The sequence below is a fragment of the Catenibacterium faecis genome, from assembly GCF_014306455.1.
GTDB lineage: Bacteria > Bacillota_I > Bacilli_A > Erysipelotrichales > Coprobacillaceae > Catenibacterium > Catenibacterium mitsuoka_A.
This window is the reverse complement of record NZ_JACRWG010000009.1, coordinates 1-47,316: the sequence shown is the minus strand read 5'-3', so window position 1 is coordinate 47,316 and position 47,316 is coordinate 1. Positions and strand designations below refer to the sequence as shown.

Below are 47,316 nucleotides of genomic sequence, written 5' to 3'. Positions count from 1 at the left end.
ATGCTGATACCTAAAAACCATCTATAAGCTATATTGACCTTGATCTCTTCACAGGTCTTTCTCATAGAGTTGATGCCGAATGTATAATTGATAAAGATCATTTTAAAAAGTACCACAGGGTCAATAGAACGTCTGCCGAAATTACTGTAGAGTGATTTCACTAACGGATAGATGAATTTCCAGTCTATCGTAGCTTCCAGTGTTCTAACCAAATGATCCTGCGGTACTAGGTCGTCTAAAGTACTCATGATAAGTCCATCACGTTTAATGTTTGCACGATTAGTCATAGCCATATTTATATCCTCCAATTAAGCACCTTAATTATACCATTTTTAGGCCTTAATTGACAGGATACGAAAAAGCCGTAAGGCCACAAATTTGCTTAATTGGAGTGTGGACACTTACGACATTAACTATATTATCACATACTATTCGATTTTAAAAGAAAAGACTGTTAACATTTAGTTTGTCAACAGTCTGAGTCCATCACTAGATGGACTATTCAAAAAGAAGGATTTAGAAAACAATCTTCGCAATAATTCTTGCTTTAATAACACCTTCGTGATTTTCAATCACTTTAGTGATATCTTCTGATAAATCATTTGTATCAATGACAGTATATGCATATTCACCACGTGCTTTATTGACCATGTTTTCAATGTTCATGCTCTTTTTCGCAAATGCGTTCGCAAATACTGCTAACATGTTAGGAATATTCTTATGAATAATACATACACGATATGTTGTTGTACGTGGTTCTACAACTGTAGGCAAGTTAACAGAGTTCTGAATATTACCATTTTCTAAGTAATCAATCATTTCTTTTACGGCCATAGTTGCACAGTTATCTTCTGATTCTGGAGTAGAAGCACCTAAGTGTGGCAATACAACTGTATTTTCAGTTTCTACAAGTTCTTTAGAACCAAAGTCTGTAATATAACGTGCCACTTTACCTGACTTTAATGCTTTAATGATATCTTCAGTATTTACTAATGTATCACGTGCAAAGTTCAAGATACGTACACCGTCTTTCATCATTGCAAGTGACTTCTTGTTGATCATATTCTTTGTGTCAGGAGTTGCTGGTACATGGATAGTAATATAGTCACATTCTTTGAATAATTCTTCTACAGTAGCTGCTTTATGAACCCATTTAGATAGTTTCCATGCTGCATTGACACTGATATATGGATCATAACCATAAACTTCCATGCCTAATTTAACAGCTGCATTGGCTACATTCACACCAATTGCCCCTAAACCAATAACACCAAGCTTCTTACCATCAATTTCAGGACCAACAAACTGGCTCTTACCTTTTTCTACAGCTTTTCCAAAATCATCAGCTGGTAATGTCTTTACCCATTCAATACCAGGAATCACCTGTCTTGAACTTAAGAATAAAGCACATAACACTAATTCTTTAACCGCATTCGCATTAGCCCCTGGTGTATTAAATACACAGATTCCTTTTTCAGTACATGTATCTACAGGAATATTGTTGACACCTGCACCTGCTCTTGCGATAGCCTTTAATTCAGCTGGAAAATCATAGTCATGTAATTTAGCTGATCTGACTAGGATTCCATCTTCATGTTCTAAATTATCACCGACTTCATAATTATCATCAAAGATTTCTAAGCCCTGTTCAGAAATCTTATTTAAAGTTTTAATCTTATACATATTACTTATATTTCTCCTCGAATTCTTTCATGAAATTAACTAAATATTCTACACCTTCATATGGCATTGCATTGTAGATAGATGCTCTAATACCACCTACACTACGATGTCCTTTTAAGTTTGTCATACCTGCTGCAATAGATTCCTTTACAAATTCAGCATCTAATTCTTTAGATGGTGTTGTGAAAGTCACATTCATATTAGAACGTGCATCTTTCTTTGCATGTGGTTTATAGAAGTCAGACTGATCTAAGTAGTCATAAAGAAGTTTAGCTTTCTTTTCATTCTTTTCCTTCATCACTTCTAGTCCACCCTGTTCATCAATCCATTTCACTACGAGACCTAACATATAAATAGCCCAACATGGTGGTGTGTTATACATAGAATCCTTTTCTAACATAGTATCTAATTCTGAAAGAACTGGAATATTAGCTGGATGTGGTTTTACTAGATCTTCTCTAATAATAACTACACCAAGTCCGGCAATACCCATATTCTTTTGTGCACCGGCATAAATAACACCATATTTAGAAACATCTACAGGTCTTGATAAGATATCTGAAGACATATCTACTACAAGTGGTGCGCCCTTTGTATCTGGCACATAGTTCCACTCTGTACCATAGATAGTGTTGTTGTTACAAAGATGTACATAATCAACACCTTCACGAATATCTAGCTGATCCTGTGTAGGAATTTCTGTAAAATCGTTGTCCTTACCGTTATAGGCAATATGAACATCCCCAAACTTAGCCGCTTCTTTTGCCGCTTTACCAGAGAAGCTTCCTGTAACGATATAATCTGATTTACCATTCGCCATAAGGTTTAAGGCAATGTTTGTGAATTCCTGTGTTGCCCCACCTTGTAATAATAAAATCTTATAGTTATCTGGAATATTTAAAACTTTCTTTAAAGTTGCTTTTGTATCATCAAAAATCTTTTGGTATGTTGAGGAACGATGACTCATCTCCATTACGCTCATGCCTGAGCCTTTATAATTCAGCATCTGATCTGCTGCTTCCTTTAATACCTCTACAGGTAACTGAGATGGTCCTGCAGAAAAATTATAAACCCTCTTATCTGTCATTTTCGATTTCCTCCTTGTTAATTTATATGCATTATATTAGATAAATACAAATTTGTCCACTGATATTATTAAAATATACAAATAATTTGAAAATTATTCTAGATTGTATACAACGTAGATATATTTTGATAGAGATAGACTCATCTTGATAAATCATTATAATTAGAATTAAGAAAGAGGTGGCTTATGAAGAAATTTAAGAATGCGACAATGAATGATATTTTTGCAGGTATTATTGTTGCTTTTATATCTATTCCTATATCCATGGGTTATGCACAGGTTGCAGGTCTACCAATGGTCTATGGTTTATATGGTTCTTTAGTTCCTATTCTCGTATTTAGTTTATTTACTACGAGTCATGATTTTGTATTTGGTGTAGATGCAGCTCCTGCAGCTCTTACTGGAAGTGCATTGGCTACTCTTGGTATTACTGCAGGAACTAAAGAAGCAATGCAGGCGGTCCCTGTTATAGCATTGATGGTTGCTTTATGGTTGATCTTCTTTTCAATCATTAAAGCAGGACGTGCAGTTAAGTATATTTCTACACCTGTCATGGGTGGATTCGTAACAGGTATCTGTTTATCTATTATTATGATGCTTGTTCCTAAACTCTTTGGTGGGACAACAGGAACAGGTGAAATATTCGAATTAGTCAATCATATTATTAAAGAATTACCACTCTTTAATGGTTTATCTTTTGTATTAGGTATGAGTACCCTTGTCATTATTCTTGTTGTAAAGAGAATAAATAAGAAGATTCCTATGCCTATTCTTATGATGTTTATAGGGGCTTTATTGACTGCCATATTCCCTTTAGAAAAATATGGAGTAAAACTATTGCCTCATGTTGATCCAGGTTTACCAAAGCTTGTGATTCCTTCTATTGCCCATGTAGATATTTCTGCTTTATTCTTTACTACATTATCTATTGCGATAGTTGTACTCGCACAGACTCTATTATCTGCACAGGGTAATGCAATGAAAGATGGCTATAAATTAGATGAAAATAAAGAAATATTTGCCTATGGTATGGCTGAACTAGCTACTTCACTTGTAGGATGTTGTCCGACTAATGGTTCTGTTTCTAGAACAGGACTTGCAAGACAGTATGGATGTAAGACTCAGGTGATGAGCTTATCAGCTGCTGCAACTATGGCACTTCTTCTATTATTTGGTACAGGATTTATTGAATATCTTCCTGTTCCTATTTTAACTGCTATCGTTATTACCGCCTTACTTGGTGCCTGTCACTTTGCGTTAGGTAAACGTTTATTTAAAGAAAGTAGAAATGAATTTTATATCTTTATGGCAGCATGTTGTGGAGTACTCATCTTTGGAACTATTTATGGTGTAGTGATTGGTATTGTCTTATCATTCCTCGCTGTAGTTATTAAGGCAGTCACTCCACCAGCCCATTTCTTAGGTGTTATTCCCGGGCAGACAGGTTTCTTTAACCTAGAGAAGAATGCGAATGCAAGACCAATTAGACATACTATTATTTATCGTTTCCCAGGAAATCTATTCTTTGCGAATATTGATAAGTTCCAGGAAGATATAGAAAAAGCGATTAAAGAAGATACTGAGCAAGTTATTGTAGATGCTTCTGGTATTAGTAATATTGATTTTACTGCTATTGATCGTTTGATTATCTTCTATAATGATCTACAGAAAAGAAATATAGATTTCTATCTAACACGTCATATGGATCATCTTAATCAAGCATTAAGAGAAAATGGTGGTATAGATATAATTACAAGTGGTCATGTAAGACGTACAATGCAGCAGGCATTATTAGATTGTGGGCTTGTCCCTCCTTATCCATTAGAAGATTTAAAAACATCTCATATCTCATTTATACAGCCTGAATTAGAATGGGCCTTTGGAAATGAGGCTGAAAAGTATAAACAGAAGATGACTCAGGAAATGTTGGATAAGATTCATTCTAAAACTGACTTATCTCCTGAACTATTAAAAGATATTGAAAATCATACAGGCTTTGGTGAACTAGGTTTAATTGAAGCGGATGAATTCTTATCAAGACTAGAAATGCATATTCCAGAAATCATGGAAAAGATTCATGAAAATGAACAGTATGTAGAAGAACGACTCGAACAATATCGTGATCGTATTGAAGAAAAGTTACATGACATGAATCCTGAAACATTACGTGTATTAAAACAGTACCGTAGTAAATATGAAAAGAAGCTACAGGAATTAAATCCTCATGCTTTTAATCATTATAAAGAGCTCCATCAGAAACATTTAGAAAAACTGGAGAAAAACAAAAAGTGAAGATGAACCCATCTTCACTTTTTACATTAAGGAGTAATTCAATTATCAAATATTATCCGAGGATTTTCAAAGCAGCATCTAAAACCTTTTCACCGTTCATCATACCATAGTCACGCATATTGATGACTTCAATTGGTGTAGATGTTAATTCTCTTAATCTCTTTTCCATATGACGAACTTGTGGACCTAACATAATGACATCCCAGTCATTGAGTTCTTTTTCTGCATCTGTTACTGGGAGAGCCTTCACTTCCATTTCAATACCTTTATCTTGTGCTGCCTTTTCCATCTTTAATACAAGCATACTTGTTGACATACCAGCATTACATACCAATAAGATTTTATTCATAAGTCTCTCTCCTTCCTTCAAATTTATTATATATTTATTAAATTCTGTTGAGTTATTCAATATAAATTAAGGTAGAAAATTATCAATATTTATATTTTATTGAAGTACTTTTTATAATAAAAATATATCAAAAAAGTGAAGATGACCCAGTCTTCACTTTCGTTGTTAAGGAGTTTGACAATTGTATATTTTTTAATGATTTTCAAAGCAGCATCAAGTACTTTTTCATCATTCATCATACCTGGTGACTTTAATTGGTTAAGTTATTCTCCTTTCCTATGTGTTTCATTATATATTTCTCTCCATTTATTTCTATGAAATCACATGAACTAGAAGAATACTTATCAAACTCAATCATCATATTTCCTTTTGTATGAAAAAAATTTGTCAATCTTCTCTTACTTCATTGTTTTTTCCCAGACATCCGCTATATTACGACCTACATCTTCTGGATGATGCGCATCACTTGCAGTAATCATCTGAACATGATGTTTTTTCAAAGTCTGTAATAACTGGTCTGATAAGCCAATATCAGGTGTATGATAACGATAGTAACATCCTACATTGTTTTCTGCTTTCATATGATGTTCATTTAATAATTCAGCAAGTTCATCATATGTAGGCTGTAAGTCATAAGTAGGATAATGGCCAAACATCTTAATCGTATCTGGATGTGCAAGCTGTGTAAATAAATCAGACTTTACAAGTGAGAAGACACATTCATAGTATCTCTTATAGATTTCATCCACAGGATACTTGTTCCATAAGATTTCTTCTGACCATTTCATATCATAGAGTTTACCGTCAATAGAATGAATGGCTCCTACTAAGAAATCAAAATGATAAGGTTTTAATATTTCTCTAATTGTTTCTTCATATTCAGGTACATAACATACCTCTAAACCAAAAGAAACCTTAATAGGTAAATCCATTGCCTTGATTTCTTTAATTAAAGCACAATATTCATCTAAAGTACTATGAAACTTCATTTCTTTATTGTTTAACCATTCTTCCTGATAAGGAGATGCTTTTCTTACGCCTTCATAAATAGGTCTAAATTCTTTAAAACGATGTGTGTGATCAAGAATCTGTATTTCATCCATACCATTCTTTACTGCACTTTCCACAAACTGTAGTACATATTCTTTTGAGAGATTCCCATATTCTAGATGCATATGTCCATCTATCATAAATATCACCTTCCTTTTTTTGGATTATAACACATACATATACATAGTTATAGAAATATAATAAATATTTTAGGAGGTTTTCTATGAACATCTATACATTACTACAAACAAAGACAGACTTTACAACAAGTGAAAAGATGATTGCGAAATACATTTTAGAGAATCCTGAGAAAGTAATTCATATGTCTGCCCAAGAAATAAGTGAAGCATGTTTTGTTTCTGTGACTTCTATTTATCGCTTAGCGACTAAATGTGGCACATCAGGACTATCTGATTTAAAAGTAAAACTATCATCTTCATTATCTGAGTATAAAAAGATGGATGAGGCATTTGATTTTGATTATCCAATCAAGAAATATCAGACACATCATGAAATGATTGAATTATTAAAAGAAGACTATAATCAAACAGTATTAGAAACAAGTCACCTTTTTGATTTAGATACATTACAGGGTATTGTACAGTTAATGGATTCTTCACAACAGATTGATATTTATACTTCAGCAGGTCATTTATTCTTTGCGAAGAATTTTAGTTTTCAGATGTTGGAGATTGGAAAACAGGTTAATGTTCCTTCAGAAGAATATCAATCACAATTACTTGCTGCATCAAGTGATTCTTCTCACCTTGCAATAGTCATTACCTTTAATGGACGTGGGATATTATCAGAAAAGATTCCTTCTATTTTGCATAAGAATCATGTCCCTACTGTACTGATTTCTTCTACTGAATATCATCCTGAAATCAAGTATTATGATTATCAGTTATTCTTAAGTTCAAAGGAAAATCACTATAAGAAAATGTCTTCCTATAGTACCAGATTAAGTCTATTATTTGTATTAGATACTCTTTATACAGCATATTTCAAAAGACATTATGAAGAGAATATTGAAAAGAAAACAGAGTACTACAAAAGAATGACGGGAGAATAAATATGGATATACGAGCTATTGTATGTGATGTTGATGGAACATTACTGACTAGTAAACAGGTTGTAGATGAAAGAACTGTTTCATCTATTAAGAAAGCAAGAAGTAAAGGAATATTATTTGGAATATGTACAGGTAGAGATGCAGATAGTGTAAGAAATCATATAAAATCATGGGGTATTGAAGGATGTATTGATTTTGTAGTGAGTTCTGGAGGTTCTGAGATTGATGATTATATTCTTGATATATATCAGGAGAATCATACATTGAGTCCTGAATTGATTAAAGAAATCATGAATCATTACAAAGATATGGATTGTAACTTTACAATCTGTCATGAAGGTATTCTATATGCACCTAAGGATGATGACTATATTAAAGATATGGCTGAGGGTGATGGGATTGAATATAGGGTTGTTGATTTTGATACGTTCTTAACACGTCCTTATCGTAAGTTGATGATTATATGTGATCCAAGCTATATGCCTCAGATAGTGGAACGTTCTAAATCATTTAAGAATAAAGACTATAAAGCGTCTGCCTTAGTGACTACCAGTTTCTTGTATGAATATATGGATCCTCATGTATCTAAGTCTAATGGTTTAAAAGAGGCTTTAGCTCTTCATGATATTTCTATATCTCAATGTATGGCTTTTGGTGATGAAGATAATGATATAGATATGTTGGAAGAAGCAGGTATTGGTGTTGTGATGGAAAATGGTTCTATTCATGCGAAAGATGCAGCTGACTATGTCACAAAGGATAAAGATTCCAATGGAATAGGTGTATTTATTGAAAAGTTTATATAAGCTTTTTTATCATTTTTTGAGCGTTTTTTAAGAAAAATGATATAATGTGAAATGGTTAAGAAAGGAGTCAATAAAATGGCAAAAGTTGATATTATTTCTGGATTCTTAGGTGCTGGTAAAACAACACTTATTAAAAAATTATTAAATGAATCTTTAAAAGATGAAAAGTTAGTACTCATTGAAAATGAGTTTGGTGAAATTGGAATTGATGGTGGTTTTATGCGTGATGCAGGTATTACTGTCAATGAATTGAGTCAGGGTTGTATTTGTTGCAGTCTTGCAGGTGATTTTGAAACAGCTTTAAAGGAAGTTGTAGATACATATCATCCTGATCGTATTATTATTGAACCAACAGGTGTTGGTAAGTTATCTGATATTATTGCGGCTGTACAGAAGGTACATGGTGCTGATTTAACACTTGATCGTTTCTTTACTGTAGTAGATGCAAAGAAATGTCAGATGTATCATAAGAACTTTGGTGAGTTCTTTAATAACCAGATTGGTGCTGCCAGCTGTGTAATCTTAAGCCGTTCACAGGATGTGTCTGAAGAAAAGATTGCGGAATGTTTAGATATTATTAGAGAATTAAATCCTCATGCACCAGTCGTTACTACTCCATGGGATCAGATTACAGGTGATATGATTCTTGAAGCAAGTAATCATAAGGATGCTTTAGAAAAGGCATTGATTGCCGCTGAAAAGGAACATCAGGAAAGTATTCATGGACATCATCATGACCATCATCATCACCATGATCATGACCATGAATGTGAATGTGGACACCATCATGATCATGAATGTGAATGTGGTCATCATCACGATCATGAACATCATCACCATGATGGAGACAGCACATTATACTATGATGAAGAAGATATGCATGATGCAGATGAAGTATTCAATAGTATTGGTATTGAAACAGCACATCCATTTACTAAAGAAGAACTTGATGATAAGTTAAAGACTTTAGGTACTGATGAATCTTTAGGTCATATTCTACGTTCTAAGGGTATTGTGAAGGGTACTGATGGTAAGTGGTTTGAGTTTGACTTTGTAAGTGGTGATTATGAAATCCGTGAATGTACACCAGATGTTGGTGGAAGAATGTGTGTGATTGGTGAAAAGCTTGATGCACATAAAATCTATGATTTAATGAAAGGTTAATGTATGGATAATTTAGAAACAAGAATTTATCTATTTACTGGCTTTTTAGAAAGTGGTAAAACAACATTTATCAACGATACAATTATTAATACTGACTTCTGTGATTATGAGACATCTGTGCTTATTGTGACAGAAGAAGGTGAAGTAGAATATAATGAAGCTGCTATTAAGGAACATAACTGTAAAATCGTTTATGTAGAGAATGAAGAAGACTTGACTGCCGATTTCTTTAAGGATTTAAAGGAGAAATATCATCCTACACAGGTTCTTGTAGAATTTAATGGTATGTGGAATGTAGATCAGTTTGTAGAATCACCATTCCCTGAAAACTGGGATGTTGTACAGATTCTAACTACTATCAATGCCTCTACTTTCCAGCTTTATGTGAATAACATGCGTGCACTCTTATTCCAACATTGTGCTAAGAGTGACTTAGTCATCTTTAACCGTATTGAAGATGGTATGAAGAAGTCTACTTTAAGAAACAACATCAAGGCAATGAATCCTGTATGTCAGATCATCTATGAAAATAAAGATGGTTCTGTAAATACTATGCAGGATGATGAATTACCATATGATTATACACAAGATCATTTAGAAGTTGCTGATCATGATTTTGGTATCTTCTGTTATGATGCGATGGAACATCCAGAACGTTATGATCAAAAGACAATTAAAATAAAAGGTAAATTCATAGGTCGTGATAAAGTGATTCCTAATGGTTTTATTCTTGGTCGTTATGCAATGGTATGCTGTGAACAGGATACTTCATTAATTGGTATGCTTTGCGTAAGTGAATATGCGTCTAAATTCATACCTAATGAATGGCTTCTATTAGAAGGTCATACACATATTGAATATGATCCATCTATGAATGCGAATATCTGTGTTCTTGATGTAGATCATGTTGAAGGGGCTAAACCTTTAGATAACGAATATGTCACATTTGATTAATCCAGGATATTTTTCCTGGATTTTTTCGTATTATAAAACTAGATATTACGTATAGTAAATAGTACTACTTCACACATTCCATGTATTTAACTAAAGTCATTAATTCTATTCCCCAAAGACCATAAAAATCATTTAAATGCGTCATAAAAAATCAATCATGTAAGCCTCTAAATTATAGAGCATTCTAACATAATTTATTATGCACTATTATTTTAGGAATGTATTTTTTAGAACTATGTAATAGTTCTTTAGGAGCAGTTCATAAACCATATTATTTTCAAATGCTTTTTAGCGGTAATAGAAAAGGTGTCTGCCATTTTATAGCAAACACCCTTTCTTAACGACACGAAGGTATTAGTTTTCTTTATCTTAATACCATTGCCTATTTATTTCACTTAAGAAAGCATATCATGAGTATCATTATGATATTTTTGCTGCGTAATATAATTACCTAAAGCAACAATTCACTTAAAAAGAACGATTTCATTTAATACATAAGTTGAATTCTAGAATTACTTATGCTTATTTAAGATTAAAAAACCAAATATGATAATAAGCGCAATAATAACAATGCAACATGCAAAAATAAAATCAAGGATAACAATATGATTAATTCCTGGTTGAGATAAATAAGAATTACTAAGCAATGAATCAATAATATAAACCATTAGATAGGCTAAAAGAATTGAGACAATAATTTTGATAATCATTCTATTTTTCATTGTACTGTTTCCTCCCGTTAAAAATAGTTAGTACTTATAATTTTATTGTAATATATTTATATAGAACATTATAAACTTTTAATCTTCAGTCTTTTTCATATAATCATTTAAATGAATACCATTTTTTAAAGCATCTATGACATGATCTTTATCGATCACATTTTCTACCTTTTCATCTAAAATCATTCCAATAAAGCGGGCATCATCATCAATTGTAAAAGGACAATAGAAATAGAAATGATTCCCATCTTTAAATTCAAAGCGATAATCAAGAACATACCAATCTCTAGCAATCGGTGTTCCATAATTTTCATAACGATGTTTTAAAAGAAGTTCTACACTTTGAATATCTTCATATTTATATTCCTTTATAAATTTATCTTCTTTACCCAATAAAACAGAATAAAAATATTTTACATTATCTATATAACCTTTAAATTGATAATAACGAATACGATCATTTAAAAACTCTACCGATTGATTTCTTGTTTGATCAAGTGGTAATCTTAACCATAATTGTGAAAACTGGAAATCAGCAGCAATAAAACCATTTGTAAATACAAATGAAATCACTAATACTGAAAGTACTCTTGTTAAAACATCTTGCTCATTCACAGCACTAAAGGATAAAACAATTAAAAATGTAGGAATAAATTTATATAAGAATTTTTTTATTGCGAGTTTCTTTGTAAGTCTTCTTCCAAGAGATACTGTATCCGTTGTTTTTTGATAACCTAATTTATAATTCTTTGTTTCTCTTTGGATTTGTTGTAAAGCGGGTAACATTGGTAAATCTTTTCTTACATACATTTCAATATTTCCTTGAACTTCTTCTAAACTCTTAATTTGTTTTTCTAGATGAATTTGATTGATTTTTAAACATTCTTTAAAATCTAGTTCATTATTTAAAATTGCTTTTACATCATCAATAGAAATATTTAAATTACGTAAAAATTTTACCATGATCAATTTTTGTAAATCTTCTTGGCTATAACTACGATAACCATTGTCATCTCTTTGTGGTGTAACGATTCCTTCCTTTTCATAATAGAAGATGGTATGTTTTGAGATTCCTAATTCTTTTTCTAATTCGTGTGTTTTCATAGATAACACCCCTTCCTTAACTTTATCTAACACTATAGAGTTACTTTATAGTCAAGGTTTTTAATCAAATTTTGAATAAACTGTAAGATATCCTGGCTGATTTTTGTTTTCTTGAACATAAATCCAGTGATTTTTTAAAAAACCATTTATGATTTCTAAAATCTTATCTGTGGATAACTTTTACCATCTTGTCTAAGTTCTAACCCACAGCATGTACATCCACCAACACCATGAATTGAATATTCTATATTATTTTCTTTAAGTAATTGATTGATTTCTAGAATCATATTAAAGTGTACAACATTATTCATGAAAACAACCCTTTACTTTATTATAAACAAAAAGGAAGCTAAACGCTTCCTCTTATAAACACATTTTATAAATATTTAAACAATCTTCTTGGCTCAATGGTCGATAAGCTCTTGGTAAAGAGTCTTGACCATAACAAGCCTTAACATTTAATTCGTCAAATTTTTCATCTGTAATATTCATTTCACTAAGTGTTGTAGGTAAAAGAAGTTCATCTTTAATGAAGTTTTGTAAAGCTTCAATTCCTGCTTTTGCATTATCTTGATCATTACCTTGATCTTGAATACACATCACATTCAAACCAAAACGAGCAAAGTCTCCAGCCACAGTTTCATCTTTGTTTAATAAATAAGTCATCCATTTAGGAGTAATGATTGCAAGGGCTAAACCATGCGTCATCACCTCTTTTTTTATTTTACCTTATTTTATTCATTCTTAATAACAAAATTTGTTATAATTTAGATGGAGGAAATTTTATGAAGAACAGTATCAAGAAGTATCTTAAAAACAGTCTTGTAGTAAAATTTTTCATTTGCTTTATTTCATCACTTTTCGCTTTAGTTTGTGTCGAACAAATAGTGTATATTATATCACCTTATGATACAAACATTAGATCCTATGGCTTAGTGATTATTGGACTGATTATTATCTTTGGTCTTCTAATCCTTAAAAAACTGGATGACCTAAAACACAAATAATATTCTTAAGAAAGGGGAGCTTTCCCCTTTTTTATTGATTTAATGCGTATTTTTTCGTATAATATCCAAGGTTATCGAGGTGATTAAATGAAAGATTTTTGGTATGAATGTAAACACGTATGTAAACAGACAGGCGCAAGATATGGGATTCTTCATACACCACATGGTGATGTAGAAACACCTATGTTCATGCCTGTAGGAACACTGGCAACAGTAAAAGGTATTTCTCCTGAACAGCTTAAAGAAATGGGCTCTCAGGTTGTACTTGCAAATACTTATCATTTATGGTTAAGACCAGGAAGTGATATTGTAAGAGATGCAGGAGGGCTTCATCAGTTCATGAACTATGATGGACCTATTCTTACAGACTCTGGAGGATTCCAGGTATTCTCATTAGGTAAGACACGTAAGATTGAAGAAGAAGGTGTTACCTTCAAGAGTATTGTGGATGGTTCTAAGCTATTCTTATCTCCTGAAAAGTCTATCGCAATTCAGGAAGATCTAGGTGCTGATATTATTATGAGTTTTGATGAATGTGCACCTTATCCATGTACTCATGATTATATGAAGAACTCTGTAGAAAGAACATTAAGATGGGCTAAGAGAGGTCAGGAAGCACATAAGAGAGAAGACCAGGCTTTATTTGGTATTGTCCAGGGTGGTGAGTTTGCGGATTTACGTGAACTAAGTGCTAAGACTTTAGTTGATATGGATTTCCCTGGTTATTCTATTGGTGGTACTTCTGTAGGTGAACCTAAACCAATCATGTATAAAATGATTGAAGATAGTGTTAAGTGGTTACCTGAAGATAAGCCTAGATATTTAATGGGTGTAGGTAATCCTATTGATTTAATTGAAGGTGCTATGAGAGGTATTGATATGTTTGACTGTGTACTTCCTACACGTGTCGCTAGACATGGTGCACTTATGACACATCATGGACGTATGAATATCAATAATGAAAAGTATAAGCGTGACTTTACTCCTATTGATGATAAGTGTCATTGTTATGCATGTAGAAATTATACAAGAGCTTATTTAAGACATCTTCACAAGTGTGATGAAATCTTTGGTAAGTCTTTATTATCTATTCACAATGTTGCATTCTTATTAGATCTTGCAGCAGATATTAGAAAAGCAATTCAAGAAGACCGTTTAGCTGATTTTAAGGAAGAATTCTTAGAACAGTATGGTCGTGATGTTTATGAAAGGGCGTTTTAGTTTTATGGATATTGAATTATTTGATTATGATCTTCCGGAAGAATTAATTGCACAGACACCATTAAAGAAACGTGATACTTCACGTTTAATGGTTCTAGATAAAGAAACAGGAAATGTTGAACATAAACACTTCTATGATATTCTAGATTATCTAAAGCCAGGTGATGTGCTTGTAAGAAATAATACAAAGGTTATTCCAGCACGTCTTTATGGTCTTAAGGAAGAAACTGGTGGACATGTAGAAGTTCTTTTATTAAAGGATCTTCATGATGATTTATGGGAATGTTTAGTAGGTAATGCGAAGATTGTAAAGCTAGGTACTGTGATTACTTTTGGTGATGGTCGTTTAAAGGCTCAGTGTACTGAAATCAGAGAAGAAGGTATTCGTATCTTCAAGATGATTTATGATGGAATTTTCTATGAAATTCTAGATCAGTTAGGTATTATGCCTTTACCACCATATATTAAAGAAAAGTTAAATGATCCTGATCGTTATCAGACAGTCTATGCAAAGGTAGAAGGTAGTGCTGCTGCCCCTACTGCAGGCTTACATTTTACTGAAGAATTACTTCAGAAAGTAAGAGAAAAAGGGGTCGAAATCCTAGATGTGACTTTACATGTTGGTTTAGGCACATTTAGACCTGTTAAGGTAGAAAATGTATTAGAACATCATATGCATAGTGAATATTATGAAATCAGTGAAGAAGTAGCTGAAAAATTAAATCAGGCTAAAAAAGAAGGTAGACGTATTATTGCGGTGGGTACTACTTCTTGTCGTACATTAGAAGCCAACCATTCTAAATATGGATGCTTCAAAGCAGCTCATGAAAATACAAATATCTTTATTTATCCTGGTTATACATTTACTGGTATTGATGCATTGATCACAAACTTCCATCTTCCTAAGTCTACATTAGTGATGCTTGTAAGTGCTCTTGCAGGTAGAGAACATATCTTAAATGCCTATAAGATTGCAGTAAATGAGAAGTATCGTTTCTTCTCATTTGGTGATGCAATGTTCATCCACTAATGAAACAGAATTATCGTTTAGTGATGTTGGAGACTCTTAAACATTTAGAAGGACGTCCAAAGTTATTGCTTCATGCATGCTGTGGTCCTTGTTCTTCTAATGTAATTAAAGAGTTATGTCAGTACTTTGATATTACTATTTATTATACAAATAGTAATATCTACCCTGCTGATGAGTATCATCGGCGTGAATCTGAGTTAGAAAGATTTGTGAAAGAGTTCAATGATAAAGAGAACCAGAATGTGCAGGTGGTAGAAGATACCTATGATCCTGAAGAATATTTAACGCATATTGCGCCATATAAGGATACTGGAGAAAAGGGCTACCGCTGTTATGTGTGTTATAAAGTAAGAATGGAGAAAGCAAGAGATTATGCTAGAATGCATGGTTTTGATTATTGGACAACTGTGTTGTCTGTTTCTCCTCATAAGAATAGCCAATGGATCAATGAGATTGGTAATGATTTAGATCTAGAGACACCAAAATTCCTTCATAGTGATTTTAAGAAGGATAATGGTTATTTAAAATCAACACGTATGAGTGATGAATATCATATGTATAGACAGAACTACTGTGGCTGTGTTTATAGCTATCAGGAAATGCTAGAAAGAGAAAAAACAGACCTCTAATGAGATCTGTTTTTTAAGTTATCTAAGAATAGTTTAATCTTCTCAGTCGCAATTTTTAATTCTTCTAGTGAGTATGCATAAGAGACACGAATAAATCCTTCTCCAGCATCACCAAAGGCTGTACCTGGTACACAGGCTACCTTCTGATCATTTAATAGTTCTTCACAGAATTCTTCAGATGTAAGACCTGTAGAACGAATACATGGGAATACATAGAAAGCACCCATTGGGTTAAATGTATGAAGTCCCATATCATTAAATGTTTTTACAAGGAAGTTTCTACGTGAGAGATAAGAGGCTCTCATTTCTTCTACTTCTTTATCACAATGTCTCAGTCCATCTATTGCACCATATTGTGCACCAGTAGGTGCTGACATGATAATATACTGATGAATCTTACACATTGCCTTAGAGAATACTGGGTTTGCAAGAACATAACCAAGTCTCCATCCTGTCATGGCATAGGCCTTAGAGAAACCATTGATGACAATAATCTGATCTCTGATTTCTGGGAATGAAGCCAATGTACAGAATGGTTCTTCATAGCTTAATTCTGCATAGATTTCATCTGATATAACAATAATACCTGATTCTTTAATAATAGGTACAAGTTTCTCATAGTCTTCTCTTGTCATTGCCCCACCTGTTGGGTTTGAAGGGAAGTTGATCAACATGACCTTTGTCTTTGGTGTAATAGCTGCTTTAAGCTTTTCAGGTGTTAATTTGAATTCATCTTTTTCTTCTAGGTGAATTCTTACAGGTACTCCTCCTGAAAGAATAACACTTGGTTCATAAGCAACATATCCTGGGTCTAAGATAATCATTTCATCACCTGGATTCATTAAGGCTCTTACTGCGATATCGATACCTTCTGAACCACCTACAGTCACAATAATTTCATTTTCAGGATCATAATGTACACCAAAACGACGATAATAATAATTACTAATTTCCTGACGTAATTCTAATAAACCTCTGTTTGCGGTATAGAAAGTACGTCCTTTTTCAATTGAATAGATTGCAGCTTCTCTAATCTTCCAAGGTGTCGCAAAATCAGGTTCCCCTACACCTAATGAAATAACACCTTCCATCTGGTTTGCAAGATCAAAGAACTTACGAATACCACTTGGTTTAATAGTTTGTGCTGCAGTACTTAATTTCTTCTCATAATCCATTTTATGGAGTCACCACCAGTCGCGTATTTTTACCATCTTCATCATCTACTAGGACATGTCCATCTGTCTTATATGGCTTTAACACAAATGTTGTTTTTGTTCCTGTAACACCAGGAATACATGCCAATTTAGATGCAACAAAGTGCGCGACTTCCTGCATAGTACGACCCTTTACAATGCACATAAAATCATAATCACCAGATAATAAATACATTGTTTCAATTTCTTCGTACTTATAAATGTGTGATGCAATACGATCATAACCATATTCTCTTTCAGGAATAGCATTAATCTCAATCATCGCAGTCACAAGTTCAGTATTTGTCTTGTCCCAGTTGACAATAGTATGGTAACCACAAATAATCTTCTCTTTTTCTAGTCTATTTAATCTTTCTACAATGCTGTCTTTAGATTCTGCTAGCGCGGCGGCTAGGTCAGAAACCTTATATCTTGCATTTTTCTGTAACAATTGAATTAAAAGACCATCACTCATAGATAAAAGTTCCTTATTATCCAACCTTTTGTCCTCCTTTGACTATTGTACAATTATTTTATAATAACGAAACTCATTAGTAAATAGAGAATAATTATGATAAAATATTTTCATATGGAGGTGTCCTATGAAAACGTTTTATGTTGCAAGCTACGGTAAAGGTGACGATAAAGGAATCTATATCGTTTCTTTTAATGAAGAAACATTGGAATTAAAGAAAATACAACAGATATTAACTCAAGATTTTCCATCATATTTGATTGCGAAGAATAAAGAACTTTATGTATCTTATAAGAATGCGAGATCTAATAATGAAGGTGGAGGATTAGGAAGTTTTAGTATTCATAAGAATGAATTGATTCTTAATAATAACTATTCTTCTTCTGGTAGAAGTTATACACATTTATGTATCTCTGATGATAATAAGTATATCTTTGCGGCAAACTATCATGTTGGTGCAACAGCTGCTTATAAGCTAGAAAATTATCGTATTGATCATAAAATTGGGGCTGTGAGACATACTGGTATGGGTCCTGATTTATTAAAGAGACAGACTGCACCTCATGTCCATAATGTTGGTTTTACACCTGACAGACGTTTCTTATATGCTGTAGATTTAGGTGCTGATAAGATTGTGATGTACAATTATAAAGATGGTGTACTAAAAGAGAATACAGATTATACAGTAAATGTTGTACCTGGTTCTGGTCCTAGACATTTGATTTTCTCACAGGATGGGCGTTATGGTTATCTCATTAATGAGATTGCGAATAAGATCATGGTCTTTAAATATAATGAGGGTCGTATGAGTTTAGTTCAGGCCATTCATTGTGTTCCACGTCATTTTAAAGGATTTAATGCAGCTGCCGCAATTCATCTCACAAAGAGTGGAGAACATCTACTTATTTCTAATAGAGGTCATAATTCTATTGCCTTATATAGAGTCAATAAAGAGAATGGTAAGATTTCTTTACTTTATATGGTACATACTGGTAAAGAACCTAGAGACTTCAATATTATTGATGATAAGTATGTTATTGTAGGTGCACAGGAAGATAATAAGCTTCAGGTACTTACTTTTGATGAAGAGAATGAAAAGCTATTGATGACAGATTCTGAATTAGAGATTCCTGCACCTGTATGCGTATGTGTTGAAGATTGAGCTTAGCTCAATCTTTTTTATTATATCATTAAGTAATTTAAAGATTCTTTGAGAATAAATATATAGGAGGGCCGCTATGGAAGAATTGATGAAAAATTTATATTTATTCTTAACAGAAGCAGAGAGAGGTGATGTATTAAGAATACATGTGACTGAAACAGATGAATGTTATGAATTTAGTTATGATGAAGTTATGGATATTGTATTCCATAATAGAATTCCAGAAAGGTTTAAAAAAGAAGTAGGTCCTAGTAATTAGGATCTACTTCTTTACTTTTAGAGTAATGATGACTTCGTCATCTGTTTCATCGATGTTTTCTTCTACATCAGTTCCTGCATCAGTGACCATCTTTACTGCCTGATTGATTGTATTGATTGCGATTTTAACACTTCTAGAGAATTTACGTACACGTGGTTTTTCTTTTTTTGGTGTTAATAGTTTCGCAATTCTTTTTTCTGTTTCATCGACAGTTAAGTTCTGTTCAAGAATCTCCTTCAACATATTATTTTGTTGTGCTGTATCTTCTAGTTTTAATAAAGCACGGGCATGTCTTTCAGAAATTTCTTTTTTCTTAACTGATTCCTGTACAGTGATAGGAAGCTTTAAGAGTCTAAGTTTATTAGCCACTGTAGACTGCTTCTTACCTACCTTTTCAGCTAACTGGGCTTGTGTTAAACCCTGTGTATCTAGAATCTGCTGGTAAGCTAAGGCTTCTTCTATTGCTGAAAGATTTTCCCTTTGAATATTTTCTACTAATGCGGCATTGGCAGTCTGATTGTCATCGAGTTCCTGGATGATACATGGTACTTCTGTAATACCTGCTAGTTTGCAGGCACGGTATCTTCTTTCCCCTACAACAATCTGATATTTACCTTCATATTCTCTGACTACGATAGGCTGTAAGAGACCATTCTGCATAATAGATTCAGCGAGTTCCTGGATCTTCTCATCTTCAAAATGAGTACGTGGCTGTTCCTTGTTGGCAACAATATCATTGATGTCTAAGAAACAATAAGCATCTTTAATAACGTTCTTTTTCCTTCTATAAAGGCTTTTTCTTAATTTGTCCATAGTTTCTTGGGTACTTTGCAGGTGTTGATTTCACTTTCTTGATTACGATGTTATGACGGTGATCATTCTGATCACTTAAAGTAAAAGTAAAATCATCCATCACTTCTCCTCCAAGTACCTTTATGCCTCCCTTCGCATCTTTTAATTCTTCAGGGGCTTTGAGTCCTTTTAATGAAAGGAAGTAACCATCTTTCTTCACTAATGGGAGACAAAGTTCATCTAAGATATTTAATCTTGCAACTGCACGGGCCATGACGATATCAAATGATTCACGATGATCTTTACAGAAATCTTCAGCACGTGATGCAACTGCTTGAATATGATCTAATTCTAATTCTTTAAATAAGTGATTCAAGAATGTGATTCTCTTATTCAAAGAATCTACAATAGTGACATTTAATTCTGGATAAACGATTTTAAGTGGAACTGAAGGGAATCCAGCACCTGCACCTACATCACAGATTGTTTGATTAGAGAATGGAAAATCAAACGCAATTGTAAGAGAATCATAGAAGTGTTTTAAATAAACACCTTCTCTATCTGTAATAGCTGTTAAGTTCATCTTCTCATTCCATTCTACTAGTATTTCATAATACTTTTCAAACTGTTCAATCTGTTTCTCTGAAAGCACAATGCCTTTTTCTTCTAAGCTCACAATAAATTCTTGTTGTGTCATATTAATCTCCGTATTGTGTTTTTAAGTGAATAAGTAAAACAGAAATATCTGCAGGATTAATACCAGAAATACGTGTTGCCTGACCAATAGTTACAGGTCTCACTTTCTTTAGTTTCTGTCTTGCTTCTAATGATAAGTTTAATACATCATCATAGTCCAAGTCAGCAGGAATCTGCTTTTCTTCCATATTCTTTACTTTTTCTACTTGTCTTAATGTTTTTTCAATATATCCCTTATATTTAATAAGAATAGTGACTCTTCTCATTTCTTCTTCAGTTAAGTCAACATGTTCAATATAAGGTAATAAGTCTTCATAGACTAATTCTGGTCTTTGAAGAATAGCACGGGCAGTTACACCTTCTTTTAAACGTGTTGAGCCCTTTTCTTCTAAGAGGTCATTGATTTCACTCTTAGGTGAGAAATGAATGGTATCTAGACGTTCTATTTCAGCATGGATACGATTCATTTTATCTAAGTAAAGTGAATAGACTTCATCATTTACAAGACCTGCATCATGGCCATATTTTCTTAATCTTTCATCCGCATTATCATGTCTTAATAATAATCTATATTCAGCACGACTTGTTAACATACGATATGGTTCTTTAGTACCTTTAGTCACTAAGTCATCAATCAATACACCAATATAAGCTTCATCACGTTTCAAGATTAAAGGTTTATTACCCTTTACCTTCTTAGACGCATTAATACCAGCAATAAGTCCCTGACCTGCTGCTTCTTCATAACCTGAAGTACCGTTGATCTGACCTGCAGTAAAGAGATTCTTTAATACCTTTGTTTCTAGACTAGGCCATAACTGTAATGGATCAATCGCATCATATTCAATCGCATATGCATATTTTAAAATAGTGCAGTTTTCAAGTCCTGGTAATGAATGCACCATCTTTTCCTGAATATCATGAGGCATGGATGTAGAGAATCCCTGTACATAGATTGTATTCATTTCCTTAGATTCTGGTTCAAGAAAGATCTGATGTCTTTCCTTATCCGCAAACTTAACAACCTTATCTTCAATAGATGGACAATAACGTGGTCCAATACCTTTAATAAGTCCTGAGAACATCGCGCATTTATCTAGATTATCTCTAATAAGTTTATGTGTTTCTGCCGTTGTATATGTTAAGTAACATACAGTTTGATCTTCTACTGGTGTGAAATGTGTTGTTTCATATGAGAATGAAAGTTTCGCATCTGTACCAGGCTGTACTGTTGTTTTTGAATAATCAATAGAATTGATTTCTACACGAGGTGGTGTACCTGTCTTTAATCTTTGGATTCTAAATCCATAATCCTTTAACTTACTTGATAAATATAAGCTTTCCTTCTGTTTATCTGGTCCACTAGGAGTCTTAGAATGACCTACAAGGACTTCAGCCTTTAAATAAGTTCCTGTAGTAAGAATTGTGGTACGAGATTCATAGCGTGTACCATCCGCAAGGATAACACCCTTACACTCATCACCTTCTACAATCAAATCCTCTACCATTGCTTCTACAATATCAAGATTTTCTTGTTCCTTTAATACTTTCTGCATATAGCGTGGATAAGCTTTCTTATCTGCCTGTGCACGAAGAGACTGAACACCTGGTCCTTTCGCAGTATTCAACATCTTCATCTGAAGGTAAGTCGCATCTGTAGTTTTACCCATCTGTCCCCCAAGTGCATCTATTTCTCTTACAATAATGCCTTTTGCAGGTCCTCCAATGGATGTATTACAAGGCATGCTTCCTGCATTAGAGAAGTTGCTTGTAATAAGTAATGTTTTATTTCCTGTTCTTGCACCAGCAAGACATGCTTCAATACCTGCATGGCCAGCACCTACAACTATAATATCGTACACTATAAACGACCTTCCTTTCTTATTTAATACGTGTCTATATTAACACATCAATTCGCGTTTGTCATTATACCACAAATGCATTATTATGGTGTAAAATTCAATCAAAAATGTTGGTGGTATGATATAATAAAAACGGTGATGAACGATGAAAGAAAGAGATATTTTAAAGATCTATAATAATTATTGTATCATTGGGATGAGTCCTGATCCTGAGAAGTACAGTTATCAAATATATCAGTGCTTAAAGAATGCAGGTAAGCATGTCTATGGTATATCTCCTAAGTATGACACAATAGACAATGATAAGATGTATACATCTCTGATGGATATAGAGTACCCTGTAGATGTTGTTGTTTTTGTCGTCAATAAAACGATTGGTATGACTTATATCAGAGAGATGAGAGAGCTTGGTATCAAGTATGCCTGGATGCAGCCAGGAACTTATGATGAAGATTTACTTCATGCTTTTCATGATCAGGGAATAGAAACAATAGAAAATTGTGTATTACAGGTCATGAATGGTTAAATCAAATATAGATTCATGTAATGGGAAGGTGATATCGACTTGGATATCATCTTTTTTAGTATCTTTCAAATCTACTGTACCTAATGTTTCTTTTCTATCTGATATCACTTGATAACCAAAATCATATTGTTGTGATAAAGAGAAACCAATAGAACTCATAATGACAGGATCACCATGTAATTGAATCATCTGCTCTGTCTGTAGTCTAAAGAAGTTCTGATAAGGAATCTGGTCAATGCCAGTTTCTAATGCCTGTTCAACAGCCATAAAGAAATAAGAAGAGAACTTACCATATGGGAATCCTACAACATAAGGTGTGCCATACTTCTCTTTTAATAATTCTGCAATCTTTAATCCTTTCACTGATACTACAATATTTACATCTGCATAACCGGCCATATCCAATGATGTATCATGATATAAGAAAGTTGTAAGGACATTGTATTTTTGTTCAGTAAAATAATCCTTTAATATTTCATAGACTTCTTCATCAAATAAATCAGGTGTTAAGCCTAATAGATTAATAGAAGTCACAGGCATTTGTAAGTTATATTGAATATCTGGTAATTGTTTAACTAATGTGCATAATTCTTCTTCTGTATAATTCATATATGTACCTCATTTTTTCTTCATTATATCATAGTTTTTAGTTTGCACGAACTAACTATTAGGCTATAATATAGTTAGGTGATACTAACATAGGAGGAGATGTTATGAATTTTTTAGAGATTAAGGATTTAAAGAAGTCTTTTGGACAAGGAGAGAGTCATATTGATGTATTAAAGGGGATTGATATGACTATTAATAAAGGAGAATTCTGTGTATTGCTTGGTCCTTCTGGTTCTGGTAAATCTACACTACTTAATATTATTGGGGGTATTGATAGTTTAGATGAGGGAGAACTTATTATTAATAAACATCATTTAAAGACAATGAAGGAGAAGGAATTAAGTCAATATAGACGTGATCATTTAGGTTATATATTCCAGATGTATAATTTAATTCCTAACTTAACAGTGAGAGAGAATATCGAAGTAGGTGCTTATTTAAGTAAGAAGCCTTTGGATATTGATGATTTATTACATACACTTGGTTTATATGAGCATCAAAATAAATTACCTAATCAATTATCTGGTGGACAACAACAGCGTACTGCAATTGGACGTGCAGTCATAAAGAATCCAGATATACTTCTTTGTGATGAACCGACTGGCGCACTCGATTATCGCACTTCACAGGATATATTACAGTTAATCTGTGATATTAATGAAAGATTTGGAAATACAATCATCATGGTGACACATAATGAATCTATTAAGTATATTGCGAATCATATCTGTGTATTACATGATGGAATAATTAAAGAAGACTATATGAATACAGATCGTAAACGAGTTAATGAGGTGGATTGGTAATATGAAGAATCCATTAAATAAACGTTTTATACGCGAATTAAAAGAAGACTGGAGTAAGTATCTTGTTATCTTCTTATTGATGACAGGTATGATTGGTCTTGTATCTGGTTTTATTGTGGCGGATGAGAGTATGATCAAAGCTTATAATGAAAGTTTTGAGAAGTATACGATTGAAGATGGTCACTTTAATGTAGATAAGAAACTAAATAATCAGTCTTTGATCAATATTTCTAAAGCCGGTGTACATCTCTATGATCATTCTTATGTAGAAGAAACATTGATCAATGGAAATAAATTACGTATCTTTGCGACACCTCAAAGCGTAAATAAAGTATGTGTGATGAAAGGAAAACTTCCTCAAAATGATAAAGAAATTGCGATAGATCGTATGTATGCCGTCAACAACAAGTTATCTATTGGGGATACTATTAAGAGTCAGAATCATTCATTAAAGATCTGTGGTTTAGTGGCTTTACCAGATTATTCCGCATTATTTGAGAATAACAGCGATACGATGTTTGATGCCATCAAGTTTGGTGTGGCTGTTGTACAACCTTCTTTATTCAATCAATGGGATACAGCACATATGACCTATAGCTATTCATGGCTTTATACAAATAAACCAAAGAATGAAGAAAAGAAATCTGAATTATTCTTAAAGTTATTGAATAAAGAAGTACATCTAGAAGAATATATCCCTCAATATGAGAATCAGGCTATTCATTTTACTGGTGATGATATGGGTAGTGATGGCGTGATGGTCAGACTTCTCTTATATATCATGATTGTGATTATCGCATTTGTATTTGCGGTCACTATGACCAATACAATCCAGAAAGAATCTAATGTGATTGGGACATTACTGGCATCTGGTTATACAAAGAAAGAATTGATCCGTCACTATATGACACTTCCTATTATTGTGACACTTATGAGTGCCTTGATAGGTAATATTCTAGGTTATACCTATTTTAGAGTAACTATGGCGAATTTATATTATGCCAGTTATAGTTTAACGACTTATCAAACAGTCTGGAGTGCAGGGGCTTTTATTCAAACAACAATTGTACCTGTTATACTCATGTTTATAATTAATCTCTTTATATTAAATAGACAGTTGTCTCTATCTCCTCTTAAATTCTTAAGAAGAGATTTAAAGAGACACAAACAATCACATGTCATGCCTTTGTCAGCACGTATTCCTTTTATTACACGTTTTAGAACACGTATTATTCTTCAAAATAAAGCCCATTATATTGTGATGTTTATTGGATTAATGTTTGCGAATATGATCTTATTATTTGGACTTGCGATGCCAGATATTATTAATTCCTATGGAACCAATATTAAACAGAATATGTTTGCAGATTATCAATATATTCTTAAAGTACCAGCAAGCTTGCAGTCTAGTGAAAAGAGCTTTTCTAATATGATAGAAGCTTATACTTTCACAAAAGGAATAGAAACAGAAGAAAAAACAGCAGAGAAGTTTAGTGCTTATAGCTTAAAGATGGAAGACAATACATTAGATACTGTGACTGTATATGGTGTAAAGAAGAATAGTCGTTATATTTCTATTAATGATGGTGTTTATGTATCAAGTGCTTATGCAGATAAATATCATATTCATAAAGGTGATGTCATTCACTTAAAGACAGAGTATACAGATAAGAAGTATACATTAAAGGTCAGTGGTGAATATAACTATCCAGGTGCGATTGCGATATTCATGAATCAGAAAAAAATGAATCAGTTATTTGATTTAGATGATGATTATTTTTCTGGTTATTTCTCAAAGAATCCTATTACTGACATGAATGAAAAGTATATAGGCACAACCATTGATTATGATTCATTAAGTAAAGTATCTCGACAATTGAATGTATCAATGGGAAGTATGGCTTATTTACTTTGTGGAATGGCTGTCATCATGTTTATTGTGCTTATTTATCTTCTTACAAAAACAATTATTGAAAAGAATGCGCAATCTATTTCTATGACAAAAATTCTTGGTTATACAAATCATGAAGTAAGTTCTATTTATATTGTGTCTACATCTATTATTGTATCTTTGTTTATTCTGATCACTGTGCCACTCGATTATGCGATATTAAAGCCAATATTTGAAGCAATGATGAAAGAAGAGATGGCTGGATGGATGCCTCTAACGGTAAGTAACCTTACTTTCTTAAAGACAATCGTTATTGGTTTTATCAGTTATTTTATAGTGATGTTGATTGAGTATAAGAAGATTAAAAAGATTCCAATGCAGGATGCATTGAAGAATGTGGAATAGGGGGGGTTCTTGTATGAATAAGAAGTTAATAGCGATACTATGTTGTATCATGCTTACAGGATGTACAACGGAGACAAAGACGAATAAAACAAAGACAGTCAAAGAAGAAACACTTGTTGTATTAAGTGAAGAAGGTCACAATGTAAAGGAAGCAGTGAATAAGAGTGAAACTATTACTGTAAAGACAAATACACTTGGAGAGATAAAAAGCACAAAAGCAGAAGTCACTATCCCTTCTATAAGTGAAGGTGATCTTATTAAGGATACAACTATATTAAAAGATATTAGTAATAAAGGTGATGAGAATATCACCTTGAATGATCATCAATTGTTGATAGAAAATAATAAGAATAGTATCCAGTATGAAGGTACTTTAGATACGACTCTTCCTGTTGATGTAGATGTGACTTATTATTTAGATGGACAGAAAGTTACAAATATCAAAGGTAAAACAGGTACATTAAAGGCTGTATTTAAGTATAAGAATAATACCGAGACTCCTTTCGTAGCGACTACTATTATGCTTCTTCCTCAAGAAACAGTCAGTGATATTGAAATAAAGAACGGAAAAAGCATGTTGATGGATAATTATCAGGCTATTGTTGGATTAGGATGTCCTGGTCATGAACCATTTAAGGATTCTATGGAAGTAACTATGAAGATCAAGAACTTCCAATGTGACTATATGAGTACTGTATTTACTGATGGTATGTTTAAAGATTTAGACTTAAGTGAACTCACAAAGACAACGGATCAATTAAATCAATCATCACAGAAACTTGTAGAAGGTGCAGCTCAATTACTAGCAGGATGTACAACGTATGGACAATACCTTCATACATATATGTCCAATGTGTCAAAAGTAAGCGATGGAGCCAATGCATTGTTAGAAGGTTCTAAACAATATAACGCATCTACACAAGCACTTATTAAAAACTTAATATCTTCCATGAATAATCCTACAGAATTCATTCAATCTAAAATAAATAATATTGATCTCACAGATGAACAGCGTATAGCAATCAATAAAGCAATCAGTGAAGGTGTTCAGGAAAGCTTAATACAAAATAAGAAGAGTTTAGAACAACTCTCACAATTGCTTTCTCAAAGTCCTGTATCAAAACAATTAGAGACATTATCTTCTAGCTTATCAGAGTTGAGTCAGGCTGGAAATGAACTTTCTCAACAATACCAGACACTTGTAACGGGTGCAAAAAGCTTATCTGAAGGAATGAGTCTATTTGATCAAGAAGGTATTCAAAAGATCACTGATATAACTACAATTAAGAAGTTAAAAGAAAAAGACAATTATAGTGGTCTATCAGGAAATAATATCACAAATACAAAATTCATCTTTGAGATGGATATCTAGAACCTTGTATTCACAAGGTTCTTTTCATTTCTATCAGCTTTAATTTAGCTTATATGATATATATTTTTCATTTTTCGAGCGTTACTGTATTTAAGGATTGGGAGTATGTTAAAATATGAACATGGAGGTGATATTCATGGATGATTTCTTAAGTGATATTTATACAATACTCTTTGCGAAATGGATTCTATTGCAGGAAGTGCCTGACTTTGAAACAAAAGTGAATGAAGACTATACAGAGATTCATTTCTATAATAAGCATGCAGATATTGAAATTGTCTTTAATCCATTGAATATCATAGAGTTTAAAGCTACCAATACACAATCTGGTGAGACTGAATATTATCTACATTTCCAGATGAAAACATTGAATCATACAATGAAGTTATTTAAAGAACTCACTCATTACATGAAACATATTGGTGAATCACCTACGATTAAGATTCTATTGTGCTGTAGTGGTGGATTAACAACTAGCTATTTTGCGATGAAGATGAATGAAGCCTCTAAATTAATGAGTCTTCCTTATGTGACAGAAGCAAGTGGTTATAATAATTTATACTATGTAGCACAGGATTATGATGTAGTTCTCTTAGCACCACAGATTTCTTATTTACATGCTAAAGCATGTGATATTCTTAAAGATAAAATTGTCTTAAATGTGCCACCTGAAGTATTTGCGAAATATGATGTAAAAGCCATCTTTACACTTGTGAAAGAATCATTAGAGATTAAAAAGAACCAATCTGATCAGAAGATTCCTTTACCTGTTATGTTGGATGTAGAAATTAAACATAAGACATTAGCTCTCTCCATTTTCCGTAATAAACAATCCATTCATGTTGCTTATCGTGTATATGATAAGAATCAAGAAATACTATTAGATAACGAAGTAATCAAACCTATAGTTAATCTTCAGGATATTTGTGACATTATTGATATTGCCCGACTTCATTATCCTCGTATTCGTTATATTGGTATTGCGACCCCAGGTATTATTGATGATGGTTATGTGTCTTCTACAAGTTTAGTCGGATGGGAAACACCAGAGAGATTAGAAGATGTCCTCACTGAACGTTATCATTTGCCTGTATGTATATGTAATGATGTCAATGCAGCGGCTGTAGGTTATTATTCTTCACAAGATCAAGTAAGTTCACTGGCTTTCTTATTCCAGCCTATTCATGCATTAAGTGGTGCAGGTATTATTGTGGATAACTGCCTACTACATGGTATGCATAACTTAGTGGGAGAAGTACAATTTCTTCCTTTAGATTTAACAGAAGATAAAATGACACTCAGTATGTCTCCTGAAGGATGTATTGAGGTTGTATCACGTACTCTTGTTTCTATTATCAGTTTATTAAGTCCTGAAGAATTAGTTCTCTATTGTGACTTTATTCCTCATGTACTTCCTCTATATGAAGAAATGGCCACTCTTATACCAAAAAAATATATTCCGCCTATTACCAAAGTAGATAACATGCAGGAATATATTCTTCTTGGGACTATGATATTAAGTACAACACAGAACTAAGAGAGTTCTATATAGTGTTCAATACGATAGTCTATATTCTTTTCATAATCTTTATTAAAATAGCATGCATACAAACAGTCTAATAAGAACTGTAATGAAGCTCTAGAAGAAAAAGATGCAATCTTTTCTTCTGAATCTTCATACGATGCAAAATAGAGATGATAATCAACAAGTTTAGATAATTCACTCTCTTTAGTAGAAGAGATAAGAACAGTTGTCACCTGGTTCTTATTCATCACACGGATGAAATCTTCTACATGAGGTGTTCTATTGGCATAGGAGATCACGATTGCGAGATCTCCTTTTTTTAATGTTTCAGCCACCTTTGTTTGATAGAAAATCTGTTTTTCTACTATGACATCCTTACCTATTTCTAACATGTTCTGTCTAAAACACTCAGCCATGAAGAAATTACCTATAGAAGGAAATAACGCGATAACATTCGCATCATACATCTTCTGGACAATTTTACCAAATTCATCTAGATTCACTAGGTTTAAAGTAGAATGAAGTGTCTGGTCATAGAGATTCAACATTTTAGTCATGATTTCATGGTTTGTGTTATTGATCCTGAAAGGATAGTTATAGTCTACTGAAACAAGTTCTTTCTGGTATCTTTCACGATCAAAATGGATATGGGATTTAAATGCCTGTAAACCTGAAAGTTCTAGTTTATCAATAATTCGATAAATAGTAGAAACAGACACATAGCTGTTTTTAGAAATATCTGAAGCAGACATATTCATAATATCTTCTGAATGTTCTATAACATAATCTATAAGTGTTTTTTCACTTTCTGTAAGTGATAATTGTTCGAGCTTATCATAAATGTTCATAAAAAGCCTCCTGATAGACTATATTATACTCTATTTTAATTACTATTTCTTTAACTGGAATACTTCAAGTGCATTCTCTGTTGTCTGTTTGGCGACTTCTTCGTAGCTTAATCCTTTTAGTTCAGCAATCTTCTGAGCAACAAAATAGACATTACCTGGTTCATTCTGTTTTCCTCTATAAGGTGCTGGTGTGAGATAAGGGTCATCTGTTTCTACAAGTAGATAGTTTAAATCTACGCCTTCAGCCACTCTTTTAGGAACCTTCGCATTCTTAAAAGTAACAGGACCTGCCAAAGAAATATAATAACCAATCTTAATGAATCTTAAAGCCATCTCATAACTTCCACTATAACAATGCATAATACCCTTTACACCAGACTTAGAAAGTATATCAAATGTATCTTCATAAGCATCTCTGGCATGAATAGTAACAGGTAAAGATAATCTCTTGGCTATTTCTAACTGTTTCTTAAAACAGTCAATCTGTTTTTCTTTAGATGCTTCATCCCAATAGTAATCTAATCCTATTTCACCTACAGCAACAACCTTAGGATCTTTCGCAAGTGCTTCTATTGCCTCTAAATCCTCATCTGTTGTCTCTTTACAATCATTAGGACTAATACCTACTGCAGCATAAATAAAGTCATACTCATGCGCTATCTGTACTGCAAGACGTGAAGACTCTAAATCATAACCTACAACAGTAAAGTACTTCACACCTCTATCTATTGCATTCTGAATATATAAATCACGATTTTCAAATAATTGTTCACTATTTAAATGTGTATGTGTATTAAATAACATTTTTCTTATTACCTCGCTTTTAATCAAGTATACATAAAAAAAACAGGGGAATAAACCCCCTATTAGTAAAGGGCTGTCGTAATGAACAGCCCATCTTGCATCATTTACTGTCCTACTTATAATTATTTCAGAAGTTAACTTATCAAGCTTAAAATATATTACATATTGATTTTTCCCATAGAATATTCTGTTTATCAAAGAATTGTTTTAATTTTTCGAGATCATTTAATTCCACATTTTTTCTTTCAAAAAATGTTGTATATCCAGCTTTACTTATAATTAATATAATTTCTTTTGTTTCTATAACTTGTTTAATATCCTTATACATGATTTTACTCTTATTTTGAGTAGATTGTTCAACTGAAATAATTCCATCATTATCAAATATTAAATCGATACTTACCTGATCTGATCCATATTTTTCTTTTTGAAGTTTTATGAATCTTTTCAACATAACTTCTGATTGAACAAAAGGTAATATACACAAAATAACTAATAATAGAGAAGATTTAATAAAATCAAACATATCACCATTAGATACGCTAATCAATGCGGCTAATAATGCTAAGACTGCTCCGCATAGAACAAAGAATTTGTATATAAAATGAAAAAAGAAGAATCTTACTTTTTTTAAATTCGAATAATTTATTATGTTATTTTTAACAGTTAATAGTTCCATTCTGTCTAACCTCACAAACCAAGAATATTTACAACTATAGATATTCTAACATAATAAATAATAATTATATACTATCAATTAAATCTTGTTGCTTTGTTCAACAAAAAAGCTACCAGTTTATTATATTCTTTGGTAGCTTCCCATGTACTCTTATTCTATTTATGAAAAGAAAAAGTATTACTAACTTCTAAGTCACTCGCTATCAAATAAAAATAGATTGATCATTTAGAGTTCTTTCATATTACAAAGTATATTATTCTTTTCGAAGATATTCCTTATTTCCTCATATTGATCTTTTGTAGCGTTCTTCTTTTCAAAATAAATAGGTGCATCTTCTTTAACTTGAATCACAATAAGTGTTCCTGAATCGATTACTTCTTTTATGCTTTTATATTCCGTTAAATGATGTTGTGTTTCTTCTACCACATCTATGCCGTTATCTAAAAACACTAAATCAAAAGAGGTTTCTTCTTTATTAAATAATTCCTTTTGAACATCTATTAATTTTCTAGCAAAATAATTGATCAGTATTTTAACAATGATAATTGCTAACGGTACAATAAATATTGTCCATAGCTTAAATCTATTCCTAAAAATGCTTATTAATATCAATACAATATAATATAATGAAACCAGTTTAAAAATTAATACAAAACTCGATGGGAAAAAATATTGGCCATTCTTCTTTAATATCTCATAATTTAGCTTATTATTTTTTATTGTAATCTCCATACTTATTCCCCCCTCATATGTATTACATTATAGCATATCATATTTTAATATAGGAATATTAATTACTCACGGAAACGATAACTTTCTTTGACAACAAATATGCAATTATAGCAAGTAAGCATTCAGTAGTTCTGAATGTTAAAGATAACATTAAAGTAGCCGTTTTACTTGGGTCTACTTCTAATGCTTTTTCCCAATTGATTTCGTATTTTGGCTGCTTACCATCACCTGAAATACTAGGCATGATTTTAAAATTAATTTCAGTTGTCATTTCATAATCTACTGTATCTCGATCAGGAAGAATATCTTTTGTTGTGAAGAGAATTGTATATACAGGACAATTATCCTTTACTCCAACCTTCATACCAATTTTTCCAGCCTTCATAGAGATTGCCACTTCCCTTAGGCCATCTACTGTACCATCTAGTATTCTTACGATATCTTTTCCCTGAATCTCCAAGCCAGCAGTCAAATCCTTAATTTGGTTATCACATGTTGTAGTTAACAATCCGGTATTATCCATTTCAATATAAATAGGTTTTTTACTAAATTCATTATCAGGTGTAAAAGTATGGGAACTTTTATAAGATACAAAAATTGTACATCCATCTGTAGGAATTGCAGCAACTGTAGACTCTTTCTCGTATACAATGTTTGACTTAACAACTTTATTTAAATATCCTAATTTTTCTAGAATATTACAAACGAATTGATCTTTTTGTTCTTCTATCATCTGATCTGAGTTTTTCTCTGCCAGTTCATCCGGTGACATATAATCCACTTTATCAAATGTTGTAATACCCTTATCACTACCCGAATAGCCTACCTTATCTAAATCAAATGAAGGACTTGAAGGGAATTGCCCACCTGTTCTCTCATTAAATTCAAAGAACTGATCAAATGCCCAATTCTCCGGAATACGATAACCTAAATTGCAACTGTATCCGCTTGACATATCAGCTACAAATGAGTATTCTGCTAAGCCTTTATTACTGATATAAGAGCAGATATATCTTGGTGCATAAATTCCGACTTTATATTTTTTATTATTTGTTTCACTCTTAAATACATAATTCAGTTTCTCGAAGTATGGGACAATAAATGATTTCATCTGATAATCATAGCAGTCAAAGTCTACTGCAAAATAGATGGTTGTTCCTTTAGGAACACCGATTCTCTTAGCTGCTGTAATTGCTGTATGTGCATCTTCAATTCCCTGACTCAGATTCTGAAAATACTGTACTTTATATCCACCATCCTGATAGATAGGGAATACTCTTAATCCAGCACTTTCAAGGTTTTTGATTTCTTCAAATGTGATGAACTTTCTCTTTCTATTTGCTGTTCCTGTCAGATATCTACCTACCACCTGATATCCCGCATTCTTAATATCTAGTGCCTGCTGCTTATTTAATACTGTTGAGCAGTCACATGCCTTTGCTTTTCTTCCTGTATCACCTTTACTTGTTAAAAGTGATTTCATTGTTGCACAGTTTACTTCTCCAGATGTCACTAGTCCAATTCCAGTTAATGCATAGAACTCCTGGAATGCTTCAACCTTGGACTTAGTGCTACTGTCAAAGTTACCATCAAATCTTCCAGCATCATATCCATTCAAGTACAAGCCGTATTGAACAAGCTTATTATACTTTACATAGCTTCCATTCTTTCCCTGTTTTAATACATCAGGAAATTTTGCCACTGTCTGATCACCAAAATTTCTTTTGTCAATACTGCCAATAAAGCTTGTATAAATACCTTCAGCAGCCTGTAGTGCTGCAATTAATGCATAAGAAGTAAATCTTGAGACAATACCATCACATGGACCTACACCAATGATATCAGACCAGTCTGCATTCAACTGCTGCTGAATTTTTACAATCATCTTGTCTCCATCATTTGTCTTTTTAAACCAGTTGATTGATACTAGTCCCATCCAAACTTTCCAGTCAATGATGCCTGTTACTGGAAGTCCTGCATCACTCTGGTACTGCTTTACAGCATTCACTCCAGTCGTATAATAAACTCCTGTAATTCCTCCAGCATTATACCCCTTTACAAACAATGCGCACTGCAGAATGCATACATTTGGATTTCCTGGATCATTAGCATTCATTTTTGAAATATCACTTAAAGATCTCATTTTATTTAAAGTGATATTTCCTACTGTTCCTGTTACTGGAGAGATTCCATTTTCAATCTGAAAGGCTCTGATAATCCCCTTACATGTACCTGTACCAGTCATACCGTCCTCATCCAGCTTTACCCATTCGGAACGATGACCATACATACTGTTTAAATATTTCTGTGCCTTTCTAACATTTTCATCTGCCATTATTACTATCCTCCTATTTTGTTAACTACTTTACGTAGAATTCATACCGGTATTCTTTCTACATTTTTATCATACATTCATTCAGAAGCACCATTGTGCCTTTCGCATTTCATTAATATAAGCTATCTAATGAAATTGCTCCTGTTACTTTACCGTTTACCCCAATTACTACTCTATCACCTTTGATTTGAATCACTTCATATTGATTTTTAAATACACAATTTGCGATTGACTGACCATCATACCACTTTGAACCAGCCTTAACACGCACACTATCTCCAACGTTTAAATTACTAGTTTTGTTTTTTACCTTATAAAATGTATTAATAAGACCATGATCATAACTACAGTCCAAAAACTTTGAATCTATTCCTTTTATATCTTTTAAAACACCTTTTCTGGCATTAGAAGTGAACTGATGCAATAATACATTTCCAAAAGGATTGTATTGAATCTTATTGTCCCAATTATTATACCCATTGTTGAGCCCATAATTAGCAATCCATAACGTCCATGCAGAAAAGCCATTATTTGTAAGCTTGTTTTTAAACCAGTCCTGATTGGCATATATTCCAGCAGAATAACCTGCTCCTTCAATAACATCACAAAATGCTTTAGCAATCTTATAATACATGTCATTACTCAAATTGCCCTGATAATCAGAATACTCAATATCATAATAAATAACACATACCTGATATTTACTGCATGCCTGCAAAGCTAAATATGCTTCTCTTTTAGCTTCATATTCGTTTCTAGCATAGCAAAAATGATAAGCAAATAATGGAATGCCTAACTCATTTGCTTGTTTCGCATTATTGTTCCACTGCTTGTCAATATTTCTAGAACTCCATCCATAAGAGCATCTAGCTACAACACCAGAAATAGATTCCTTTGCCTTGCTTAAATCTACTTTCCCGTTATGATACGAAATATCTATAATATAATTACTCATTGTTTTCTACCATGCTTTCTATGTTTTGAGAAGCTACTTCTAAACCTTTAACAAGAATCTGTGGCACATCAAATCCAGCTTCTACAAGATTTTCTAAAATACTACGATACTCATTAATGATTAACGAAATTAAAACATACCAGCCTAAAAACGTTAATATTGCCAAATCGATGTGAATTATATTTCCTAATTCTTCAAAACATCCTGGAATTATAAAAGATAATAAAACTAATATCCATTGAGCTACTTTCTTTGCAATTCCTTTCAATCCTGCCATTGAATTTTCTTTATTATTTATTCTTGATTTTATCCATCCTGTTAATGTATCAAGAATATTTAACAGTAATAGCACCATAAATAAAATCCAATGTTTATCCATAGCAATTGTAAGAATAGATAATACAATAGAACAAACTTCATCTATATTCTTAACAAAATTGTTCATTATTCAGTTTTCTCACTTTGTTAATAATACTCTTATATTTTCTTACAATAGAACTATGATTAGCATAACCCACATGAATAGAAATAAGATCAAATGTTTTATTCTCAAAATTACGCAAAGCAATAATTTCAAGTTCATCTGGTAATAGTGCTTTTAACCAATAATTAACTTTAGATACAATATGTGAGTAGAACATATATTCATTGTTTTCGTGATCATTCAACTCTTTAAACTGTATTGCTTGATTTAAATTATCCAAATGTACTTTAGCAATAGAGTAGAAGTTTAGAGTAAGTTCAATTTCTTCATTAGAATAAACCATTGCCTACTTACTCCTCTTCTTATAAATTGTAAAACGTTTTACAAATGTATTATATTATATTTAATCGACACAATTGTGCTTTTATGATTATTATAATAGTTCAAATTAATTGTTCCTGTTTATCACAACTATTAGTTCTGTATATTTAAACATATTATCCAGACAGTTAATCAAAATAGAATTTAGATTTAATACTTCCGTAAAATATAAGTTCGAGTTGATATACCATTGGATGTAAAAAGCTATTCTGTATACAAGCACAGCTAAGATCATGAAATGATTTTCTTATCAGAATAAATAATCAATCGAAAGAGGAAATCATAATTTGCCCGAATTTGTAATATATACCATCGATATTTAATGCAACGGATATTGGTACGTGTTAAAATTAATATATTATGAATAGCGAGGTATCGAAAATGGAAATATTAACTGTCAAAAATAATAAAATGGATTATTCAACTTTCAAAAAAGTCAGCTTTCACTTCTTTCCTGTATTCTACACATTATTCCTAATAGTTGCATTCTGTCTTTCATGGATTACTTTGTTTATGAACCTATCTGCAGGACATGTTATTTACAGTGTAATAAGTGTTAGTAATTTAATACTTATATGTTCTCAACCAAGAAGGCTATCAAAAAAAATCATAAAACAGCTCAATAAGTCGCTCCAGACAAATTATTATATCTATGACTTGGTCTTTTATGAAGATAAACTAACTACAGTGATAGACTCAGTAGAAAATAAAGCTTCCATAAAATATACGAATATAAAAAACATAATAGAAACTAAAGATGTCGTATTATTCACAAGTAAAGCAGGCTTTAAAATCTATTTTGAAAAGAAAAATGCCAGTAATGAAGATATTGAGAGATTACATGCATTTTTTGATAAGCAGAACATCACTTGGAAAAAATCAATTCTATAGTAAAGAAAACCTCTTTGATTCTCATATCAAAGAGGTTTTCTAATGCTTATAATTCTACTTTCTTACCGCCATACTTTCTTACTTTAAGAATATGACAAGAACCTTTACCAAAATACTTTTCAATTTCAGTCTTATATGTTTCTACATAATCATCTTCTACAAAGGCCTGGATCGTACCTGCAAATCCACCACCATGTACTCTACATACACCTTTATTACCTAGGATATCTTCAGATAAGCCTAAAGCAATAGAAACTGCCTGGTTTGTTTCATCATGGTTAGAATAGATATTCTGTAGGTATTTATAAGAACTGTCTCCTGATGATTTGATGACTGACTTGAATGTATCAAAATCATTGTTCTTTAAGGCAGATACTGCTTTTTCTACTCTTGCATCTTCCTTAAAGAAATGTAATGCACGGATGACACAGCGGTCACTCATCTTTTCACGTAATTCAGGAATATGTGCTTTAAATTCATCTTCTGATACTTCTCTTAAGAATTCTTTTCCAAAGAAGTGTGCTACTTCCTTCATTTCTGTAGGAATGGCTGCATAATCATCAGTTAAGTCTGCATGAGATGCATGAACATCTACAATACATAAACTATGATGGAATGAAGAGAAATCAACATCTACTTTTTCTACAACAGGATGATCATTGTCTTTAAAGTCAATATGAATAAGAGCACCTACTGAACTTGCACACTGGTCCATTAATCCACATGGTTTACCAAAATAGACGTTTTCTGTATACTGACCAATCTGTGCAATCAATACTGGACTCACTGTCATATCATTATATAAACCTGATAATACAGTACCAATCATGACTTCAAATGCTGCTGATGAAGAAAGACCAGAACCCTGTAATACTTCACTTGTCATATAAGCTTCAAAACCACCAATATGAAGACCTAATTCCTTAAAGCGTGCAAGAGTACCTCTAATTAATCCTTCTGAAGTACCTTCTTCTTCTGCTTTCTTTTCTAAGTCATCTACAGCTACAGCCTTTAAATCATAATCATCAGATAATACCTTAATTTCACCATCTCTAGGTGCTGTAATCGCAATAATATCTAAATTAATTGCAGCAGCTAATACTTCCCCATGCTGGTGGTCTGTATGGTTACCAGATACTTCACTTCTACCTGGTGCTGAGAATACTTCTACTTCCTTATCACCATAAAGTGAGATGAACTTTTCAATAGCTGCAATATATCTTTCTTTCTGAGTATCTAATAAAGATTCATCTACATAAATATCAGTTAATAAAGCATCTGCCTTACCATTTCTAATATCTTCAATAATCTGTGTTGCAAGTTTCATTATTTAATTACCTCTAAACAATAAGATGTCTGTGCATCAAATGTTTCTCCCTTTCTTAAAATAGTGCTTGGATTCTTTTCAATATGAATAGCATCTGGTAAGTTCTGTGTTTCAATACATACTGCATCTCTCGCATTATAAGGTTCACCATTCTTACCAATACGTCCATCTAGATAGTTTGCGGTATAGATCTGTGCTCCTGGTAAAGTAGTGGATACTGTTAATCTTCTACCACTTTCTTCATCTTCTAATACAACTTGGTTCTTATCTGTAGTAAAGAAGAAATGATGGTCAAAACCATTACCAAGCTTTAATTGTGGATGATCTACTTCTACACGTTCACCAATCTTTGCAGGTATTCTAAAGTCAAATGGAGTACCTTCTACAGCTTCCTTTTCACCTGTAGCAAGACCATCTGCATCTACATGTTCATAATAATCAGCATCAATCTTTAAAGTGTGATTATAGATATTATGTTTATGTCCTGATAAGTTGAAATATGAATGGTTAGTAATGTTAATTAAAGTATCCTTATCACTCGTAGCATGATAAGAAATAGTTAATGTAGTACCCTCTAAATGATAAGTAGCACTAAAATCCATATTACCTGGATAACCTTCTTCTCCATCCTTTGCATGATAAGTAAACTTAATAGTATAGTCATCTAAGATTTCATAATCAAAGATCTGATAACTAAATCCTTTAATACCACCATGTAAACTATTAGGACCATTATTAATAGGTAAATGATATGTTTCACCATTTAACTCAAATGTTCCTTTTCCAATTCTATTCGCAACTCTACCTACTAATGCACCTAGATAAGCATCTAGAGTCTGATATTGATTAAAGTCATCATAACCTAATACAACATCACCTTTTACTCCATTCTTATCTTCAACAATCATCTTAATAATAGTACAGCCAAATGTTGAGACAACAACTTCCATTTCTTCATTCTTTAATGATAAATTTTCAATATTTCCAATTTTTTCTATTACTTCTATCACATTTATTCACCTCATCTTCGGAAACATAGATAATTCATACCTATTACTTAATATATTTTATCATGTTATGAATAATTATGTATACGCTTTCTAGAAAAAGTGAATATTTAATAGACTTTTCTATGAGTTGTAAAGAGCGTATGTCTTTTATACAGGAAAATATGTCTCTTAAGCACAAAATATAGACTATTTAATGATAATAATATATTATTTAAGTAGTAGAAGAGGATGGAATACTCTAAATTTAAAGATGTGACATAATAGAAAAAAGGTTTAATACAATCGAGGTGAATAATATGATGAACTTTCTTCTAGCTTTGTATAGCAGTTTATTAATCAAAATCCTGCCATTATTAGTTGTATCGCTGTTACTTACATTCCTATTAATTAAAGCTAAAATGCCTAAGATTTTCTATCTACTCATAGGTATAGAATCAATTGCAATATCTGTACTGCACTATAGCACTGTTGTCACATCAATAAGCTTATATATGGAAGAGAGAGTCTGGATTATACTCTTTAATATGGCTATCCTTGTTGGTATATATTTAATGATTCCTACTCTTTCAATCATCCTCTATAGAGTATTAAGAAAAAGAGTATATTAATGTAGACCCCGTGTTAAGGACACTAAATAAAAAAGCACTTAATTAGAAATGAAAATATCCTCTAGGTAGTAACCAGGAGGATATTTTTACGTATTATGTTTTTAATGCACTTTTTCCAATTCACTACTTGTTTTAGATCCAGTTTGATATAATATCTTTGTTATCGTCCTCCTTGAAAGGGGGTGATGCTTTTTGTTTTTTGATTTTATGTTAACCGTCATGGCAGGTGTTCTAACTTATTACATCTGCAAATGGTTAGACGAATTTTTCAAACGATAACTAGCCTAGTGTTAAACCACTATAAAAGTTAGAAAAGGTAAGGATCCCACAATCCTTACCTTTTCGTTTGATACTTTTTGTTTTTTGAATTCAATTGAAGTTTAACACTTAACCACTTCATAGTCAAGTCGTCGTAGCATAAAAACGATATAAGTCATAGTAGCATAAAAATAATATAAGTAATTATTTCACTTCATTTTCATATGCTTATAGTTTGATGTTCGACTTTTTCATAACCGTCATGGCTGGTGTTCTTACCTACTACATCATGCAATACCACATTGGGACTCACAAAGAAATCTATAATTGATTTCCACTTTTTGAGTACGTTCTTTGCCGGTTCCCTCTGCTTGATACACATATATACTATCAATCAGTTCAACCAGCATAGAACGGTTTAACTCTGTTACGTTTTCATACTTGCGTATGGTTTCTAAAAATTGGTTTGTATTTTTCGTCTTGTAGTCCTCGGCTTCGATTTTCTCTTTTAATGCCTTACGCCTTTCTTCAAGTTCTCTCTGCTCATTTTCATAAGTTACAGACATTTTCTCAAAACGTCCATCAGAAATCTTTCCTGCTACATTCTGCTCAAACAGCTTCATTATGATACTGTCAATTTCAGCAATACGCTTTTCTGCCAGTTCCAATTCCTGTTTAAACTGCTTGATTTTCTTACCGCCGCCGAATTCACTCAACACCCTCATTTCTTCAATGAACTGGTCGCCTAATGTTTCCATATTCTTGATATGCTTTTGAATGTCGTCCATGACAATCTTCACTAATGCGTCATAGGAAATTGCATGAGTTGTGCAGAGGTTGCTGTTTCTGGCATATGTCCTGCAACGAAATCTCGGCTCTCTCCCGTTTGGATTGGAGAACGCCATATTGCGTCCACAGTCCGGGCATTTTACAAGCCCCACAAACATATTTGGTCGTCCAGTCTTATTTGGTCTTTTCTTTACACTGATGAATTTCTGTACCAGTTCAAAGGTTTCTTCATCAATGATAGCTTCATGGGTGTTTTTTACAACAATCCAATCTTCCTTAGGAACCGCTACCAGTTTTCTGTTCTTGAATGATTTTGTCTGTGTCTTGTGCGATACCATATGACCGAGATACACTTGATTTTCCAAAATCATCTTAACATTTTTTCCAACCCAGTCGGTAGGGAATCGGAACCCTGTGCTTGTTTCCAGCGTGCCATTCTTCATTGCTCTGTAGGCTCTCGGAATCAAAATCTTTTCTTCACACAATGTTCTTGCTATCTGATGAACACTGTTTCCCTGTTTCGACATTTCAAAAATACGCTTGACGATAGGCGCTGTTTCCGGGTCTATCAGTAGTTTACGCTTATTGTTCGGGTCAACCCTATAACCATACGGAGCGAATGAACCGCAGAACCCGCCACTTAAAGCAGTTGTTTTCTTGACGCTTCGGATTTTCTTTGAGGTATCACGTGCATAATACTCATTCATAATAGATTTGAATGGCATCATCTCGTTATCCTCATATCTTGTGTCAACATCATCATTCAGTGCGATAAAGAGAATGTCATTGTTCGGGAAGATTTCTTCCACGTAATACATGAACATGGCATTGTTGCGACCGAACCTTGACATATCCTTTACCATGATTCCACTAGGCTGTGTATCTTCCATAGCGTCCTCAATCATGCGGTTTAAATCCGGTCTGTTGAATGTTGTGCCGGAATAGCCATCATCTACATACTCGTCAATGATTTCAAATCCTTTTTCCTTTGAATAATATCGGAGCATTTGCAACTGGTTTGTGATACTGTTGCTTTCTTTATCAGCGTCACCATCATCTTTGGATAAACGTGCATATAATCTAACTCTTAATCTTGCTTGCTGTTTCGTCATTTTTACTCCTTTCCAACAGCAAACAAACAACTTATATCCTGTTAATATTATACCACGCTACTTAATTATTTTCAGCCGCTTATTACACTGTTCTCAATTTAATATCCATTGTTTTCCTGCTCGATTTCCTTTTGAATCAGCCTTTTAATCAAATGCTGCAAATCCACTGTACCGGAGAACACTGACGTTACATAAAAGGTCGTATTTCCTATTTTTATTGTATTGGACTGTACTGTTTTTCCTATAATCCCACCTCATTTCTTCCAACAAAAAAACACCATTTCTGGTGTCTTTCTGCTAATCTACACTGATTACTTTGCGTTCATACTTCTTTTCCTGAAAATCAATCTCCGCATAAACCATGTATTTGTCATTAAGTTCCGTCTGTCCAGTCTGAATACAGGTTGTCTGATGAATCTGGTTTATCCACTTTCCTTTCTCTGTGTCAGGACTTTCATGTATATGTCCGTGCAGAGAAAGAAATGGCTGTTTTTCTTTCAGAAATTCGTAAATATCAACAGAGCCTATATCCAAATCTTGATAGCGCAACTGTCCTAATCTCAATCCCGCAGGCGGCATGTGCATAACGTAAACCGCTTTTTGTCTATCGTCCAGCAATGGAAGTTTCTTCAGCACATCACACATATGCGGTAATTCTGTTCTGGAATATTCCAGCCAGTTGTAAATCCTGTCATAATCAACAGCATTAGAGATTCCTGCTACAGGACTTAACTGACGCTGCGGAATATAATGTGTTTCTGTAACAACCCTGTCTTTACAACCGAACGGATGGTCTAAAATATAGTTCATGCCGATAAATTCATATCCATTGACAGAAAATTTCCTACCAGCTATATTGCAGACATTTTCAAATCTGTCGCAAAGATTGTCAAACATTTCATCTGCTGCCAGTAAATCATCATTTCCAAGCATGGCAAGGTATGTGATGTCCTGCTTTTTCAGTTCCTCAAAATATTCATCAAGGAATCCATTGATAAAAAACGATTGCTCACTGTGGCGGTCACATTGTTTTGGTAACATATCCCCGCCATTTACAATGACTTTGATTTCCTTTTCAATGGCTACGTCCAGAATCTTTCTGTACTTCTTTTTATCTCCGTGTAAATCTGTAACATACAATATCTTCATATCACTTTCTACCCCTTTTAATACAGCATTTCTTCCTAATCATAGTTGAAAGTATACCATATCAGAGATAGATTATCAGCAGCTTATATCTGACATACAGACTGCAAAATTTTTGCCTTATGCACCTCCTTTACTGTGTGTTTCCGAAGCAGTCAGATGGCTTTGGAAGCTCCACTGGACTTTCACCATTCTCATTCCTATGAGCAGAACCGCACCATGCGAGTGTATCATTATTCAGATATACAGGTCATGGCAGAACGACCATTCCACAAGTCGCTCTCGGATCATTGCATGAATCGCTCGCTTTTTTAGGTCATGGCGTACAATTTCCGCTGGCTCGCTGCATATCAAACGTATCTGACTGCTTTATTCAATTGTCAAAGAACTACCGACTGTATTTGCCAGTCTATGAAAATCCACTACCTAGATAATGGACTTTCATAGATTGACAAGCGGAGCAGAGGAAAGGGGAAAATGCTCCGCCCGTCTGAATGATTAGATTACGACTATCTCAAAGTTTGCAATCATATCCATGACTGCTGCCTGTATTCTGCCTTTTAATTCAGAATCCACTACCATGTAGACGTTACCGTATTCGTCATACAATTTGCGTAAGCTCAACTTTGATATGTACCCGTCATAGAAATTCAAGATTTCCTGTATTGCAGTTTCATCACCATTCGTAGCCGCCACAATCACAGCAAACGGTATATGTTTTTGGTCTTTGTCCATGCTTATTCCTCCTCCATCATTTTTCGTAATTCTTCCAGAGTGCTTGTCCTGTGACGGTAAACAGTAGTGCGTACCACGTTCATAAGCTCTCCGATTTCTGCGTCAGACATATCCATAAAGTATGACAACAAAATGATATTGCGTTTTCTCTCTGGCAAACATTTGAGTGCTTTGCTTAACTGGTCGTCAGATACTTGTACTTCCATGCCAAGAACATTGAACGCTGTATAATCGCTGGAATACTTGTCATAAACGCCTGCTTTGTTCAATTCCAAATCTGAAATTTCAGAAAACGGAACTTCATGTTTCAAGCGTCTTGAAATATCACGGTTATACTTCATTGCTGCTCTTTTTATGACTTTCTTTGTAAGGCAATCAAACTGTGCTTGAATAGCCTGCTGGAAAGAAGATGACTTCATGCCGATTCACCTCCTTTCTGCGTGAGAGTAGATGAGGTTGTTTTCCCTCTATCCCCCTTTCCGCACAGTAGCTACCCACGCAGCAGCTATTTGTTGCGTTTTCAGAAAAGATTTTGAAAAAAATTTTTAAGCAGCAAAAAAGCACAAGGACATAAAAGAAATGCTGTTCTTGTGCTTTTAAAATTGTTCCTGCTATGTAATGTAAAAAACCACATTCAAGAGTATATTGTGCCGCTTTGAAAGCTAAGATTTTTTTGACAATAACAGATATGTTGAAGATTGTCGATTATACAGGTCTTTCAATGCGGCTACCTCCCAGAGCCGCCAAACAAAACCAATATGCTATTTTTCATTGTTAGAAAAAGAAAAAGGCGGCTTTCCAAACCGCCATTTAAGTAAAGATATTTTTTGACACGCAAAAATGGTACTGTTAATAACGGTTTTTTTTATTTACCGCAGGGCAGTACCTTTTTGCTTTTATACGCATAATAGGAACTATCAAACCATGCTATACGTTTTTCTGTACCTGTTAGAAAATCAACAGGAACTGTAGAATATAGTGAGGTGATTACATATGCGTAAAAAGGAAGATAAGTACGATTTTAGAGCCTTTGGTCTTGCCATCAAAGAAGCTCGTATGAAACAGGGTTTAACCCGTGAACAAGTGGGAACAATGATTGAGATTGACCCACGTTATCTAACAAATATTGAAAATAAAGGGCAGCACCCAAGTTTACAGGTATTCTATGACCTTGTATCATTACTCAATATTTCCGTTGATGAATTTTTCCTGCCTGTGTCTGATCTGGATAAAAGTACCAGAAGACGACAGTTGGAAAAGCAACTTGACAACCTTTCCGATAAGGATTTAGTTATCATGGAAAGTGTTGCTGACGGAATCATCAAGTCTAAGGAAGTGGAGGGAAATTAACCCTCCATTTTTATATTCTTCTTAAATGAGTGTGTACCAGTTAAAATAGCTGTAATACAAGCGATTATATGGCTAATCAAAACTGCAATCCATATACCATTTAAACCAAGCCCGATATATGAAAAAACATAAGCTAAAGGTATGCGAACAACTAAATAATAGAAAATCATCAAAATCATACTCTTTGTAGGTTTTCCCATTCCATTCAAGCAGCCTAAATAACAATTTGTTACGGTATTTAATACATATCCAATACTAATAATAATGAAATATTCTTCTACAATCTGTGCTACAGGGTCGCTTGAAACAAATAAGCCTGCTAATTGTTTTGAAAAAATAATAATCAGAATTGAAAGTATAAATAAAACCGTAATCCCATATTTCAAGGATAATTTTAAATAGTCTTTTGCTCTGTCAACTCTTTTTGCACCAATACATTGTCCAACAATGGAAGTCAAAACCATATTAAATGCCATTGCAGGATAAAATAATATTGTTTCTAATTTTCCTGTAATGCCATATGCTGCAATGGCAGAAATACTATAAGTGCTGACAAGCGAAGTTAAAAAAGTGGTACTAATTGCCGGAATACTTTGCTGAATTACAGATGGTACAGCACTTTTTATTAGTGGGATAATTTCTTTTTTATCAAAATCCGCAAATGAAATTTTAAAAACATTTCGTTTCTTAATATAAATAATCATAAAAATTAAACACATTGATTGTGAGAGTAATGTCGCAATCGCAGCTCCATGAAATCCTATTTTAAGAATGAAAATAGGGTCTAAAACGATATTTAAAATTGTCGATATAAGCATAGCAATCACTTGAAATATTGTATTTCCAAAACTACGAAGAACCGCTGTAAAATATAAGTAAAGATATACAGCTATGTAACCTAAAATGTAAATTGATAAATAATCTCTTGCCATGTTCATTGTTTCCGCTGGCGTATTTAATGCTGCTAATATAACAGGCAAAAACAATTCCAAAATAAAAGTAATGAACAAAGAAAAAATTACTGCAATACAAAAGGACGTAGAAATGATATGATGACCTCCCAGTAGACAGTGCAAATAATTAAAAGCACTGTTTGCTGAGGAGGTTTTCTTATGGGAAGAAAAAGTAAGTTTTCAAAAGAACAAAAAATTGAAATATGTAGAAGATACTTAGATGGCAGTGAATCAGT

The 47,316-nt window shown here is 33.0% G+C and carries 48 protein-coding genes; 18 read left to right on the top strand and 30 right to left on the bottom strand.

The genetic code is table 11. The annotated features are described in order from the left end of the window. The 3 genes from H8909_RS03935 to serC all read right to left on the bottom strand — a co-directional run. The coding region (locus H8909_RS03935; RefSeq protein WP_238928211.1) for a transposase at nucleotides 1–287 on the bottom strand (287 nt) is incomplete at its 3' end. Between the two features lie 229 nt (nucleotides 288–516). Beyond that, nucleotides 517–1,683 carry a phosphoglycerate dehydrogenase gene (locus H8909_RS03930; protein ID WP_187011922.1) on the bottom strand — a complete coding sequence of 389 codons (1,167 nt, stop codon included), beginning with the start codon at nucleotides 1,681–1,683 and terminating at the stop codon, nucleotides 517–519. 1 nt (nucleotide 1,684) lies between these two features. Then, nucleotides 1,685–2,770, bottom strand: coding sequence for a 3-phosphoserine/phosphohydroxythreonine transaminase (gene serC / locus H8909_RS03925; RefSeq protein ID WP_187011921.1), 1,086 nt, complete (start codon nucleotides 2,768–2,770; stop codon nucleotides 1,685–1,687). Nucleotides 2,771–2,956: 186 nt separating this feature from the next. On the opposite strand from serC, the gene H8909_RS03920 reads away from it, so the two are divergent. Continuing rightward, the gene (locus tag H8909_RS03920; protein ID WP_187011920.1) at nucleotides 2,957–5,062 is read left to right on the top strand and encodes a SulP family inorganic anion transporter; all 2,106 of its coding nucleotides are present in this window, start codon (nucleotides 2,957–2,959) and stop codon (nucleotides 5,060–5,062) included. A gap of 52 nt (nucleotides 5,063–5,114) precedes the next feature. Here H8909_RS03920 and H8909_RS03915 read toward each other — a convergent pair whose 3' ends face one another. Next, entirely contained in the window at nucleotides 5,115–5,411 is a 297-nt protein-coding gene (locus H8909_RS03915; RefSeq protein WP_187011919.1) for a PTS sugar transporter subunit IIB, read from the bottom strand. A gap of 398 nt (nucleotides 5,412–5,809) precedes the next feature. Next, nucleotides 5,810–6,601 carry a histidinol-phosphatase HisJ family protein gene (locus H8909_RS03910; RefSeq protein WP_187011918.1) on the bottom strand — a complete coding sequence of 264 codons (792 nt, stop codon included), beginning with the start codon at nucleotides 6,599–6,601 and terminating at the stop codon, nucleotides 5,810–5,812. 83 nt (nucleotides 6,602–6,684) lie between these two features. On the opposite strand from H8909_RS03910, the gene H8909_RS03905 reads away from it, so the two are divergent. The 4 genes from H8909_RS03905 (at nucleotide 6,685) to H8909_RS03890 (ending at nucleotide 10,457) form a co-directional block, all read left to right on the top strand. Further along, nucleotides 6,685–7,533, top strand: a complete 849-nt coding sequence (locus H8909_RS03905; RefSeq protein WP_187011917.1) for a MurR/RpiR family transcriptional regulator — start codon at nucleotides 6,685–6,687, stop codon at nucleotides 7,531–7,533. Between the two features lie 2 nt (nucleotides 7,534–7,535). Further along, nucleotides 7,536–8,339: an HAD family hydrolase gene (locus tag H8909_RS03900; RefSeq protein ID WP_187011916.1), complete on the top strand. Its 804-nt coding sequence runs from the start codon at nucleotides 7,536–7,538 to the stop codon at nucleotides 8,337–8,339. A gap of 75 nt (nucleotides 8,340–8,414) precedes the next feature. Next, a complete protein-coding gene (locus H8909_RS03895) occupies nucleotides 8,415–9,503 on the top strand; it encodes a CobW family GTP-binding protein (protein ID WP_187011915.1) in 1,089 nt (362 codons plus the stop codon). Between the two features lie 3 nt (nucleotides 9,504–9,506). After that, nucleotides 9,507–10,457 carry a TIGR03943 family putative permease subunit gene (locus H8909_RS03890; protein WP_187011914.1) on the top strand — a complete coding sequence of 317 codons (951 nt, stop codon included), beginning with the start codon at nucleotides 9,507–9,509 and terminating at the stop codon, nucleotides 10,455–10,457. Nucleotides 10,458–10,969: 512 nt separating this feature from the next. Here the strand turns inward: H8909_RS03890 and H8909_RS03885 are convergent. The 4 genes from H8909_RS03885 to H8909_RS03870 form a co-directional block, all read right to left on the bottom strand. Next, nucleotides 10,970–11,179: a hypothetical protein gene (locus H8909_RS03885; protein ID WP_187011913.1), complete on the bottom strand. Its 210-nt coding sequence runs from the start codon at nucleotides 11,177–11,179 to the stop codon at nucleotides 10,970–10,972. A 78-nt stretch (nucleotides 11,180–11,257) separates the two neighbouring features. Continuing rightward, a complete protein-coding gene (locus tag H8909_RS03880; RefSeq protein ID WP_187011912.1) occupies nucleotides 11,258–12,283 on the bottom strand; it encodes a MerR family transcriptional regulator in 1,026 nt (341 codons plus the stop codon). Nucleotides 12,284–12,438: 155 nt separating this feature from the next. Further along, the gene (locus H8909_RS13460) at nucleotides 12,439–12,594 is read right to left on the bottom strand and encodes an RDAC family protein (RefSeq protein ID WP_226793442.1); all 156 of its coding nucleotides are present in this window, start codon (nucleotides 12,592–12,594) and stop codon (nucleotides 12,439–12,441) included. Nucleotides 12,595–12,646: 52 nt separating this feature from the next. After that, complete coding sequence (locus tag H8909_RS03870; protein ID WP_187011911.1) at nucleotides 12,647–12,991, bottom strand: dehydroquinate synthase/iron-containing alcohol dehydrogenase family protein; 345 nt, start codon at nucleotides 12,989–12,991, stop codon at nucleotides 12,647–12,649. 386 nt (nucleotides 12,992–13,377) lie between these two features. Between H8909_RS03870 and tgt the strand changes: the two genes are divergently transcribed. Genes tgt through H8909_RS03855 form a run of 3 tightly spaced genes read left to right on the top strand, consistent with a single transcriptional unit; the run spans nucleotide 13,378 to nucleotide 16,170 of the window. Further along, on the top strand, nucleotides 13,378–14,511 hold the full coding sequence (gene tgt, locus H8909_RS03865; RefSeq protein ID WP_022424920.1) for a tRNA guanosine(34) transglycosylase Tgt: 1,134 nt from the start codon (nucleotides 13,378–13,380) through the stop codon (nucleotides 14,509–14,511). A 4-nt stretch (nucleotides 14,512–14,515) separates the two neighbouring features. Further along, nucleotides 14,516–15,541 carry a tRNA preQ1(34) S-adenosylmethionine ribosyltransferase-isomerase QueA gene (queA, locus tag H8909_RS03860; RefSeq protein ID WP_187011924.1) on the top strand — a complete coding sequence of 342 codons (1,026 nt, stop codon included), beginning with the start codon at nucleotides 14,516–14,518 and terminating at the stop codon, nucleotides 15,539–15,541. Then, complete coding sequence (locus H8909_RS03855; RefSeq protein ID WP_187011910.1) at nucleotides 15,541–16,170, top strand: epoxyqueuosine reductase QueH; 630 nt, start codon at nucleotides 15,541–15,543, stop codon at nucleotides 16,168–16,170. Before queA ends, H8909_RS03855 begins: the two co-directional genes overlap by 1 nt. On the opposite strand, the gene H8909_RS03850 is transcribed toward H8909_RS03855, so the two are convergent. Continuing rightward, entirely contained in the window at nucleotides 16,167–17,345 is a 1,179-nt protein-coding gene (locus H8909_RS03850) for an aminotransferase class I/II-fold pyridoxal phosphate-dependent enzyme (RefSeq protein ID WP_117458540.1), read from the bottom strand. The two genes, H8909_RS03855 and H8909_RS03850, sit on opposite strands and share 4 nt — an antisense overlap. 1 nt (nucleotide 17,346) lies before the next feature. Then, complete coding sequence (locus H8909_RS03845; protein ID WP_006506908.1) at nucleotides 17,347–17,838, bottom strand: Lrp/AsnC family transcriptional regulator; 492 nt, start codon at nucleotides 17,836–17,838, stop codon at nucleotides 17,347–17,349. 127 nt (nucleotides 17,839–17,965) lie between these two features. Between H8909_RS03845 and H8909_RS03840 the strand changes: the two genes are divergently transcribed. Together H8909_RS03840 and H8909_RS03835 are read left to right on the top strand one after the other, a co-directional pair. Next, nucleotides 17,966–19,000 carry a lactonase family protein gene (locus H8909_RS03840; protein ID WP_187011909.1) on the top strand — a complete coding sequence of 345 codons (1,035 nt, stop codon included), beginning with the start codon at nucleotides 17,966–17,968 and terminating at the stop codon, nucleotides 18,998–19,000. 76 nt (nucleotides 19,001–19,076) lie between these two features. Further along, nucleotides 19,077–19,259 carry a hypothetical protein gene (locus H8909_RS03835; RefSeq protein WP_187011908.1) on the top strand — a complete coding sequence of 61 codons (183 nt, stop codon included), beginning with the start codon at nucleotides 19,077–19,079 and terminating at the stop codon, nucleotides 19,257–19,259. Nucleotides 19,260–19,262: 3 nt separating this feature from the next. Here H8909_RS03835 and noc read toward each other — a convergent pair whose 3' ends face one another. From noc to mnmG, 3 genes are read right to left on the bottom strand one after another with little or no spacing between them, the layout of a single operon-like run. Further along, nucleotides 19,263–20,072, bottom strand: coding sequence for a nucleoid occlusion protein (gene noc, locus H8909_RS03830; RefSeq protein WP_187011907.1), 810 nt, complete (start codon nucleotides 20,070–20,072; stop codon nucleotides 19,263–19,265). Next, nucleotides 20,044–20,748 carry a 16S rRNA (guanine(527)-N(7))-methyltransferase RsmG gene (rsmG, locus tag H8909_RS03825; protein ID WP_006505089.1) on the bottom strand — a complete coding sequence of 235 codons (705 nt, stop codon included), beginning with the start codon at nucleotides 20,746–20,748 and terminating at the stop codon, nucleotides 20,044–20,046. Before rsmG ends, noc begins: the two co-directional genes overlap by 29 nt. A 1-nt stretch (nucleotide 20,749) precedes the next feature. After that, entirely contained in the window at nucleotides 20,750–22,609 is a 1,860-nt protein-coding gene (gene mnmG / locus H8909_RS03820; protein ID WP_187011906.1) for a tRNA uridine-5-carboxymethylaminomethyl(34) synthesis enzyme MnmG, read from the bottom strand. 145 nt (nucleotides 22,610–22,754) lie between these two features. On the opposite strand from mnmG, the gene H8909_RS03815 reads away from it, so the two are divergent. Then, nucleotides 22,755–23,135 carry a CoA-binding protein gene (locus H8909_RS03815; protein WP_187011905.1) on the top strand — a complete coding sequence of 127 codons (381 nt, stop codon included), beginning with the start codon at nucleotides 22,755–22,757 and terminating at the stop codon, nucleotides 23,133–23,135. Here the strand turns inward: H8909_RS03815 and H8909_RS03810 are convergent. Continuing rightward, the gene (locus H8909_RS03810) at nucleotides 23,115–23,744 is read right to left on the bottom strand and encodes a hypothetical protein (protein ID WP_187011904.1); all 630 of its coding nucleotides are present in this window, start codon (nucleotides 23,742–23,744) and stop codon (nucleotides 23,115–23,117) included. The two genes, H8909_RS03815 and H8909_RS03810, sit on opposite strands and share 21 nt — an antisense overlap. Nucleotides 23,745–23,848: 104 nt before the next feature. Here H8909_RS03810 and H8909_RS03805 point away from each other — a divergent pair, with 104 nt between their 5' ends. The 4 genes from H8909_RS03805 to H8909_RS03790 all read left to right on the top strand — a co-directional run bounded on the left by H8909_RS03805 (nucleotide 23,849) and on the right by H8909_RS03790 (nucleotide 29,755). Next, nucleotides 23,849–24,550, top strand: coding sequence for an ABC transporter ATP-binding protein (locus H8909_RS03805; RefSeq protein ID WP_187011903.1), 702 nt, complete (start codon nucleotides 23,849–23,851; stop codon nucleotides 24,548–24,550). A 1-nt stretch (nucleotide 24,551) separates the two neighbouring features. Beyond that, complete coding sequence (locus tag H8909_RS03800; protein WP_187011902.1) at nucleotides 24,552–26,846, top strand: ABC transporter permease; 2,295 nt, start codon at nucleotides 24,552–24,554, stop codon at nucleotides 26,844–26,846. Nucleotides 26,847–26,859: 13 nt separating this feature from the next. Further along, a complete protein-coding gene (locus tag H8909_RS03795; RefSeq protein ID WP_187011901.1) occupies nucleotides 26,860–28,218 on the top strand; it encodes a hypothetical protein in 1,359 nt (452 codons plus the stop codon). Nucleotides 28,219–28,354: 136 nt separating this feature from the next. Further along, nucleotides 28,355–29,755 (top strand): ROK family protein, encoded by a 1,401-nt coding sequence (locus tag H8909_RS03790; RefSeq protein ID WP_187011900.1) that lies wholly within the window; start codon nucleotides 28,355–28,357, stop codon nucleotides 29,753–29,755. Here the strand turns inward: H8909_RS03790 and H8909_RS03785 are convergent. From H8909_RS03785 to H8909_RS03750, 8 genes are all read right to left on the bottom strand, one after another. Beyond that, nucleotides 29,752–30,591 (bottom strand): MurR/RpiR family transcriptional regulator, encoded by an 840-nt coding sequence (locus H8909_RS03785; protein WP_187011899.1) that lies wholly within the window; start codon nucleotides 30,589–30,591, stop codon nucleotides 29,752–29,754. The two genes, H8909_RS03790 and H8909_RS03785, sit on opposite strands and share 4 nt — an antisense overlap. Nucleotides 30,592–30,633: 42 nt before the next feature. Further along, nucleotides 30,634–31,395 carry a TatD family hydrolase gene (locus H8909_RS03780; protein ID WP_055234927.1) on the bottom strand — a complete coding sequence of 254 codons (762 nt, stop codon included), beginning with the start codon at nucleotides 31,393–31,395 and terminating at the stop codon, nucleotides 30,634–30,636. Nucleotides 31,396–31,543: 148 nt separating this feature from the next. Further along, on the bottom strand, nucleotides 31,544–32,074 hold the full coding sequence (locus tag H8909_RS03775; protein ID WP_187011898.1) for a YcxB family protein: 531 nt from the start codon (nucleotides 32,072–32,074) through the stop codon (nucleotides 31,544–31,546). Between the two features lie 225 nt (nucleotides 32,075–32,299). Continuing rightward, complete coding sequence (locus tag H8909_RS03770) at nucleotides 32,300–32,806, bottom strand: hypothetical protein (RefSeq protein ID WP_187011897.1); 507 nt, start codon at nucleotides 32,804–32,806, stop codon at nucleotides 32,300–32,302. Nucleotides 32,807–32,864: 58 nt separating this feature from the next. Further along, on the bottom strand, nucleotides 32,865–35,141 hold the full coding sequence (locus H8909_RS03765) for a glycoside hydrolase domain-containing protein (RefSeq protein ID WP_187011896.1): 2,277 nt from the start codon (nucleotides 35,139–35,141) through the stop codon (nucleotides 32,865–32,867). A 112-nt stretch (nucleotides 35,142–35,253) separates the two neighbouring features. Beyond that, complete coding sequence (locus H8909_RS03760) at nucleotides 35,254–36,096, bottom strand: GH25 family lysozyme (RefSeq protein WP_187011895.1); 843 nt, start codon at nucleotides 36,094–36,096, stop codon at nucleotides 35,254–35,256. Continuing rightward, nucleotides 36,089–36,541 (bottom strand): phage holin family protein, encoded by a 453-nt coding sequence (locus H8909_RS03755; RefSeq protein ID WP_187011894.1) that lies wholly within the window; start codon nucleotides 36,539–36,541, stop codon nucleotides 36,089–36,091. Before H8909_RS03755 ends, H8909_RS03760 begins: the two co-directional genes overlap by 8 nt. Beyond that, nucleotides 36,525–36,863, bottom strand: a complete 339-nt coding sequence (locus H8909_RS03750; protein WP_187011893.1) for a hypothetical protein — start codon at nucleotides 36,861–36,863, stop codon at nucleotides 36,525–36,527. The genes H8909_RS03755 and H8909_RS03750 overlap by 17 nt, the downstream gene beginning before the upstream one ends. Before the next feature lie 419 nt (nucleotides 36,864–37,282). Here H8909_RS03750 and H8909_RS03745 point away from each other — a divergent pair, with 419 nt between their 5' ends. Further along, on the top strand, nucleotides 37,283–37,792 hold the full coding sequence (locus H8909_RS03745; RefSeq protein WP_187011892.1) for a hypothetical protein: 510 nt from the start codon (nucleotides 37,283–37,285) through the stop codon (nucleotides 37,790–37,792). Between the two features lie 46 nt (nucleotides 37,793–37,838). On the opposite strand, the gene H8909_RS03740 is transcribed toward H8909_RS03745, so the two are convergent. Further along, nucleotides 37,839–39,119: a galactokinase gene (locus tag H8909_RS03740; RefSeq protein WP_187011891.1), complete on the bottom strand. Its 1,281-nt coding sequence runs from the start codon at nucleotides 39,117–39,119 to the stop codon at nucleotides 37,839–37,841. Then, the gene (locus H8909_RS03735) at nucleotides 39,119–40,129 is read right to left on the bottom strand and encodes an aldose epimerase family protein (RefSeq protein ID WP_187011890.1); all 1,011 of its coding nucleotides are present in this window, start codon (nucleotides 40,127–40,129) and stop codon (nucleotides 39,119–39,121) included. The genes H8909_RS03740 and H8909_RS03735 overlap by 1 nt, the downstream gene beginning before the upstream one ends. Nucleotides 40,130–40,425: 296 nt before the next feature. Here H8909_RS03735 and H8909_RS03730 point away from each other — a divergent pair, with 296 nt between their 5' ends. Beyond that, nucleotides 40,426–40,737 carry a hypothetical protein gene (locus H8909_RS03730; RefSeq protein WP_187011889.1) on the top strand — a complete coding sequence of 104 codons (312 nt, stop codon included), beginning with the start codon at nucleotides 40,426–40,428 and terminating at the stop codon, nucleotides 40,735–40,737. A 545-nt stretch (nucleotides 40,738–41,282) separates the two neighbouring features. Here H8909_RS03730 and H8909_RS03725 read toward each other — a convergent pair. The 4 genes from H8909_RS03725 to H8909_RS03710 all read right to left on the bottom strand — a co-directional run bounded on the left by H8909_RS03725 (nucleotide 41,283) and on the right by H8909_RS03710 (nucleotide 45,196). After that, on the bottom strand, nucleotides 41,283–42,896 hold the full coding sequence (locus H8909_RS03725; RefSeq protein ID WP_187011888.1) for a recombinase family protein: 1,614 nt from the start codon (nucleotides 42,894–42,896) through the stop codon (nucleotides 41,283–41,285). 297 nt (nucleotides 42,897–43,193) lie between these two features. Next, a complete protein-coding gene (locus H8909_RS03720) occupies nucleotides 43,194–44,045 on the bottom strand; it encodes a metallophosphoesterase family protein (RefSeq protein WP_187011887.1) in 852 nt (283 codons plus the stop codon). Nucleotides 44,046–44,540: 495 nt separating this feature from the next. Next, on the bottom strand, nucleotides 44,541–44,777 hold the full coding sequence (locus tag H8909_RS03715) for a helix-turn-helix domain-containing protein (protein ID WP_018596002.1): 237 nt from the start codon (nucleotides 44,775–44,777) through the stop codon (nucleotides 44,541–44,543). Nucleotides 44,778–44,779: 2 nt separating this feature from the next. Continuing rightward, complete coding sequence (locus tag H8909_RS03710) at nucleotides 44,780–45,196, bottom strand: sigma-70 family RNA polymerase sigma factor (RefSeq protein ID WP_005335591.1); 417 nt, start codon at nucleotides 45,194–45,196, stop codon at nucleotides 44,780–44,782. A gap of 574 nt (nucleotides 45,197–45,770) precedes the next feature. Here H8909_RS03710 and H8909_RS03705 point away from each other — a divergent pair. Continuing rightward, nucleotides 45,771–46,127 (top strand): helix-turn-helix domain-containing protein, encoded by a 357-nt coding sequence (locus H8909_RS03705; RefSeq protein ID WP_032091080.1) that lies wholly within the window; start codon nucleotides 45,771–45,773, stop codon nucleotides 46,125–46,127. Here the strand turns inward: H8909_RS03705 and H8909_RS03700 are convergent. Further along, nucleotides 46,124–47,203 carry an MATE family efflux transporter gene (locus H8909_RS03700; RefSeq protein ID WP_202985898.1) on the bottom strand — a complete coding sequence of 360 codons (1,080 nt, stop codon included), beginning with the start codon at nucleotides 47,201–47,203 and terminating at the stop codon, nucleotides 46,124–46,126. The genes H8909_RS03705 and H8909_RS03700 overlap by 4 nt on opposite strands. Between the last annotated feature and the right edge of the window lie 113 nt (nucleotides 47,204–47,316).

Excerpts from the sequence above, each read along its gene's own strand:
- H8909_RS03930 (WP_187011922.1), bottom strand. The coding sequence starts at position 1,683 with ATGTATAAGATTAAAACTTTAAATAAGATTTCTGAACAGGGCTTAGAA.
- serC (WP_187011921.1), bottom strand. The coding sequence starts at position 2,770 with ATGACAGATAAGAGGGTTTATAATTTTTCTGCAGGACCATCTCAGTTA.
- H8909_RS03920 (WP_187011920.1), top strand. The coding sequence starts at position 2,957 with ATGAAGAAATTTAAGAATGCGACAATGAATGATATTTTTGCAGGTATT.
- H8909_RS03915 (WP_187011919.1), bottom strand. The coding sequence starts at position 5,411 with ATGAATAAAATCTTATTGGTATGTAATGCTGGTATGTCAACAAGTATG.
- H8909_RS03910 (WP_187011918.1), bottom strand. The coding sequence starts at position 6,601 with ATGATAGATGGACATATGCATCTAGAATATGGGAATCTCTCAAAAGAA.
- H8909_RS03905 (WP_187011917.1), top strand. The coding sequence starts at position 6,685 with ATGAACATCTATACATTACTACAAACAAAGACAGACTTTACAACAAGT.
- H8909_RS03900 (WP_187011916.1), top strand. The coding sequence starts at position 7,536 with ATGGATATACGAGCTATTGTATGTGATGTTGATGGAACATTACTGACT.
- H8909_RS03895 (WP_187011915.1), top strand. The coding sequence starts at position 8,415 with ATGGCAAAAGTTGATATTATTTCTGGATTCTTAGGTGCTGGTAAAACA.
- H8909_RS03890 (WP_187011914.1), top strand. The coding sequence starts at position 9,507 with ATGGATAATTTAGAAACAAGAATTTATCTATTTACTGGCTTTTTAGAA.
- H8909_RS03885 (WP_187011913.1), bottom strand. The coding sequence starts at position 11,179 with ATGAAAAATAGAATGATTATCAAAATTATTGTCTCAATTCTTTTAGCC.
- H8909_RS03880 (WP_187011912.1), bottom strand. The coding sequence starts at position 12,283 with ATGAAAACACACGAATTAGAAAAAGAATTAGGAATCTCAAAACATACC.
- H8909_RS13460 (WP_226793442.1), bottom strand. The coding sequence starts at position 12,594 with ATGAATAATGTTGTACACTTTAATATGATTCTAGAAATCAATCAATTA.
- H8909_RS03870 (WP_187011911.1), bottom strand. The coding sequence starts at position 12,991 with ATGACGCATGGTTTAGCCCTTGCAATCATTACTCCTAAATGGATGACT.
- tgt (WP_022424920.1), top strand. The coding sequence starts at position 13,378 with ATGAAAGATTTTTGGTATGAATGTAAACACGTATGTAAACAGACAGGC.
- queA (WP_187011924.1), top strand. The coding sequence starts at position 14,516 with ATGGATATTGAATTATTTGATTATGATCTTCCGGAAGAATTAATTGCA.
- H8909_RS03855 (WP_187011910.1), top strand. The coding sequence starts at position 15,541 with ATGAAACAGAATTATCGTTTAGTGATGTTGGAGACTCTTAAACATTTA.
- H8909_RS03850 (WP_117458540.1), bottom strand. The coding sequence starts at position 17,345 with ATGGATTATGAGAAGAAATTAAGTACTGCAGCACAAACTATTAAACCA.
- H8909_RS03845 (WP_006506908.1), bottom strand. The coding sequence starts at position 17,838 with ATGAGTGATGGTCTTTTAATTCAATTGTTACAGAAAAATGCAAGATAT.
- H8909_RS03840 (WP_187011909.1), top strand. The coding sequence starts at position 17,966 with ATGAAAACGTTTTATGTTGCAAGCTACGGTAAAGGTGACGATAAAGGA.
- H8909_RS03835 (WP_187011908.1), top strand. The coding sequence starts at position 19,077 with ATGGAAGAATTGATGAAAAATTTATATTTATTCTTAACAGAAGCAGAG.
- noc (WP_187011907.1), bottom strand. The coding sequence starts at position 20,072 with ATGGACAAATTAAGAAAAAGCCTTTATAGAAGGAAAAAGAACGTTATT.
- rsmG (WP_006505089.1), bottom strand. The coding sequence starts at position 20,748 with ATGACACAACAAGAATTTATTGTGAGCTTAGAAGAAAAAGGCATTGTG.
- H8909_RS03815 (WP_187011905.1), top strand. The coding sequence starts at position 22,755 with ATGAAAGAAAGAGATATTTTAAAGATCTATAATAATTATTGTATCATT.
- H8909_RS03810 (WP_187011904.1), bottom strand. The coding sequence starts at position 23,744 with ATGAATTATACAGAAGAAGAATTATGCACATTAGTTAAACAATTACCA.
- H8909_RS03805 (WP_187011903.1), top strand. The coding sequence starts at position 23,849 with ATGAATTTTTTAGAGATTAAGGATTTAAAGAAGTCTTTTGGACAAGGA.
- H8909_RS03800 (WP_187011902.1), top strand. The coding sequence starts at position 24,552 with ATGAAGAATCCATTAAATAAACGTTTTATACGCGAATTAAAAGAAGAC.
- H8909_RS03795 (WP_187011901.1), top strand. The coding sequence starts at position 26,860 with ATGAATAAGAAGTTAATAGCGATACTATGTTGTATCATGCTTACAGGA.
- H8909_RS03790 (WP_187011900.1), top strand. The coding sequence starts at position 28,355 with ATGGATGATTTCTTAAGTGATATTTATACAATACTCTTTGCGAAATGG.
- H8909_RS03785 (WP_187011899.1), bottom strand. The coding sequence starts at position 30,591 with ATGAACATTTATGATAAGCTCGAACAATTATCACTTACAGAAAGTGAA.
- H8909_RS03780 (WP_055234927.1), bottom strand. The coding sequence starts at position 31,395 with ATGTTATTTAATACACATACACATTTAAATAGTGAACAATTATTTGAA.
- H8909_RS03775 (WP_187011898.1), bottom strand. The coding sequence starts at position 32,074 with ATGGAACTATTAACTGTTAAAAATAACATAATAAATTATTCGAATTTA.
- H8909_RS03770 (WP_187011897.1), bottom strand. The coding sequence starts at position 32,806 with ATGGAGATTACAATAAAAAATAATAAGCTAAATTATGAGATATTAAAG.
- H8909_RS03765 (WP_187011896.1), bottom strand. The coding sequence starts at position 35,141 with ATGGCAGATGAAAATGTTAGAAAGGCACAGAAATATTTAAACAGTATG.
- H8909_RS03760 (WP_187011895.1), bottom strand. The coding sequence starts at position 36,096 with ATGAGTAATTATATTATAGATATTTCGTATCATAACGGGAAAGTAGAT.
- H8909_RS03755 (WP_187011894.1), bottom strand. The coding sequence starts at position 36,541 with ATGAACAATTTTGTTAAGAATATAGATGAAGTTTGTTCTATTGTATTA.
- H8909_RS03750 (WP_187011893.1), bottom strand. The coding sequence starts at position 36,863 with ATGGTTTATTCTAATGAAGAAATTGAACTTACTCTAAACTTCTACTCT.
- H8909_RS03745 (WP_187011892.1), top strand. The coding sequence starts at position 37,283 with ATGGAAATATTAACTGTCAAAAATAATAAAATGGATTATTCAACTTTC.
- H8909_RS03740 (WP_187011891.1), bottom strand. The coding sequence starts at position 39,119 with ATGAAACTTGCAACACAGATTATTGAAGATATTAGAAATGGTAAGGCA.
- H8909_RS03730 (WP_187011889.1), top strand. The coding sequence starts at position 40,426 with ATGATGAACTTTCTTCTAGCTTTGTATAGCAGTTTATTAATCAAAATC.
- H8909_RS03725 (WP_187011888.1), bottom strand. The coding sequence starts at position 42,896 with ATGACGAAACAGCAAGCAAGATTAAGAGTTAGATTATATGCACGTTTA.
- H8909_RS03720 (WP_187011887.1), bottom strand. The coding sequence starts at position 44,045 with ATGAAGATATTGTATGTTACAGATTTACACGGAGATAAAAAGAAGTAC.
- H8909_RS03715 (WP_018596002.1), bottom strand. The coding sequence starts at position 44,777 with ATGGACAAAGACCAAAAACATATACCGTTTGCTGTGATTGTGGCGGCT.
- H8909_RS03710 (WP_005335591.1), bottom strand. The coding sequence starts at position 45,196 with ATGAAGTCATCTTCTTTCCAGCAGGCTATTCAAGCACAGTTTGATTGC.
- H8909_RS03705 (WP_032091080.1), top strand. The coding sequence starts at position 45,771 with ATGCGTAAAAAGGAAGATAAGTACGATTTTAGAGCCTTTGGTCTTGCC.